The following is a 56114-nucleotide window of genomic DNA, read 5'->3' on the forward strand; positions in this document are numbered from 1 at the left end:
CGAGATGCCGCACTGCATGGCTTGTTTCGTGATGCTCGATCATCGCCGTTCCCCGTTTATATGTGCGCTCGTCAATAGGTGTGTCGTTGATGCGCGCGGTTTTGCTGCATGTGTCATTTGCTGGCAAACAGCACGACTAGCGTGCCTGCTGCAATCGCCACACCGTAGGGCAGCGATCCAACCGATTGTCCATTCGGCCTCGCGCGCACGATGCCCCAGACGTTGCGCAAGACGAGTCCGCCGCTGCGGAACCAGAACACCAGTGCCAGTGCCCAGAGGCCACCTACGAGGAAGGCCACCAGCGCTATCTCGAACGCCATGGCCGCGCCGAGCCACGCGCCCACGGCAGCCATGAGCTTCACATCGCCTGCCGCCATGCCGCGCAGCAAATACAGCGGCAGGAGCACTGCGAGCCCAGTCAGCCAGCCGAGCGACCAGGTCAGGAAGCCATGCCCGAATCCGTGCATCGCAATTTGCGCAGGTATTGCCAGCGCCCATGCGCCGAAGGTCAACCAGTTCGGGATCCGACGGCGCTGCAAGTCGATGGCCGCAGCCGTCAGCACGATTACGATGGTGAGCGGGCCGATGTAGGGAGAGATCGTCGACATGGCAAGTTCCGTTACTCATGGCATCAAGGGCAGGACCGACACCACTAGTTCATAAAGCGTGCGTACCTGGGTGCCCAACATCGTTACTGCGCTCAAGATCACCATGGCGATCAGGGTGCCTAACAGCGCGTACTCGAGCGAAGTCACGCCGCGCTCGTCGTGTTGAAACACCTTGTGAAGCGCATCGGATCGTGGCACGGTCGCCTCCGCAATTTGAACTATCCCATTCCGCTAGTAGCGTGGACCGCCATGCAGTCCACGCCGTTGCCTGATGTCGCTGCTTAGGGCGCTGCCGGTACTACGAGCTTTCCTTGGATATAGTTAAAGATGGTGCTCAGCTGCGTGCCAACGAGCGTGACCGAAGCAATGATCACGACGGCGATCAGCGCGGCGATCAGTCCGTACTCGATGGCGGTAACGCCGTCTTCGTCGCGGACGAACTGCTTCAGGGCTTGCGTGATGAAATGCATGACAATCTCCTTGATGGAAAGGTGCCCTCGCGGGCTTCAGGACTTCTCTGCAACACAACTACGGTTCAGCGTCGAATGAATCGGCTGCTCGGGCGGACGCCCGGCGGGGCACACGTTGCGCAGGCGTGGAACGGCCAGCGCCCGGCGCCTGCCCGTGCGCCGCGCGGGCTGCGCGCCAGCAACCGCCGTTCGGCCGAGGCGTGCATGCAACGTGTCGCGTGATGGGTGTGACCGGCGCGTGCTAGGCTGCGCAGCGGCACGCTGCTGCCGCGGCGCGCACAGAGCGGCTCGTGTGCGTGGCGGCGCGGTATGGCGGGCTGGCGGTCAACTGGCATGGCAAAGCTCCCCTTATGTACTGGTCCACCGGCAATCGCTGTGCTGGCAGTTGCGGAACGCTTGGCGGTGCTCCGCATGCCAGCCATAAGGCAAGGCGTGGGCCAGCCTCACTCAGGCCGTTGCAGCACAAGGCTTTGCGGGTCATGGCACGATCGGACTGACCCGGGCGTGACGGCAAATGGCAGGGTTTCGGGGCGTCCTCGTTGCCACCCGGAAACGGTGGCGGGGCAAGCGATTTCGGATGACGCGACTTTTGGATGAGGGTCGCGCGATAGGGCGACGGTGGACGTCTTCATGGACCGGATGCGCGGCTCAGCCATAAGCATGAGTGCCGGTGCGGTGACTACTGCGCCTGGCTGAGCTTGCGGCCTGCGCGAAGGCGTAGCCAGACCCGACGACCGACAGATGGACGAGGCGCGCGCTTGCCGGCACGGCGTTTCCGCGGAGAAACATGCACTTTGCGCATACGGTGCCGTGATGCTGCCGGACGGGCCGATATCCTGCCCGCAAGCCCTTGTGTACCGTCACTTGGACCCGGTGGCTTACGCGTGATGCAAAAACGAAACGTCGGCGGGCCGTGCGCGATTCGCGCGCACCTCGCGACACCGGTGGCCCCTTGCCGTGCCTTGCGTTAAAGGCGGGGCTCTACAAGACTACGCAAGGACGGGAATCTCCATTTGCCGCAGGCACCGATCGCAATGCATGCACGGACGCCCGCACACACAATAACGGGGGGGCCATGACGCCGATATCCATGCCGCCGGCCACGCGCGGGCGCATAGCCCGCGCAAGCGGCACACATTGGCTCGGGTACGTCCGCCTGCGCCTGTACTCGTATGTGGCGCTGGTTTGCTATGTGCTGTTTTTCGGCATCTGGACGTTCCGCGCCACGGTGCTCGATGTGCCGGGGGTGTTCGACCCTGGCGGCGACTTCGTGGTGTTCTGGAGTGCGGCCAAGCTCGCGCTCGTCAGTGGCGCGGCTGCTCCCTATGACAGCGCCCTGCTGGGCAGGGTCGAGTTTGCCGCTGTGCCCGAGATGGCGCTGGGGTATGAGCCACTACCGTGGCTGTATCCGCCGACCTTCCTGATCTTCGTGATGCCTTTCGGGCTGCTGCCATACGGATTGTCCACGTTCCTGTTTCTCGCGGGGGGCGCGGCTTGGTACGGATGGACGCTGTGCCGCATGCTGCCGCGCGAGGCCTGGCTTGCCGGGCTGGCGTTCCCGGGAATCGCCGTAGTGCTGGCCGCCGGCCAGAATGCGCTTTGGCTGGCCGGTTGCGCGGCGCTGGGTTTGGCCTGCCTGCGCTCGCGCCCGCTGCTAGCCGGCTTCCTTCTTGGCCTGCTCACGGTCAAGCCGCATCTCGCGCTGATGTTTCCGGTGGCGCTGCTGTGCGCGCGCAACTGGCGTGCGCTGGGGGCAATGACAGCCACCGCGCTTGGACTCGCCTTGCTTGCGCTGCTGGCGTTTGGCACCGAGCCCTTTATCGCGTTCATCGGCAATGCCAGCCGCGCCGCCGTTCAGGTGCAGAGTGGTGCGGCGTTGATCGCACGCATGCCGACTGTGTTTGCGGCGGTGCAAATGCTGCATGGCGGCGGGATGTTGGCCTATGCGCTGCACGGCACGGTTGCCACGGCGGCGCTGGCTTCGGTGATCTATGCCTGGGCACGGCCATGCAGTTTCGCGCTGCGCGCGGCGGTGTTGTGCTGCGCCGTGCTGCTGGTGCCAGCTTATCTGTGGGACTACGACCTGGCGCTTCTCGGCCTGGCCATTGCCTGGCTGGGCATGCATGGCCACCTGAACGGCTGGCTGCGTGGGGAGCGCGAGTTGTTGGTGGCGCTGTGGCTGTTGCCGCTATGCGGCATGACAATGGGCGAGCGGCTCGGCTTCCAGCCGATGGCGCTGGGCTTGGTGCTGGCGCTTGGCCTTGGTGTCTTGCGAATCCGCCAGGAGCGGAGCGGCAACGCGGCGCGAGATGCCTAAGGGCGAGGCGCGCTCCATTGCGTGCCATGGAGGAATGGATCATGGCCAACTTTGAATCCCGGCTGCTATCGTTGGTGGTGCCGTTCCATAATGAGGAAGCCGGGCTGTCCGCCTTCTTTGCACGCGTGCTGCCGATCCTCGAATCGATTCCAGCGACGCAATTCGAGATCGTCTGCGTCAATGACGGCAGCACCGACGATACGCTCGCCATGCTGTTGGTGCACGCGCAGGGCGACGCACGCATGCGCGTGATTGATCTCACCCGCAACTTCGGCAAGGAAGCGGCGCTGACCGCGGGCATCGATGAAGCGTCGGGGGATGCAGTGATTCCGATCGACGCCGATCTGCAGGATCCGCCCGAGCTTATCCCCACGCTGGTCCAGTGCTGGCGGCAGGGCGCCGAGGTGGTGCTGGCGCAGCGCGTCAGCCGGGCCACCGATTCATTGCTGAAGCGCATCACGGCGGCGGCCTACTACCGCGTGCACAATTGCCTGTCGGACCTGAAGATTCCCGAGAACGTCGGCGACTTTCGCCTGATGGACCGGACCGTGGTCAATGCCCTCAAGCAATTGCCGGAGCGCCGCCGCTTCATGAAAGGCCTGTTCGCCTGGGTAGGCTACCGCACCGTGATCGTGCCGTACGAGCGCGAGCCCCGCAGCGCCGGGCATTCGAAGTTCTCCGGCTGGCGCCTGTGGAACTTCGCGCTCGAGGGCATCACCAGCTTCAGCACCATGCCGCTGCGCAGCTGGACCTACATCGGCGTGGCGATCGCGCTGGGGGCGTTCGGCTACGGCGCCTTTATCGTGGCGCGCACGCTGGTGCTGGGCATCGATGTGCCGGGCTATGCGTCGCTGCTGTCGGTGCTGCTGTTTCTCGGGGGCATCCAGCTGATCGGCCTCGGCGTGGTGGGCGAGTATGTCGGCCGTATCTACGACGAGGCCAAGGGCCGGCCGATCTATCTGGTGCGGCGCCGCTACCAGGAGACGGGGCAAAGCCGGAACATGGCGTCGGGACGGCGCGTGATCCGCCTCGATCGCGGGCAAGTCAGCAACGGCCGCTGAAGCTCAATGCCACCGGCCCTGGCGCGAATCAGTCGCGGTAAGTCCAGGCCCGGTGCAGCAGGTAGGTGAACACCGGCACGGTCAGCACCACACCTGCCAGCCCGGTCCAATAGCTGGCGCCGAGCCGTTGCGCGGTCCACGAGATCCCCACGGTCAGCGCCAGGCCCAGCAGCGAGACGCCGGCAAAGCGTCGCAGGGTGCGGTGGCGCAAGCGCGAAGAAAAGCTCCACAGGGTATTGAGCAGGTACGAGCACGCCGTCGCGCATACGAAGGCGACGCAGTTGGCCGCCACGGGCGAGGCCTCGAGCGCGTTGATCAGCGTGGCCGTGATGGCGACATGCACGCCGGTCGAGGTGGCGCCGGACAATAGAAAACGCGTGAATTGGCGCAGCCCGGGCGCGGTGCCGCTGGGGTTCACGATGCGCGCAGCACGGCCATCAGCGAAATGCCGAACGGCAGCGAGCCGCGCGCAAGCCAGTGGCGCTCCGCGCGGAACACGCGGTGCAGCACGTGGTTGACCGGCGCGGCCGGCAGGCTGGCGCCGGTCGCGTGGCGGCTGCCACGCAGGCGGTCGCCCATGCGCGCGGCGACGGCCAGCGGAAACAGCATCGTGTTGAAGTACGACATCCTCTCCACGTGCAGGCCACAGCGGCTGGCCAGCTTGTGCAGCGAACGCTTGCTGTAGCGGCGCTGGTGATGCAGGAAGACGTCGTGCGCGCTCCATAGCCACTGGTAGGCGGGCACGGTAATGAAGACCGCGCCGCCCGCCTTCAGCAGCCTGGCCGCGCAGTCGAGCGAGCCGGCATCGTCGGCGATGTGCTCGAGGCAGTCGAGCAGGCAAACCAGGTCGAAGCTGCTCTCGGCGAACGGCATCTGGTCGGGGCACTTGCCATGGCGCAGGTCACAGCCGTCGCCAGCTTTCTCGCGCGCAAGGCGCAGCGCGGTGCCGTCCATTTCCACCGCGCTGACGTGGCCGAACTGCGACAGCATCGCCAGGTTGCCGCCGGTGCCCGCGCCGATCTCAAGGATCGACGCCCGGCGCGGCAAGGCCAGGCCGGAGAGGATGGTGGCGACGATCTCGCGCCGGCCACGGAACCACCAGTGGCTGGCCTCGGTGTCGGCCATTTCAAGGTACGCGTCAGGGGACATGGATCCGATCCTTCAATGGGAGCGTTGAGGTGCTAGCCCTGCACGCAGATCAACCCCAGGTCTCCCTTCTTCACCTGCAGCTTGTAGTCGCGCATCAGCCGGAACAGCGTCACCCGCGAGATCCCGAGTTCGGCGGCCACGTCGATCAGCCGCTCATGGTGCCGCTGCAGCGCTTCGACGATGGCGTTCTGCTCGGCGGCCTCGCGGATTGCGGCCAGCGTTTGCGGGCGATCGTCGGCGGGCGCGGCCAGTTCCAGGTCTTCGGGCTGGATCACGCCGTCTTCGCACATGGCCGCGGCGTGCCGGATGCGGTTGATCAGCTCGCGCACGTTGCCGGGCCAGGTGTGCAGCTGGATCGCGCGCAGCGCCAGCGGCGAGAAGCCGCGGATGCGCGCCGGCGACTGCTTGCGCACGGTGTCGAGCACGTGCTCGGCGATCAGCAGGATGTCGCTGCCGCGTTCGCGCAGCGGGGGCTGGCGCACCCGCAGCACGCACAGCCGGTGGTACAGGTCGCCACGGAAGCGCTCGGCTGCGATCGCGGCCTCCAGGTCGACGTGGGTGGCGGAGATGATGCGCACATCGACTTCGATCGATTCGGTGCCGCCGAGCCGCTCGATGCGCCCGGTCTCCAGGAAGCGCAGCAGGCTGGTCTGGCTTTCGATCGGCATGTCGCCGATCTCATCGAGAAACAGCGTGCCGCCCTGGGCCATTTCGATGCGGCCGGGCTTGCGCTTGGTGGCGCCGGTGAAGGCGCCGCGCTCGTAGCCGAACAGTTCCGACATCAGCAGCGTGGGCGGGATCGCCGCGCAGTTGACCGCGATGAACGGGCGCGAGGCCCGCGCCGAGGCGCGATGGATGGCCTGCGCGGCGAGTTCCTTGCCGGTGCCGGACTCGCCCGAGATCAGCACCGGCGTGTCCCAGCGCGATACCTTCTCGATGCCTCGGAACAGCGACTGCATGGCGGGGCAGCTGCCGATCATGCCGTCGGGGCGCGCCGTGCGGGGGCTTTCATGCTGCGCGCCGGGCCGCAGCCGGGCCATGCCGAGCGCATGGCCCAGGGCCTCGGCCAGGCGCGGGTGGTCGAGCGGCGCGGTGTGGTAGTCGACGAAATACAGGCCGAGCAACCGGCGCGCGGTTTCGCTCAACGCGTGCTGGCCGGCGACGATGCCGATCCAGCCGATATGCCGCTGCGCCAGCCAGGGCTCGAAGGCTTCCAGTTCGGCATCGCCGAAACCGCCTTGCAGGTCCAGCAGCGCGGCAAGGGGCTGAGTGGTCGGCGGCAGTGCCTGCAAGTCCTGCAGGTTCGACGCGAAGCTGATTTTCCAGCCGCGCTGGGCGAACAGCCGGCACAGCGTGGCGTCATGGTGCTGCGACAGGTACAGCAGCGGGCGGTTGGCGTACGCGCTCATGATTATTTCCCCGGATTCTTGTTTTTTGCGGAACTGGCGGCCGGCAAGGCCGGCCGCTCGCTCCGTTGGCTCTAAGGCTTGCGCCGGCGCATCGTGGCGATGCGGCGCGGCGCGCTCCCCAATTTCTGTTGTTCCACCCCGTTTCTTGTCCGGGCGCACCGGCGTGCCGGCTTGCCGCGGGATTCAGGTGGCACGGACCGCTTGCTTGCGCTCGCGGCCCGTGCGCCTGAATGACCTCCGCTTTATCTTGTCGACGCCCATGTCATGGCGGGTGCCGATGCGGGCCAGTTCCTGCCGCGTGGCCCCCGCTTACAGCGCCAGTCCAATTCCCCGCCCTGGGTTGCGGGGGGTCGTCCTGAAACTGACCCTCGGCGAACGCGTGCCAGTGTGTTTGCCGCTTTCGTTTCAGACTTCCCCTTTGTTCCGGGCTTCTGTTCGCGCCAACATATCTGCGACGAATGTGCCAGAGTGGCCTAAGTCATTGAAAATAAAGGAAATGCGCTATTTTGGCGAAGGCATCGCCGGCGCGGGGCGATCCAAAACGTTCCGCTCTTGTTACGCCGAGCGGCCATTTCATGCTGCAATGCAAAAAATCGATCCGCGACAAAGCAACGTATCGGGCACGGAATCCTCGGCGAAGGTGCAGGATGGCGCATTTTCAGCGTGCGGTGCCCACCTGAACGAGGGAGTGCAAAATTTGAAACACGCGCGGCGGAGGGCTCCGATACTGCACCTCACCGCCCCGCAAAACAGTTTCATTTCCGTTACAAGCATTTGAAGGGCATACATCTTCCGCCGACACGGGGCGACCGCGCCGACCTCAGCCTTTTGGTGTCGCGCACTCGCCGGCAGCGAGCATGGGATGGAGAAAACCGGCGCGTTGACAGGCCTTCGGACGAATCGCGGCTGGGCGACTCAGCCGCTTCTCATCTGTTTGGATGGGCAGGGCAAGATTTCCACGCAGGCTGGCACGCGGGGTCAAATGGTTGCATCCGTGAAACTCGGACACCATGCCGACGATGCGGCGCGGTCCTGGCGCGGTACGGGGCGGGTGGGACCTGGCAGGCGCCAAGCCTTTGATTTCGCGGGCTTAGACGAAAATGATTCGTATTGCCAACATCGCGGCGCCAAACAATTTCACGGATGAAACTGTCCGGCATTGCCGGCGGCGACCGCGGTCGCTTGTGCGCCTTCCTGACGCACCTGTTCCTGCAGCCAGGCATGAAACTGCTGGATGGCCTTCTCGCGCGGGTTGCCTTCGCGCCAGGTCACCCAGTAGTGCAGGCTCGACGGAATCCGCGTGGGGCCGATCTGCACAAGCTCGCCGCTGGCCAGGTAGTCGTGCGCCAGTTGTGCGCGCGCGGTCGCCACGCCCAGGCCGGCCACGGCCGACTGCAGCATCAGGCCGGCGTCCTGGAAAATCGGACCGCGCTCGGGTTCGTCGCCGGGCAGGCCGGCGGCCTCGAGCCAGTCGCGCCAGGGTCGCAGGGCAAAGCGCAGCATCGGCAGGCGCGGCACGTCGGCCAGCGTAAAGCCCGGGTAGCGCGCCAGCAGCGCTGGGCTGGCCACTGCGATCACGTGGTCTTCGATCAGGTTGTGGCACTCGAAGCCAGGCAGGTCGATGCGCTGGTGCCAGATGCCGACATCAACGCTGTACGGGTCCGGGGGCGTGATCTCCGCATGCAGCCGCAGGTGCAGGTCCAGCGCAGGCACCTGGGCATGCAGGCTGGGCAGCCGGCGGATCAGCCAGGCATTGGCCAGGTCGGCCATCACGCTGACCTGCAGCCGGATCACCGGCGGCCCGGCGCGGTTGCCGGCCTCGCGCAGCGCGCTTTCGATGTCGTCGAGGGCGCCGCGCACCTGTTCGGCCAGCCGCGCGCCCACGCTGGTGGGCGCCATCTGGCTGCCGCTGCGCTGGAACAGCTTGGTGCCGAGGCTGGTTTCAAGCGCGCGGACGTGATGGCTGATGGCGCTGTGGGTCAGGGCCAGCTCCTCGGCCGCGCGCGAGAAGCTGCGGTGGCGCGCGGCGGCCTCCAGTGCACGCAGCGCTTGCAGCGGCGGCAGATGGACGGGGCGTTGGGCGGGGCTGGCGGGGGCTTTGGCCATGGCCGTCAAATTTTACTCACAATTGCCGCGGGTATCTTTCGTTGGCCTTGCACCGGGATGGCGAAGACAATGCATGCCATCATGACGACTTCGACTTCAAACTTGTCTTCCGTGCCCTCGCAGCCTTCGCATCCGCAAACGGCCGCCGGTGCGGCGGCCAGCGCGCGCTGGCGCGTGCTGGCGGTGTTTTCGCTGGGCTTCCTGGTGTCCTATGTGTTTCGCGGCGTCAACCTGGGCTTCGCGCCGCACCTGACGCGCGAACTCGGCCTCAATGCCGGCGACCTGGGCCTGCTCACCAGCTTCTATTTCCTTGGCTTTGCCTGCGCCCAGCTGCCGGCGGGCATCCTGCTGGACCGCTACGGCCCGCGCCGCACCGAGGCGGTGATGCTGCTGGTGGCGGTGGCCGGCTCGCTGGTGTTCGCGCTCGCGCCCGGCATGGCCGGGCTGGCCGCGGGCCGGCTGTTGATCGGCGTGGGCGTGTCGGTGTGCCTGGGCGCTGCCATCCAGGCGCTGTCGATGTGGTTCCCGCTGTCGCGCATGCCCTTGCTCAACGGCGTGGTGATGGCCATCGGCGGCCTTGGCGCGGTGCTCGTCGGCACGCCACTGACTTGGCTGCTGTCATATACCGACTGGCGCACGGTCAGCATCGGCCTCGCCTGCGTGTCGCTGGCGATGGCGGCGCTGCTGTGGTTCAGCGCGCCCGACAAGCCCCGCGTCGGCAAGGAAAGCCTGCGCGAGCAGTTGCGCGGCACGCGCCAGATCCTGGGCAGCGAGCGCTTCTGGCGCGTGGTGCCGCTGACGCTGCTCAACCAGGGCGTATTCCTGGCGGTGCAGACGCTGTGGGTGGGCGCCTTCCTGCGCGATGTGTCCGGCTACGACGCGGGCACCAGCGCGCGGCTGGTATCGGTGATCGGCTTTGCCATGATGGCGGGCTGCGTTGGCTCCGGCTGGGCCGCGCGCCACCTGGAGCGCCTGGGCGTGAGTCTCTTTGCCTTTGCCGGCGCCGGCATGACCGGCTTTATCGTGATCCAGCTGCTGCTGATGGCGCAGGTGCCGCTGCCGGCGGTGCTGCTGTGGGCCGCCTATGGCGTGTTCGGCTCGAGCGGCATCCTGACCTATGCGGTGCTGGCGCGCAGCTTTCCCGATGCACTGATCGGCCGCGCCACCACGGCGCTGACACTGACGGTGTTCCTGTCGACCTTTGCCTGCCAGGTGGGCGTCGGCTTCGTGCTGGATCTGTGGCCCGCGACCGGCGGCCATTACCCCAAGGCGGCGCACCTGGCGGCGTGGTCCGGCCTGGTGGCGCTGCAGGTGCTGGCGGCGGTGTGGTATGCGATCGGCGGGCGGCGCGCGCGCCGCGAGGCGGCTGCGGCCCGCTGATCGGGGCGGGTCCGGTTAAAGAAACACCGGCCGATCATCCAGCTCGTTCGGATTATGCCCGCCGTCCGACGGGAAGTGCGTCGCCAGCAGGCCATGGATGCGCGCCACCGTGACCAGCACCGGCCGCACCGACAGGTCCTGCCTGAGCCCTTGCGCCAGTTCATCGCACAGTTCGCGCCAGGTGGCGGGCCCCACGCTGGCGTCGATGCCGCGGTCGGCCAGCAGTTCGACGGCATGGTCGGCCAGGTTGATGTAGAGCAGCACGCCGGTCTTGTCCGCGGTGTTCCAGACCTCGAGGGCGCCGAACAGGAAGCGCGCGCGCTCGCGCGGCGTGACCCCGGCCCAGGCCTCGCCGACCGGCAGGCTGGCTTCGATCACCACGCGGATCTCGCCGCGGTGGCTGGATTCGCCGGCATGCACGGCCTGGTGCAGTTGCTGTTGCGCGTCCGGCGGGAAGTGCCTGCGCGCAGTGCCGGCGGTGGTGGCGATATGGTGCAGGGCGCGTTTGAGATGCGGCATGGTTGTCGTTCCTCGTGCTGTCACCAGTTGCCGGACGCGCCGCCGCCGTCGAAGCCGCCGCCGCCGCCACCACCAAAGCCACCGCCGCTGTCACCGCCCCCGCCGAAGCCGCCGCCCCAGCCGCCGCTGCGCCGGCCCCAGTCCTGCCCCATGGTGTAGCCGCCCAGGCCGCCGAGGCCGCCCGCGATTACGTCGCGGCCGCGCCGGGTGGTGACGATCTGCGGCCCGCGCCGGCGCAGGATCGCGCTCAGGAAGAAGAACACGATGATCGCCAGCGGCAGCAGCGCCGGCAGCCATTCATCCAGCGCCGACGCTTGCTGCGCCTTGCGCTGCGGCGCCGCCAGGCCTTCCTTGTCGATGGTGGCCTGGATTGCCGAGATGCCGGCCGCGAGCCCGCCGTAGAAGTCGTTCTGGCGGAAGTGCGGCGCCATCACGTCCTGCAGGATGCGCTTGGACATGGCGTCGGTCAGCGAGCCCTGCACGCCCCGGCCCACCTCCAGCCGCATCTTGCGCAGGCCAGGCGGGTTGTCCTTGGCGATCAGCACGATCACGCCGTCGTCGATGCCCTGGCGCCCGGCGCGCCAGGCATCGGCCACGCGGATGCTGTAGGCGTCGATCGGCTCCGGATCGGTGGTGGGCACCATCAGCACGAAGATCTGGCTGCCGCGCTGCTGCTCGTATTCGGCCAGCACGTTTTCCAGCGCGCCGCGCTGCTGCGGCGTCAGCGTGCCGGTCAGGTCGGTGACGCGCTGGGTCAGCGGCGGCACCGCGACGAAGCCGTCGGCCGCCAGCGCCGGACCGCCCACCAGGGCCGCCAGCCACAGCAGGGCGGCGGCTAGCCAGCCGTGCAGGTGGAACCAACGCCGGGGGTGGCGCATCGCTGCCATCCCGTCAGAACTTGACCGCGGGCGGCGTCGAGATGGCCTTCTCGTTTTCCACGGTGAACGAAGGCTTGACCGGGTACTTGAAGATCATCGCCGTCAGGTTGGTCGGGAAGCTGCGCGCCAGCACGTTGTACTGCTGCACCGCGGCGATATAGCGCTGGCGTGCCACGGTGATGCGGTTCTCGGTGCCTTCCAGCTGGGATTGCAGGTCGCGGAACGAGGCATCGGCCTTGAGCTGCGGGTAGTTCTCGGACACCGCCAGCAGGCGCGACAGGGCGCCGGACAGTTCGCCCTGCGCCTGCTGGAAGCGCTTGAAGGCTTCGGGGTCGTTAAGGGTTTCGGGCGAGACCTGGATGCTGGTGGCGGCGGCGCGCGCCCTGGTCACGGCTTCCAGTGTCTCGCGCTCGTGCGAGGCGTAGCCCTTGACGGTGTTGACCAGGTTGGGGATCAGGTCGGCGCGGCGCTGGTACTGGTTGATGACTTCGCCCCAGGCCGCCTTGACCGCCTCGTCCTTGGCCTGGAAGTCGTTGTAGCCGCAGGCCGAAAGCAGGCTGGCCAGGACCGCCAGCACCAGCCAGCGCAACCCGGACAGCGGCGAGCGGGTGGACAGCGAAGGGGACGAGGATGCGCGCATCGGAGGCTCCGGCGATTGGACGAACTCCAAGTGTAGCGCACCGCCCTTGTCGTCACGCGTGGGCCGCCGGCGCAACCTGGCGCCGGGCGGCACGCGTGGGCTCAGGCCGCCGCGAAGGCCTGGCGCGCCGCCTCGAAGGTGGCGTCCAGGATGGCGTCGTCGTGCTGCGCGGAGACAAAGCCGGCTTCGAAGGCCGAGGGCGCGAGATAGACGCCGTGGTCCAGCATGGCATGGAAGAAGCGGTTGAAGCGCGCGGTGTCGCTCTGGGTGACTTCGGCGAAGCTGCCGGGCACGCCGTCGCGGAAATAGAGCCCGAACATGCCGCCGACCGCATCCGCCGCGAACGGCACGCCGGCGGCCCGGGCCGCTTCGGCCAGGCCATCGGCCAGCTTGCGCGTCTGCGCGGCCAGGCGGTCATAGAAGCCGGGCGCCTGGATCAGCTTGAGCGTGGTCAGGCCTGCCGCCACCGCCAGGGGGTTGCCCGACAGCGTGCCGGCCTGGTACACGCCCCCCAGCGGCGCCAGGCTGGCCATGATGTCGCGCCGTCCGCCGAAGGCCGCCGCCGGCATGCCGCCGCCGATGACCTTGCCCAGGCAGGTCATGTCGGGGCGGATGCCGTAGTGCGCCTGCGCGCCGCCCAGCGCCACGCGGAAGCCGGTCATGACTTCGTCAAAGATCAGCACCGCGCCATTGCGGCTGCACAGCTCGCGCATGGCCTGCAGGAAGGCATCGCTGGCGCGCACCAGGTTCATGTTGCCGGCCACCGGCTCGACGATCACCGCGGCGATCTCGCCGGCATGCTTGGCGAAGGCCTGTTCCAGCTGCTCGACGTTGTTGTACTCCAGCACCATGGTGTGGCGCGTCACGTCGGCCGGCACGCCGGCCGACGACGGCGCGTTGCGGGTGGTGTCGGCAAAGGTCAGCAGGCCGGAACCGGCCTTGACCAGCAGGCTGTCGGCGTGGCCGTGGTAGCAGCCTTCGAACTTGATGATCAGGTCGCGGCCGGTAAAGCCGCGCGCCAGGCGCAGCGCGCTCATGGTCGCTTCGGTGCCGGAAGAGACCAGGCGCACCTGCTCGATCGACGGCACCAGCTTGCAGATTTCCTCGGCCATGGTGATCTCGGCCTCGGTCGGGGCGCCGAACGAGAAGCTGTGCGCTGCGGTTTCCTGGACTGCGCGGACCACCTCCGGATGGGCGTGACCGACGATCATCGGGCCCCACGAGCCGATGTAGTCGATATAGCGCTGGCCGTCCGCGTCCCACATATACGGGCCCTCGGCGCGCGTGATGAAGCGCGGCGTGCCCCCTACCGAACGGAAAGCGCGCACGGGCGAATTGACGCCCCCGGGGATGGTCTGCTGGGCGCGGTCGAAAAGCTGCTGATTACAGGACATGGCGTTGAGGTGAGGACAGGACTGCAGGGATCGTGCTCGGCGGGCCTCCGGGCCTGGCGTTGACATGCGGCAAAAACAGCGGAAGTTCGCTGCAATTGGCGGCCAATCGTGCGCTAACAAGGCGCTAACGGGTGCGAACACGGCGGAACTGGCCCGATTCCGGCCCTCGCGCGGCTGGCGCCGGCGGCACGGTTTCGGTACCATCTGCGCTGGATTTTAATGGAGAGTGGCCAGAGCCTGTTATGGAATACAAGACTTGGATGTGCCTGATCTGCGGCTGGATCTATGACGAAGCCGCCGGCGCGCCGGAAGACGGCATCGCCCCCGGCACCCGCTGGGAAGACGTGCCGATCAACTGGACCTGCCCGGAATGCGGCGCGCGCAAGGAAGATTTCGAGATGGTCGCGATCTGAGCGGCCACTATCCAGAACAACAACAATACAGCGGGCGCGCCCGTCGCGCCGATGCGACAGAACGCTGCCGGGGGCTGGCCGCACCGGATTGACGGCCCCCCGGCGTCTTGTCACACTCTGTTGCAAAAATGACTGGCTGTCCCTCCGCCTGCGGCGGGGAGGACGGCGGGCAGATGCGGGGATCACGCATCGCCACTGCCGGGCTCAGCCCGGCCTTGGAAGGGAAATAAAAAGATTTCGGGGGTCCGTCGGGGCGCGCATGGGTCGCGCTGCTCCGCACGGGTGTTCTCTGGTGCTTGCCGGCGCTCCGCCTGGAGCCGCTGGTCGCGGGAACAACATGCGGGTCGCTCATTTAGAAGAAAACCAGCGGGTCAATACCGCCGGCGCCCACGGTGCGGCGCCTGGCGTTCCTGTTCCGGTTGCCGCGCCGGACATCAATCCGGACCTCAAGCCAGGGATCGCTCCACCGCCGCGCCGCAAAGTGCTGGTCATCGACGATTCGAGCACCATCCGCCGTACCGCGGAAATCTTTCTGGCGCAGGCGGGCTACCAGGTGATGCTGGCCGAGGACGGCTTCGAGGCGCTGGCCAAGGTGGGCGAGCTGCATCCCGACCTGGTCTTCTGCGACATCCTGATGCCCCGGCTGGACGGTTACCAGACCTGTTCGCTGATCAAGAAGAGTCCGCGTTTCCACGCCATCCCCGTGATCATGCTGTCCTCGCGCGACGGCGTGTTCGACCGCTCGCGCGGCCGCCTGGTCGGCGCGCATGACCACCTTGCCAAGCCATTTACCCGCGATGCGCTGCTGCAGGCCGTGCAGGCCTGCCTGCCATGCCAGCCCGAGGGCGAGGCGTTGCCCGCCTGAACGGCAGGCGCGCCGTGTACGAATCGAAGGAAAACCTCATGACCGCCATTCACAAGATCCTGATCGTCGACGACTCCCCGACCGAAGCCCTGTTCATGTCCGACCTGCTCGGCAAGCGCGGCTTCAAGGTCGCGGTCGCCAGCAACAGCGAGCAGGCCTTCGCCCGCCTGCAGGCAGAAGCCTTCGACCTGATCCTGATGGACGTGGTGATGCCCGGCCAGAACGGCTACCAGGCCACCCGCGCGATCAAGCGCGACGACCGCTTCAAGGACATCCCCGTGATCATGTGCACCAGCAAGGGCCTGGACACCGACCGCATCTGGGGCATGCGCCAGGGCGCCTCGGACTACATCGTCAAGCCCGTCGACGGCGAAGAGTTGCTGGGCAAGATCGCCGCGCTGGCGCACTGAGCCGCCCGCGCCGGCCGCACGGCAAGCCACTGCCACCTGTTCCGGGGACCGCCATGAACGCGCCACGCCAAGACCTCCGCGCCCGCCACACCCGCCTGCAGGACTACCAGGCCATGCTGGCCCGGCGCCTGCGCGAGGCGCGCAGCCTGCCGGCCGCCGACAGCTACCTGGCGCTGCAGGTGGGCGCGCGCCACTGGCTGCTGCCGCTCGCCGATGCCGGCGAGGTGCTGGATATGCGCCAGCCCAGCCCGGTGCCGCTGACGCAGCCGTGGTACAGCGGCCTGGTCAACGCGCGCGGCAGCCTGCTGGGCGTGATCGACTTCAGCCTGTTCTGCGGCGGCGCGCCGACGCCGCTGCAGCCGGGCAGCAAGATCGTGGTGCTGTCGCGCGACGCCGAGCGCGCCTGCGCGATCCTGGCCACGCGCGTGGCCGGCCTGCGCCATGCCGCCGACCTGGGTTTGCCGCACGGCGACGCCGCTGCCGCCGGACCCGAGCCGGCGCCGGCGTGGGAAGGGCAGCGCTATGCCGACCGCGACGGGCGCGACTGGCAGGTGCTGGACGTGCGCGCGCTGCTGGACGCGCCCGCCTTCCTGCAGGTGGGCAAGGTCGCCGCCTGACGCGCGCGGGCTGGTCTGGCCAGGCACAGACAATGACGGCGCGCAGGCTACCGCCTGCCGCACCCGGCACGAGCCGCCGGGGATGACAACGATAAAACGGAAGAGGGTGCCATGGGTTTCAAGAAATTCAGCCTGGGCCGGCGCACGCCGGCAGCCGACGCTGCCACCAGCCTCGCCGGTGCTCCGGACGGGTCCGACGTGGCCTATGCGGGGGGGGCCGAACCCGCGCCCGTGCCGCCCGCCGCCGCGGGGTTGGGCGCGACCCCGCTGGAGCACCTCGGCCGCTGGCTCGGGCGCATGCCGTTCGCCTCGCAGCAGCGGCTGCTGACCGTGGGCGTGGTGGTGTCGCTGGTGGCGCTGCTGGGCTCGGTGTATCTGGATAACCGCATCGCCAACAATGCCGCCGCGCAGATCGAAGTGGCCGGCGACATGCTGATGCACTCGCAGCGCCTGGGCAAGGCGGTGCCGGTGGCGCTGCTGGGCAATGCGCAGGCCTTCACTCAGCTGCGCCAGTCCAGGGATGCGCTGTCGGGCGACCTGAAGGCGCTGCAGCAGGGCAGCGATGAAAAGCGCATGCGCGCCACCACCGGAGCGGCCGAGCCGCTGCTGCAGGCTGCCATGCAGTCCTGGCAGCGCTCCGAGAAAAGCGCCGCCGACGTGCTGGCGCAGCAGCCGGTGCTGACCACCATCGGCCAGACCCTGCAGATCTTCAACGCCTCCAACCCCGAGCTGCTCGAGTCCGCCGAACAGGTGGCCGCGATCAAGCTGCAGTCCGGCGCCAATGCGCGCGAGGTGGCGGCCTCGGCGCAGTTGGTGATGCTGACCCAGCGCCTGGGCAAGAACCTGAACGAGTTCCTCGCCGGCGAAGGCGTCAACCCGGAGACCGCGTTCCTGCTGGGCAAGGACACCAATACCTTTCGCGAGACCCTGGACGGCCTGCTCAACGGCAGCGAGGCGCTGCGGCTGTCCGCCGCCGCCGACGAGGAGACGCGCGGCTACCTGCAGCAGCTGTCGCAGCGCTTCGAGGCGGTGCAGAAGACCACCCAGACCATCCTGCAGAACCTGCCCGGGCTGATCGCCGCCAAGCGCGCGCAGCAGCAGATCTTCAACGACAACGAGGCGTTGCGCGCCGAACTGTCGGCGCTGCAGCGCGCCTACGCGGAGTCGGCGCGCAGCCGCCCGGTGACGCTGGGCGCGACCGTGGTGTCGGCGGCGCTGACGCTGCTGTGCCTGGTCGGCCTGGCCGCGCTGTACCTGCGCGATTCGCGCATGCGCGCGCTCGAAGCCGAGGCGCGCGAGCGCGAGGCCGAGGCCCGCCGGCTCGACGAAAAGCGCAACAACGACAACACCCAGAAGGCGATTCTGCAACTGATGAACGAGCTGCAGGACATCGCCGACGGCGACCTGACGCGCCAGGCCACCGTGACCGAGGACATCACCGGCGCCATCGCCGACTCGGTCAACTACACCGTGGAAGAACTGCGCGAGCTGGTCGGCCGGGTGCAGCAGACCGCCGGCGAGGTGACGCACGCCTCGGGGCAGGTGCAGGCCACCTCGACCCAGCTGGTGTCGACCACCGAAGAGCAGTCGCGCCAGATCCGCCAGACCGGCGAGTCGGTGGTGGAGATGGCCGACCGCATCACGCAGGTATCGCGCGGCGCGGCCGAATCCGCCAACGTCGCGCGCGCCTCGCTGTCCGCCGCGGAACAGGGCCAGCAGGCGGTGCAGAACGCGATTGCCGGCATGAACGGCATCCGCGAGCAGATCCAGGAAACCTCCAAGCGGATCAAGCGGCTGGGCGAGTCGTCGCAGGAGATCGGTGAAATCGTCGAGCTGATCTCGGACATTACCGAGCAGACCAACGTGCTGGCGCTCAACGCCGCCATCCAGGCGGCGTCGGCGGGCGAGGCCGGGCGCGGCTTCTCGGTGGTGGCCGAAGAAGTGCAGCGGCTGGCGGAACGCTCCGGTGAGGCCACCAAGCAGATCGGCGCACTGATCCGCACCATCCAGACCGATACCCAGGACGCGGTGCACGCCATGGAGCGCAGCACCCAGGGCGTGGTCGAAGGCGCGCGGCTGTCGGACCACGCCGGTGCCGCGCTGGTCGAGATCGGACGCGTGTCGCGCCAGCTGGCCGAGCTGATCGAGCAGATCTCGCAGTCGACCTCGCACGAGGCCGACCTGGCCACCACCGTGGCGCGCCATATCGAACGCATCCTGCAGGTCACCGAGCAGACCACCACCGGCACGCGCCAGACCGCGCAGTCGGTGCGCCAGCTGACGCTGCTGAGCGAGGAGCTGCGCAACTCGGTGTCGCGCTTCAAGATCGCCTGAGTGGCCGGATGACGCCTGCGACCGCTTCCGCGCACCGCGGCCCCGCGCCTTATGCCAACTCCGCGCCCGCCGCCCGTTGCGGCGGGCAGCCTGCGGCTGCCGTGCCGGCGCCGCACTGGAAGCCGTCATGTCCCTGAATTCCCCCATCCCGCGCGACGCGGCCGCAGCCGGCGTGCCAGCCGGGCCCGGCGCCCTGCCTGAACCCGAGCCCGCACCGTTGCCGGCCAGCGCGCAGCCGTCGCCCGCCGGCGGCGCCGCGCGCGACCTGTCCGGCTTGGCGTGGCTGGCGCCTAGCCTGCGCAGCGCTCTCGAAGACGCCGCCGCGGAACTTGGCCACTATGTCGACGAAGTGCGCCAGGCGCCCGAGGCGCTGGGCGCGCGCGATACCACCTCGCTGCGGCTGGCCGGCCAGCATCTGCACCAGGCCGCCGGCGCCGTGCATATCGTCGGGCTGCGCGGGACCGATCCGTATTGCCAGGCGCTGCGCCGCCTGCTCGACGCCATCGACGCCGGCAGCGTTGCCGCCGGCCCCGAGGCGCTGGCGGTATTCCGCGCCGGCGTGCAGGCGCTGGTCGAATATGTCGACGATCTGATGGCGGGCGACGACGAGGCCCCGCTGCGCCTGTTCCAGCCCTATGCCGCGGTGCTCGCCAGGCTCGGCGAGGAACGCGTGCATCCGGCCGACCTGTGGCTAGACGAGCTGCAGATGCTGCCCGGCATGCTGCTGCCGCCGAAGGGGCCGGCTGCGGTCACGCGCGCGCGCCAGCAGTTCGAATCGGCGCTGCTCAAGGCGCTGCGCCTGCCCACGCCGTGCGCCGACGCGGCGCTGCTGCGCGAAGCCTGGCTGCCGCTGCATGCGGCCCTGCAAGGCCTGCGTGCCAACGAGCAGGAAGCGCGCCGTGCCGCCGACCATCCCGACCGCGGTGTCTGGCACGTGCTCGGGCTGGTGTGCCGCGCGCTGGCGCTGGGCTTGCTGCCGTCGGACCTGCTCGCCAAGCGCTTTGCCGGGCGCGCCAACCTGCTGCTGCGCCAGTACCAGCAGGGCCATGTGCGCGTACCGCAGGCGCTGCTGAACGACGCGGTGTTCCTGCTGGTCTGCACCGGGCTGGGCGAGCGCGGCCACGGCGGCAACGACGACGCGGCGGCACTGCGCGCCGACATCGCGCGCACGCTCGCGGCGTTCCGCCTCGATGCCGCCCATGCGCAGGCAAATGCCGATTTCCGGCTGCGCTACTACGGCTGGCTCGACCCGATCGACACGCGCAACCTGCAGCAGGCCGCGGCCGCGCTGGAACGCGCCGCCGCGGCCGACCAGGCCGCGTGGGAGATCGCGCTGGCGGCGCTGGCCGAAGCCGCGCAGCCGCTGGCGCAGCCGGCCCTGCAGCGTTGCCTGGCGCAGGCCGCGATGCCGGGGCGCGAGCGCGGCGCCGGCGATGCGCTTGGCGTCGCCGGCATCGCGCTGTTCCTGTCGCGTGCGCTGGCGCTGCCGTGGCGCGTGCACGGACAATGCGCCCATCCGGCCGCGGCGCACTTTGCCGCGCAGTGCGACGCGCTGGCCGCCTGCCTGGCGGACCCTGTCGCTGCCGCGCCGGCCTGGCTGGCGCGCATGGTCGACGAGGCGCGCGCCCAGGCGCAGCGCAGCGAAGCCGTGGCGCAACTGCGCGCGCAGCTAGACAGTGGCGAATCCTGGCTCGACAGCTATGACCGCAATGCGGCGCGCCCCGACGGCGCCGCGCACCTGCGCGACGCGCGTCAGGCCTTCGCCGCGCTGGCGGGGACGCTGGCGCAGCTGCAGGCGTCGCCGGCGCTGCCGGTCGTGCTGGCCGGCGATGCCGCGCAGGCCAGCGCTGCAGTGGAGGCTGTCAGGACAACACTTGCCGATGAGGCCGAGCTTGCCGACGCCGGCGCGCGCGCGGCGCTGCTGCGCACGGTGGCGGCGGAACTGGGCTTGGTCCATGCGTTCGCCGATGCGCTCGAGTTCGGCCGTGCCCGCCACGCCGAGGCCGTGCTGGATGCCGCGCCCGCGGGCGACGCGCACGCGCCGCAGGATCCGCTGGAGGCGGCGCGCGCCGCCGCCGACGAAGCCCTGCGTGCCGGCGCCGTCGCCGACGCGCCGGCGGTGCAGCGGCTGCGCGCCGCGCTGCAGGCGCTGGCCGACCAGGCCGCCATCGACGACGACGCCGCGCTGCGCCGCCAGGCCGCCGACGCCGTCACGCAGTGCAACGCCTGGCTGGCCGGCAGCGACGACGCCGGCGCGCGCATGGTGATGGCGCTCGCCGCGATCCCCGCGGAGCCCGCGCCGGTGCCGGGCGGCGCGGCCACGCCGTCCACGCCGTCCATGCCTGCGGCCGGCGACCACGCCGCCATCGACGCCGAGCTGCTAGACATCTTCCTGAACGAGGCCGACGAGGTGCTGGGCGGCATCGCCGGCGACCTCGGCGCCGGCGTCGAAGCGCTGCGCGATGCCGACATGCTCACCCGGCTGCGGCGCGCGTTCCACACGCTCAAGGGCTCCAGCCGCATGGTCGGCCTGCATCGCTACGGTGAGGCGGCATGGGCGGTGGAGCAGGTGATGAACCTGTGGCTGGCCGAAGCGCGCGAGCCCGCGCCGGCGCTGCTGGGGCTGCTGCGCCGCGCGCATGCCGAGCTGTCGGCATGGGTGGCGCGGCTGCACGGCGATGCCGCGGCGTGGCACGACATCGCGCCGCTGGTCGCGGCCGCCGAGGCGGTGCGCGATGCCGGCACTGCTGCGGACATGGCGCAGGCCGCGCCCGATGTGGTTGGCGACGAGGCGCCGAACCAGCCTCCGGAGGCAGCCGCAACGGACACCGATACTGACGCCCCTGCCGACACCGGCACGCCCGACGACAACGTGATCCCGTTCCGCCTGGCCGGTGGCCTGTCGGACGAGGACGACCATTACAAGGTCATCGGCCCGGTGCGCATTGGCCTGGCGCTGTACAACGTCTATTTGCAGGAGGCCGACGGCCTGCTGCGCCAGTTCGCCACCGATATCTCCGAATGGCGGCATGAAGCCCACCCATGCCCGAGCGAGCTGGCGCTGCGCGTCGCCCACACGCTGCAGGGCAGCGCATCGACCGTGGGCCTGGAGCCGGTGCGCGAGATCGCCGAGGCGCTGGAGGCGTTGCTGCTGCAGCTGGGCTCGCATCCGGTGGCGATGCATGCGGGCGATTTCCGGCTGCTGGAGCAGGCCGCCGAGCGCATGCGCGGCATGCTGCACCAGTTTGCCGCCGGCATCTGGCCGCAGGCAGATGCCGCGTTGCGCCGCAGCCTGATCGAGTTCGGCGAGCGCGCGCTGCTGCGGCCGCGTGTGGCGCTGCCCGCGCCGCCGCAGGCCGATGACGAGATGGCGCAGGTATTCACCCGCTTGCCGCCCGCGGCACAGGCAGCACCCGCCGTACCGCCGGCGGCCGAAGCCGAAGCGGCCGCTGAAGCCCCTGGCGTGCCGCCCGTCAGCGCGCAGGATGCGGTCGTGATCGCGCTGCCGACGGCGCCGCGCGCGCCCGAGGCGCCGGCCGCCGACGCCGGCATCGCACCCGACCCGGCCCTGGTGCAGATCTTCCTGGAGGAGGCGCAGGGCTCGCTGCCCGAACTGGGCAAGCTGTTGCGCGGCTGGGAAGCCGCGCCCGACGACGCGCGCCATGGCGGGCTGGTGCTGCGCGCACTGCATACGCTCAAGGGCAGCGCGCGCATGGCCGGCGCGATGGCACTGGGGCAGGCCGCGCACGAGATGGAAACGCTGCTCGACAGCACGCTACGCGGACAGGGGCAGCAGCCGGTTGCGCCGAAGGTGTTCGAGCGGCTCTACGCCTGGTACGACCGCATCCTGGCGCATGCCGAGGCCTTGCAGGCCGGCCGCCTGCTGCCGGCCGACGATGCCGATGTGGTCAACGGCCTGGTCGATCCCGAGCAAGCGGCCGACGCCGCCGTGCCCGAGCCTGAAGACGCCGAAGCTCCCGGCGCATCGTCCGCAGAGGCGCCTGTGCCTGAACTGCCCGTAGTGCCGGAGCGGTCCGACGTGATGGTGCCGATGCCGCCGGCCGCGCCGCTGGCCCCGCTCGCACCGTTGGCATCGGCGCAGCCGCAGCGCGCGCTGGTGCGCGTGCAGGCGCGTGCGCTCGACACGCTGATCAACGAGGCCGGCGAGGTCGGGGCCACGCGCGCGCGCCTGGACAGCGAGCTCGAGGCGATGCGCGCCTACCTGGGCGAACTGAACGACAACGTCGCGCGCTTGCGCGGCCAGCTGCGCGAGATCGAGATCCAGGCCGAATCACAGATGGCGTCGCGCATTGCCGATGCGCAGCACAAGCAGGAATTCGATCCGCTCGAGTTCGACCGCTTTACGCGCTTCCAGGAGCTGACGCGGATGATGGCCGAGTCGGTCAACGACGTCGCCACCGTCGAGCAGAACCTGCAGCGCGGCTTCGACCGCGCCGCCGGCGACCTCGCCGCGCAGGCACGGCTGACGCGCGGGCTGCAGCGCGGCCTGATGCAGGCGCGCATGGTGCAGTTCGACGCGCTGGCCGAGCGGCTCTACCGCGTGGCGCGGCAGGCCGCGGCCGAGACCGGCAAGGAGGTGAGGCTGCTGATCAAGGGCGGCACGGTGGAGATCGACCGCTCGGTGCTGGACCGCATGGCCGGTCCGATCGAGCACCTGATCCGCAACGCGGTGGCGCATGGCATCGAGCCCGCCGCGCAGCGCCGCGCCGCTGGCAAGCCCGCCGCCGGCGCGCTCACGCTGGAGGTGCAGCAGGAAGGCAACGAGGTGGTGCTGCATTTCATCGACGACGGCGGCGGGCTGGACCTGGCGCGCATCCGCGCCCGCGCGGTCGAGCGCCGCCTGCTGGCGCCGGACGACGACGCCAGCGAGGCGCGCCTGACCGAGATGATCTTTACCCCCGGCTTTTCTACCGCGGAAGCGGTGTCCGAACTGGCCGGCCGCGGCGTGGGCATGGACGTGGTGCGCGCCGAGACTGTGGCGCTGGGCGGGCGCATCACGCTGGCATCGCAGCCGGGGCAGGGCACCACCTTCACCGTGCACCTGCCGCTGACCACCGCCATCACGCAGGTGCTGGTGATCGCACTGGGCGCGCGCCGCTATGCGGTGCCCAGCGGCATGATCGACCAGGTGCAGCAACTGCGCGCGCCGGCGCTGCTGGATGCGTACAACCATGGCCGTGTGACCGTGGCCGGCGCCGAGGTGCCGTTCTTCTACTTCGGCGCGCTGCTGGAACAGGGCGAGGCCGCGCCCGCGGGGCGTAAATATTCACCCGTCGTGGTGGTGCGCAGCGGTGCGGAGCGCGTCGCCGTGCATGTCGACGACGTGGTCGGCAACCGCGAAGTGGTGGTCAAGCACATCGGCCCGCACCTGGCACGGCTGGAGGGGATCGCCGGCGCGACCACGCTCGGCGATGGCGAGATCGTGCTGATCTACAACCCGGTAGTGCTGGCGCAGCGCTTCGTGCGCGAGCGCGGCCGCTCGCTGCCGCTGGATCCGCCGGCGCTGCCGCAATCGACGCAGCAGCCGGCCATCGCGCCGCAACCAGGCGCGGTCGCGGAACTGGCGCGCGACGGCACCGCCGAGCCAGTGGCCGGGCTGGCGGCCCAGCCTACCGTGATGGTGGTCGACGATTCACTGACCGTGCGCAAGGCCACCCAGCGCCTGCTGGGCCGCGCCGGCTACCACGTGGTGCTGGCGCGCGACGGCGTCGACGCGCTCAAGCAGCTGCAGGACGTGATGCCGGACGCGATGCTGGTCGATATCGAGATGCCGCACATGGATGGCTTCGACCTGACCCGCAACGTGCGCTCCGACGCGCGCACCGCGCACCTGCCGCTGGTGATGATCACCTCGCGCACCGCCGACAAGCACCGCCGCTACGCGGAGGAAATCGGCGTCAACGTGTACCTGGGCAAGCCGTATAACGAGGATGAACTGCTGGGGACGCTGCACCGTTTGCTGGGTGAACGGGCGACGGGAACGGCGGGGTCGGTGGCGCAGATGCTGGGGGACGGGCCACCAGGCTGAGGGTTTGCTCCCCTCTCCCGCGTGCGGGAGAGGGAGTACACCAAGCGGTCATCCACGGCACATCACGACATCACTCGCTTCAGCGCGCTACCACCGCATCTGCGCATTCTTGCTGTTGGTGCTGACCGTCATGTTCTTGGTCCGGCCCTGATAGGTTGCACGCACGTTGTAGGTGCCAGACGGCGCCTTCAGCAGGCAGCGCGGCCCGTCGGCGACAAAGCTCGCCACTTCCTTGCCGCCACGTATCAGCTTGACGTCGACATCCGACAGGTACTCGCCGCGCGCGCCCTGCGTGAACAGCAGGCTCATGTTGTACTTGCGCGCCTGGGATTGCAGCGCGACCTGTTCGTCCTCGGCCACGCCGCCGCAGATATAGGCGACCGGGCCGGCCTGGCGCTGCACCATCGCGTCACGCGGCGGCGGCGCGGGCGGCACGGCCAGGGGCGGCCGTGGCTGCGACGGGGCTGCCACCGGCGGCGGTGCGGGCACCGCGGGCGGCGTGCCGGTGGGTGCGGGCATCGGTGAAGCGGTTGGCGGCGGCGCGGCCGTGGCCGGCGCCGTTATGCCGGGCGCGGGCTGGGTGGCAGGCGGCATGGTGGCCGCTGGCGGCAGGGTGGTGGAGGGCGGCACGGTGGCGGAGGGCGGCACGGTGGCGGCCGGCGGCACGGTCGTGGCGGGCGGCGTGGTGACGCCCGGCGTCGGTGCCATGGTGCCCGGCGCAGGAGCCGGTGCTGCAGTCGCAGGTGCGGTCGGGGTTGCCGGCGCAGGGTTGGCATCGACCACGGGTGCCTGCGCATGGCTGGCGGCGGGCACCAGGGCCAGCAGTGCAACCACGCCGGCGCTGAGCGCGAGCACCAGGCGCTTCACGCGCGAGCGGCGCGCCAGGCGCGCTTCGATGACCTTCAGCGAACGGGTAGGGGCAAACGGGAGCAGTTGCGGCATCGTGGCCTCCTTGGCAAGCTTGGGAATCAGATGCCCCGGAGGACCCCGTCGGGATCACTCCGGGTGTCTCTTTTCCATGCTAGGGCCAAGGAATAGCCGACACTGCCGGGCGTGGTCCTACATCCGCGTCAGCCGACGGCGCATTCGCGCCGGCAAGCGGCGCGCGCGCGACTTCACTTCCGGCTCACCAGCCGTTTCGGTACCGACAGCGTCAACGCCGCACCGACCACGAGGCACGCGGCCAGCAGGTACATGCCGGAATCGGTGCTGTGGGTCAGGTCCTTGAGCCAGCCCACCGCATACGGGCTGAGAAAGCCGGCGAGGTTGCCGAGCGAGTTGATCAGCGCAATGCCCGCGGCCGCGCCGGTGCCGGCCAGGAACGCCGTGGGCAGGCTCCAGAACAGCGGCAGCGTGGTCAGGATGCCGATCGTCGCCAGCGTCAGCGCCACCATCGCCAGCGTGGTGTCGCCGCGCCATTGCACCGACAGCAGCAGCCCGACAGCGCCGGCCAGCGCCGGCACCGCGATATGCCAGCGGCGCTCGCCGCTGCGGTCGGCGCTGTAGGCCACCAGCACCATGCCGATCACCGCGCAGCCATAGGGGATGGCGGTCAGCAGGCCGATATCGAGCGCGCCCTTGACGCCGGTCTGCTTGATGATGGTCGGCAGCCAGAAGCTGACGCCGTACAGGCCCATCACGAAGCAGAAGTAGATCGCGCTCATCAGCCAGACGCGCGGGCTGGCAAACACGGTGCGGATCGGCGGGTCTTCCTTGTGCGCGTTCTCGCTGGCGATATTGCGCTCCAGCAGCGCCTTTTCCTCGGCCGACAGCCATTTGGCGTGGGCGATGCGGTCATCCAGGTAGGCCAGCACCCACAGCCCCACCAGGATCGATGGAATGCCTTCCAGCAGGAACATCCACTGCCAGCCGGCCCAGCCGTTGTGGCCGTCGAAGGACTGCATGATCCAGCCCGACAGCGGCCCGCCGATCACGCCCGACAGCGCGATCGCGGTCATGAAGAAGGTGGTGGTGCGCCCGCGCCGGTTGGCCGGGTACCAGTAGGTCAGGTACAGGATGATGCCGGGGAAGAAGCCGGCCTCGGCAATGCCCAACAGGAAGCGCAGCACGTAGAACATGGTCGGCGTGGTGACGAACATCATCGCCGCCGAGATCGCGCCCCAGGTGATCATGATGCGCGCGATCCAGATGCGCGCGCCCACCTTGTGCAGAATCACGTTGCTCGGCACCTCGAACAGGAAGTAGCCGATGAAGAAGATGCCGGCGCCCAGCCCGTAGACGGTCTCGCTGAACTGCAGGTCGTTCAGCATCTGCAGCTTGGCGAAGCCCACGTTGACGCGGTCCAGGTAGGCCACCACGTAGCACAGCAGCAGGAAGGGCACCAGGCGCCAGCTGACCTTGCGGTAGGTGGCGTCTTCAAAGGCGGCGTCGCGGACGCCGGGGTTCACTGCGGTCGTTGTCATGCTGTCTCCTGAGGAATTGGCGTTTCTGTATGACGCGTTCTTACAGCTACCGTACGACTGGGGAAGCAGGACCGGCGCGCGGCTTCAGACGCAGCGGCCGCCGTCCACTTCGATGCAGGTGCCGGTGATGAAGGCGGCTTCGTCCGAAGCCAGGTACAGGCAGGCGTTGGCCACGTCCTGCGGCGTCGACATGCGCCCCATCGGGATGGTGGCGAGGAACCTGGCGCGGTTCTCGGGCGTGTCCGGCATGCCCATGAATTCCTCGAGCAGCGCGGTGGCGCCGATCACCGGGTTGACGCAGTTGACGCGGATATTGTCGGGGCCCAGCTCCGCGGCCATGGCCTTGCTCGCCGTGATCACCGCGCCCTTGCTGCCGTTGTACCAGACCAGCCCCGGCCGCGGCCGGATGCCGGCGGTGGAAGCGATATTGACGAACACGCCGCCGCCGCGCTGGCGGAAATGCGGCACGAACGCGCGCGCCGACCAGTAGATGCTCTTGACGTTGACGGCGTAGACGCGGTCGAACTCGTCTTCGGTGACTTCCAGGATGGGCTTGTTGCGATGCGTAGTGCCGGCGTTGTTGACCACGATATGCACGTCGCCGAAGACGGAAAGGGCGGCTTCGCGCATGGCCTCGGTGTCGGCTTCGCGCGAGACATCGGCGCGTACCGCACGGGCGCGTCCGCCGGCGTCGCGGATCGCCGCGGCGACGCGCTCGGCGGCGTCCTCGCGCAGGTCGGCCACCACCACGTTGGCGCCTTCGCGCGCGAAGGTATGGGCAATGCCTTCGCCGAAGCCGGAACCTCCGCCGGTGACGATCGCTACCTTGTTGGCCAGTCTCATGGCTTGTCTCCTCAGTGTTTTGGTGATGTTCGGTGCAAGGCGGGGGCTAGTGCGAAAACGGCCCGCGCCCCCTCAGGGCATTCGCCACCATCATCAGCGCCAGCAGGAACGGCAGCGCCACATACAGGCACCAGTGCACGCGGTCGCCGACCACGTCGCCCCACTTGCGCTTGAATACCTGCAGCCGCGGCATGCCGGAAGGATTGGTGGCGCGCTTGTTCCGCACATGCCAGGCCATCCAGAAAAAGAAGATGGCGAAGGCGACCGACAGGAAATTGATGTTACCCATGTTGAATGGCAATGGTTTTCAGGGTGGTGAATCCGTACAGGGCCTCGAAGCCCTTTTCGCGGCCGTAGCCGGACTGGCCGCTGCCGCCGAAGGGCAGCTCCACGCCGCCGCCGGCGCCGTAGTTGTTGATAAAGACCTGGCCCGCGCGCAGCTTGTGCGCGAGGCGCAGCTGGCGCCCGCCGTCGCGGGTCCAGACCCCGGCGACCAGCCCGTAGGGCGTGCCGTTGGCCAGCGCGATGGCTTCGGCCTCGGTGTCGAACGGCATCGCGGCCAGCAGCGGGCCGAACACTTCCTCCTGCGCCAGCCGGTGCGCCGGCGGCACGTCGCGGAACAGCATCGGCACCTGGTAGTAGCCGGCCTCGGGCGCGTCGGCCACGATCTGGCCCTGCGCCATCACCGCCACGCCGGCGTGCTGCGCGTCCGAGACGAAGTCCCACACGCGCTGCTGCTGCTTGCGGCTGATCAGCGGGCCGCATTCCAGGTCGAGCTCGGACGGGCCAACGCGCAGCGATTCGAACACCGATGCGAGCCGGTCCAGCAGCAGGTCGTAGACCGGGCGCTCCACCAGCAGGCGGCTGCCGGCCGAGCAGGTCTGGCCGGCGTTCTGCACGATGCCGTTGACCACCACCGGCACCAGCGCGTCGAGGTCGGCATCGGCAAACACGATCTGCGGCGACTTGCCGCCCAGTTCCAGCGTGACCGGCACGTGGTTCTCGGCGGCCAGCTGCGCCACCAGCTTGCCGGTCTGCGGCGAGCCGGTGAACGAGATGTGCTGGATGCCGGGGTGGCGCGCCAGCGCGGCGCCGGCCTCGTGGCCGTAGCCGGTGATGAGGTTGAGCGCGCCTTCGGGCAGGCCGGCCTCGGCGGCGATCTCGGCCACGCGCAGCAGCGACAGGCAGGCATCCTCGGCCGGCTTGACCACGCAGGCGTTGCCGGCGGCCAGCGCCGCGCCCACGCTGCGCCCGAAGATCTGCAGCGGGTAGTTCCACGGGATGATGTGGCCGGTCACGCCGTGCGGCTCGCGCACCGTCAGCACGGTATAGCCAGGGTTGTAGGGGATGGTCTGGCCGTGCAGCTTGTCGACCGCACCTGCGTAGAACTCGAAGTAGCGCGCCACCGCGCGGGCGTCGGCGCGCGCCTGGCGCAGCGGCTTGCCGGTGTCGCGGGCCTCGAGCGCGCCGAGTTCCTCTTCATGGGCGATCAGCGCCACGGCGACGCGGTTGAGCAGGCGCACCCGCTCGGCCGGGGCCATCTGGCCCCAGGGGCCGTCGGCGGCCTGGCGTGCCGCATGGACGGCGACGTTGATATCGGTGGCGTTGCCGCGCGCAATCTCTGCGAAGGGCTCGCCGTTGGAGGGATCGAAAACCTTGATGCGCAGGCCGTTGTCGGGCGCGATCAGGCGGTTGGCGACGAAGTGCTGGGCGTGCATGGGTGGCTCCGGGGCAGCTTGGGGCAGCTAGGGGCAGCTTGGGGGCTGCGGCTATTCAGTGTCGGCTGAAGAATGCGCCATTATCGCCGACGCCGGCGTCGCTGCAACGCGTTGCAGCGGGCTGGCGAAGCCAGGACCGGCGACGCCTTGTCAGCAACCGGTCAGGCGCGAGCCGCTATAATGCCCGCCATCCGACAACACAGCGCAGGCATCTGGAGAACCGCATGAGCTTCAACCTCGTATCCCCGGGCAAGGACATCCCCAACGATTTCAACGTCATCATCGAGATCTCGGCCCAGAGCGATCCGGTGAAGTACGAGGCCGACAAGGAAACCGGCCTGCTGTTCGTCGACCGCTTCATCGGCACCGGCATGCGTTACCCGGCCAACTATGGCTACATCCCCCAGACCCTGTCGGGCGATGGCGACCCCGTCGACGTGCTGGTGCTGTCGCCGTTCCCGATCATGGCCGGCGCCGTGGTGCGCTGCCGCGCACTCGGCATGCTGAAGATGACCGACGAGTCCGGCGTCGACGCCAAGCTGGTCGCCGTGCCGGTCGACAAGCTGTCGCCGGCCACCGCCTACATGAAGGGCCTGTCCGACGTGCCGCAGAACCTGCTGGACCAGATCAAGCATTTCTTTGAGCACTACAAGGCACTGGAAGCCGGCAAGTGGGTCAAGGTTGAAGGCTGGGCCGGCATCGAGGAAGCCCACAAGGAAATCACCGACGGCGTGGCCAACTACAAGAAGTAAGTTGAACGCCCGCTGAACAGACCCCGCTCCGGCGGGGTTTTTTATTGCGGCGCGCTTGATGCGCGTTAGCACCCGGCCAGGTGGCGTGCGCTACGCTGGGCGGGTACTGACAACAGGAGTCCCCATGCAACCCGTGACCGAAATCTTGGCTTCGCCGCAGACGCCGCCGTCGTTGCGCCGCTATGACCGGCTGGCGGTGTCATTCCATTGGACCGTGTTCGTACTGGTGGCGCTGGCCTATGCCGCGATCGAACTGAAGGGCAGCTTCGCCAGGGGCACGCCGCCGCGCGCGCTGGCCATGGCGGTGCATGAATGGGCCGGCGCGCTGGTGCTGGTGCTGGCCGTGCCGCGCCTGCTGTGGCGCCTGCTGCGCGGCGCGCCGGCGCCGGAGCCGGGCGCGCGCTGGATGCAGATGGCCGGCGCGGCCATGCACTGGGTGCTGTATCTGTTCATCCTGGCGCAGCCGCTGCTGGGCCTGCTGGCGATGAATGCCGGCGGCCACCTGCTGGCGCTGCCTGCGCTCGGCATCGATGTCCCGGCACTGGTCGCGCCCGACCCGGCGCTGAAGGACAGCGTCAAAGAGCTCCACGAAACACTCGGCACCGCGTTCTACCTGGTCATCGGCCTGCATGCGATGGCATCGCTGTTCCACCACTACATGCTGGGCGACGACACGCTGCGGCGCATGTGGCGCTGAGCGACGCAGGCGTCAGTCACGCGCGAACGGGTTGCGTTCGCCCAGCTCGTCCAGGTAGGCGTCGATGCCCTGGCGCTCGCGCGCGAGGAAGCGTTCGACGGCATCGGCGAAGGCCGGGTGCGCCAGCCAATGGGCCGAGCGCGTCGCCACCGGCAGGAAGCCGCGCGCCATCTTGTGCTCGCCCTGCGCGCCGCCCTCGAAGGTGCCGATGCCGTGTTCGATGCAGAACTCGAGCGGCTGGTAGTACGCAGTCTCGAAATGCAGGCACGGGTGGTATTCCAAAGTGCCCCAGTAGCGCCCGTAGAGCGTGCTGACCTCGGGCGCCGCGTCATAGACCAGCAGCGAGCTGGCGATGGGCCGGCCCGCGCGCTCGGCGATCACCAGCAGCAGGTGCTGCGGCATCGCGGCGCCGATGCGGCGGAAGAAGTCCAGGTTCAGGTAGGGCGTGGAATGGTGCTCGCGGTAGGTCTGGCGATAGCAGCGGTTGAAGAACTTCCACGCCTCGTCGTCGATCTCCGCGCCGCGCAGCCGGCGGAAGGTGATGCCCGCCTGGGCCACCTGCCGGCGCTCGGCGCGGATGTTCTTGCGCTTCTTCTGCGACAGCGTGGCGAGGAAGTCGTCGAAGCTGCCGTAGCCGCCATTGGTCCAGTGGAACTGCACGCCGTGCCGCATCAGCATGCCGGCCTGCGCCATCAGCGCGGCCTCAGCCTCGTCCGGAAACAGGATGTGCAGCGACGACATCTGGCTGTCGGCGGCCAGCGCCAGCGCCACCTGCAGCAGCAGCCGGCGCGCCTCGGCGTCTTCGGCCAGCAGCCGCGCGCCGCGCACCGGCGTGAACGGAATCGCCGCCAGCCACTTGGGGTAGTACTCGATGCCGTTGCGCGCATAGGCGTCGGCCCAGGCCCAGTCGAAGACATACTCGCCATAGGAATGCGCCTTGGCATACAGCGGCATGGCGGCGGCCAGCCGTTGCGGACGGCCCGCCGCGGGCGGCGCCCATAACGTCAGGTAGCGCGGATGCCATCCGGTATCCGGGCAGGCGCTGCCGCTGGCGTGCAGCGCGTGCAGGAAGGCGTGCTTGAGGAAGGGCGTGGCGTCGGCATGGCGGGCCACCAGGGCATCCCAGGCGGCGGCATCGATCTGGCTCAGGTCGGCGACGATCTCGGTACGGTATTCCGGAGCGGCAGCGCGCGCTTCGCTGCGCGTTTGCCGTGCCGGCTGGCCCTGCCCGGGCACGCATGATTCAGACTGCATTGCACCAGTTCCCTCTGTGGACCGGTCGAGTCTACCGGAAACCCCGCGCCGGAGTTGGCGTCGTAAAATGGAGCATCCTGGTCAATAGTGCTTTCCCAGGCATCCACGGATGCTGCGGACGACCCGCACGCTTGCGGCTGGTCCAACGGCCCACCGCACGACTCCCAACACCAAGGCCCGATATGAAAAACCTGTTTTTCAACCTGTATTCGCACGGCTTTGCGCGCGTCGCGGTGGGCGTGCCGGTCTGCCGCGTGGCCGACCCTGCCTTCAACGCCAACGAGACCATTGCCCTGGCGACGCAGGCGGCGCAGCGCGGCGCCGTGCTGGTCGCGTTCCCGGAGCTGGGGCTGTCGGCCTACACCTGTGACGACCTGTTCCACCAGCGCGCGCTGCTGGACGCCTGCCAGGCGGCGCTGACCACCATCGTCGAGGCCTCGCGCAAGCTGCCGGCGGCGCTGGTAGTGGGCATGCCGCTGCGGGTCGAGCACCAGTTGTTCAACTGTGCCGTGGTGGTGGCGCGCGGGCGCATCCAGGGCGTGGTGCCCAAGACCTACCTGCCCAACTACTGGGAATTCTATGAGGCGCGGCAGTTCAGCGCCGCCGACAGCGCCGCGGTCGATTCGATCGAGCTGCTGGGCCAGCAGGTGCCGTTCGGCGCCGGCCTGCTGTTCGAGCTCGAAGACATCCCCGACTTCCGCTTCCATGCCGAAATCTGCGAGGACGTATGGGTGCCGATCCCGCCGTCGTCGTTCGCGGCATTGGCTGGCGCCACGGTGCTGGTCAACCTGTCGGCATCGAATATCGTGGTGGGCAAGTCGGGCTACCGGCACCAGCTGGTGTCGCAGCAATCGGCGCGCTGCCTGGCGGCCTACCTGTACACCTCGGCCGGCAAGGGCGAGTCGTCTACCGACCTGGCCTGGGACGGCCAGGCGCTGATCTGCGAGAACGGCGAGCTGCTGGCCGAGTCCGGGCGCTTTGCCGACACCTCGCACCTGCTGTTCGCCGATATCGATGTCGAGCGGCTGTCGCGCGAGCGCATGCACCAGGTGACCTTCGGCCATTCGGTGCGCCGGCACAAGGACGAGGTGGAGCGCTTCCGCGTGGTGCGCTTCCCGCTCGACCTGACGCTGGAAAAGTCGCTGCCGCTGGAGCGCAACGTGGCGCGTTTCCCGTACGTGCCGGCCGATCCGCGCCAGCGCGACGAGCGCTGCATGGAGGTCTACAACATCCAGGTGCAGGCGCTGGTGCAGCGGCTCTCGGCGAGCAAGATCAGCAAGGTGGTGATTGGCGTCTCGGGCGGACTCGATTCCACCCACGCGCTGCTGGTGTGCGCCAAGGCGATGGACCGGCTGGGCCTGCCGCGCGCCAATATCCTTGCCTACACCATGCCGGGCTTTGCCACCAGCGGGCGCACGCTGCAGCAGGCGCGCCAGCTGATGCAGGTGGTGGGCTGCAGCGCGACCGAGATCGATATCCGGCCGTCGTGCCTGGCGATGCTGAAGGACCTGGGCCATCCCTATGCCGCCGGCGAGAAGGTCTACGACGTAACCTTCGAGAACGTGCAGGCGGGAGAGCGCACCAACCACCTGTTCCGGCTGGCGAACTACAACCATGCCATCGTGATCGGCACCGGCGACCTGAGCGAACTGGCGCTGGGCTGGTGCACCTATGGCGTGGGCGACCACATGTCGCACTACAACGTCAACGCCAGCGTGCCCAAGACGCTGATTTCGCACCTGGTGCGCTGGGTCGCCGAGACCGGGCAGGTGGGCGAGGGCGGCTCGGATGTGCTGCTGGCGGTGCTCGACACCGACATCAGCCCCGAGCTGATTCCCGGCGACAGCAACCACGGCCCCGAGCAGAAGACCGAGAGCACCATCGGCCCGTACGAGCTGCAGGACTTCAATCTCTACTACACGCTGCGCTTCGGCTTTGCCCCGTCCAAGATCGCCTTCCTGGCGCAGCATGCCTGGGGCGACCGCGAGCGCGGCATCTGGCCCAACGGCCCGCACGTGGTGCGCAACCAGTACGGCCTGCCCGACATCAAGCGCAACCTGGCGATCTTCCTGGACCGCTTTTTCCGCACCAGCCAGTTCAAGCGCTCGTGCGTGCCGAATGCGCCCAAGGTGGGTTCGGGCGGCTCGCTGTCGCCGCGCGGCGACTGGCGCGCGCCCAGCGATTCGGAGTCGGTGGTGTGGCTGGCGGATCTGGAGAAGGTGCCGGATTGACCTCGCCGTGCCCTGCGCCGCCACACGGCCCGCATGGTGCGGGCCGTTTTCATGCGAGCTGGCTGTTCAGCCGGCCGGCCCGGAGACCAGCTTGAGCCCCACCACGCCACACAGGATCAGCGCGATGCAGCCCGCGCGCGCCAGCGATGCCGGCTCGTCCAGCCACAGCATGCCGAGCATGGCGGTGCCGGCCGCGCCGATGCCGGTCCATACGGCATAAGCCGTTCCCACCGGCAGCCCGCGTAGCGCCAGCGTCAGCAGGGCAATGCTGGACAGCCCGGTGACCGCCGCATAGACGCTGGGCCAGAAGCGGCTGAAGCCGGCCGACCATTTCATGCCGAAGGCGAAGGCGATCTCGAGCACGCCGGCGACGAATAACAGAGTCCACGACATCGGTCAGCCGGCCAGCAGGCGACGCGTGAACAGGCTGTACAGCGTGCGCACGGACAGCGCCGCGATCGCCACCGTCAGCACCAGCAGGATCAGCCCGGCCAGCCAGTAGAGCGCGCCGGCCTGCGCGTGGTCAGCATACTTCAGCGCCGCGTTCGCCAGCGCCGCCATCGGGAAGCTGATCGCCCACCACGACGGCGCGAACGGCGCCGGACGGCGGAACACGCGCCAGGACAGCAGTACGAACAGGAACAGGCCGAAGTAGAACAGCATGCCGGCAAACAGATCGACGTGCCCGGTCAGGTTGACGTAGGCCAGGAAGCCCACCTCGAACGGCGCGATCAGGATGATCAGCGACGGCACCATGCCGGCGGGCAGCGGCTCGTGGTGGACCAGCCGGGCAAGGATCATGGTGAAGAACACCAGCGCGATCACGGTACCGACCGCGGCCGCGAACAGGTTGACCTCATGCGCCCACGCCATCGGCATGGTGCCGCCGGCCACGGCGATATCGAGCGTGGCCACGCCCGGAATCAGCCAGGCCGGCACGACGTTGGCCGGTTCGGTGCGGCCGCGGAACAGCCGCCCGGCGATGACGAAAGTCAGCGCCACGGTAATCACCGTGCCCACGGTCCAGATCGCCTGCCCCAGCACCGCGTGGTGCGCGCCCACCACGGACGACAGCAGCAGGATGGCAATGGCGATGGTGCCGAAGAAATTGCCCGCGATGGGATGGCTGAACTCGGTGCGCACGGCCTCGGGGTAGCGCTTCCACTTGGCCAGGTAGCCAGCGGCAAGGGTCACGAAGGCCAGCACCGCGGCCACGCCAATGGCGTCGCCGATGGCCGGGTTGGTGCCGAAGGCGTTGACCGCGCCGCGCCATGCCATCGACAGCCCGGACAGGCCCATGACGGCGCCGAACAGATTGACCGGGAGGTGCTTGACCGAACTGCGGGGTAGCGGCAGCGCGGTTGCGGGGTGGGTAGCAGGAGTCATGGCGTGTGGCTTTGGCTATGCCCGCGGAGGGCGGGCGTGGTAGAGGCCGCGAATCTCGTCAGCAGAGGAGTGGGCGGGCCTGATGAAGGGGATTATGGTTTTCCGGGGGGGCTGGCCGATAGTAGATATGCCCGTCAAATTCGGCCAACAGTACAGCGCTTGCTGCCAGCGGCGACGCAGCACCGGATTTCCTGCCTAGACTGCGCGCCGTTGCATTCGAAGCCGAGGGAAATCAGTTGAAGCCGACCTTGATCAAGCGCGCCCGGGTGCCCGTGCTGCTGCTGTTGTGTTGCATGGGCGTTTCGGCTGCCGACTGGTGGCGCTGCAGCGCGCTGGCAATCACACCGCGCTGGCGGAATCCCGGCGCATCGTCGACATCTTGATCGTGCGCTATCGGTGACCGCTCTGGCTGAATCTGCCTAGACTTGCAATATCCCGCCGCGCCAGGCCGCCGAGCCGTCTTTGCCATGCCCTCCATGAAAATCGCCGTCGTCGCCTTTCCCGGCTTCCAGATGCTAGATCTGGCCGGCCCCCTCGATGTCTTCCACGAAGGCGCGCGCCAGGCGGGTCAGCCTGACGCCTACCAGTTCGAGATCATTGCGCCGGGGCCGGGCATGCTGCGGGCCTCCAACGGCATGCGGGTCGAGCCGGACGCGACGCTGGAGACCGCCAGTGACGACATCGACACCCTGCTGGTCGCCGGCGGGCCGGCGCTGTGGAAGCAGGCTCAGGACGCGGCCATCGGCGCATGGCTGGCCCGGCAGGCGCGCACGGTGCGGCGTATCGGCTCGGTCTGCTCCGGCGCGATGATGCTTGCGCACGCGGGCCTGCTCGACGGGCGCAGCGCCACCACGCACTGGAATACCACCGACCACCTGGCGCGCAGCTTCCCCGGCGTCCAGGTCGAGCCGGACCGCATCTACGTCAAGGACGGCAATGTGTACACCTCGGCCGGCGTGACCGCCGGCCTGGACCTCGCCCTGGCGCTGGTCGAGGAGGATTTCGGCCGCGTCGTGGCGCTGCGCGTGGCGCGCGAACTGGTGATGTTTCTCAAGCGGCCGGGCGGCCAGTCACAGTTCAGCGCCCACCTTGCGGCGCAGACGGCGGAGCGCCATGCGATCCGGGAGGTGCAGGGCTGGCTGGTCGAGCACCTTGCCGCGGATCTTTCGGTCGATGCGCTGGCCGCGCGTGCCGGCATGAGCACGCGCAACTTTGCCCGCGTGTTCCGCCAGGAATGCCAGGTGACCCCGGCCGAATTCGTCGAGGCCGCGCGCATCGACGCGGCGCGCCGGCTGCTGGAAAGCTCGCGCCACCCGCTCAAGCGCGTGGCCACGCTGACCGGCTTTGGCGATGCCAACAACCTGCGGCGCGCATTTCTGCGCCGGATCGGGGTGGCGCCTTCGGACTACCGGCGACGTTTCCTCAACACGGCGTGACGGTTGCTTTACACAGGCTATGCACAAGCTTTGCACAGCATTTCCGGGGAGCTTTCCACAGGGTTGTCCACAGGCCCGAAGGGCAAGACACCGCCGTGCGATGCGCGCTGCCCAACGTTCCGGCCGCGCCAGGCGCGGGATGCAGGGCGCCAAGGGCTGTTAAAATGCCCTCCGGAGAGCGCCGCGTCCGCGGCGATGCGCCGCCGGGCGGCGTGAACAAACGATAAACAGGGGCCAGTCATGAAGCAGATTACCGCCATCATCAAACCGTTCAAGCTCGACGAGGTGCGTGAAGCCCTGGCTGACGTCGGCGTGACCGGGCTGACGGTGACCGAAGTAAAGGGATTTGGCCGCCAGAAAGGGCATACCGAGCTGTACCGCGGCGCCGAGTACGTGGTCGACTTCCTGCCCAAGATCAAGATCGAAGTGGTGGTGGCCGAGAACCAGCTCGATACGGTGCTGGATGCCATCGTCAAGGCTGCCCACACCGGCAAGATCGGCGACGGCAAGATCTTTGTCACCGAGATCGAGCGCGTGATCCGCATCCGCACCGGCGAGCAGGACGAAGCCGCGGTCTGAGCCATCGGCCGGATCGGCCAGCGCAGCGACACGCCGCCCTGCAGGGCGGCGTTTTCATTGGTGGGTTCGCTTTAGACGCCGCTCAGCTGGGCAGTTTCCAGCCGTAGCGCACCGACGCCAGGCGCATGGCGATGATCGCCAGCGCGCCGGTCAGCAGCGCCGCCTCCTGCTGCACCTCGAGCCAGGTCAGGCCGATATAGATCCAGCAGCCGATGAACGAGCAGGTGGCGTAGGGCGAGCGGTCGCGCAGGATCATCGGAACTTCATTGCACAGCACGTCGCGCACCACGCCGCCGAACACGGCCGAGATGATGCCCATCATGACCGCCACGGTCGGCGTCATCTGCGCCACCAGCGCCAGCGAGGCGCCGGTCACCGAGAACAGCCCCAGCCCGATGGCGTCGGCCACGATCATGGCCCGGTCCGAGGCCACGCGGCTGACCACGCGCAGCACGAACGACGCGCCGAACGACATCACGAAGATCAGCAGCACATAGCCTTCATGGTCGACCCAGTAAAACGGGCGCCGGTCGAGCAGCACGTCGCGCACGGTGCCGCCGCCGAAGGCGGTGGCAAAGGCCACTACGAAGGTGCCGACCACGTCCAGGCGCTGCTTGCGTGCATCGACCACCCCCGAGACCGCGAAGGCCAGCACGCCAATCACCTCCATGATGTGGAGGATCAGGGGCAGCCGCCCCATCAGCAATTCGAGCGGAACGTGCATCCGGGACGCGGCGTCAGGCGCGCGGCTGGCGCAGCAGCACCATCAGCGCGCCGGCGCCGCCTTCGGCCTCGCGCGCCTGCACGAAGGCCAGCACTTCCTCCTTCTGCACCAGCCAGCTGCGCACCTTGCCCTTGAGCACCGGCAGCTTGTCGGGCGAGCCCAGGCCCTTGCCGTGGATCACGCGCACGCAGCGCACGCCGTTGCGCACCGAGCGGCGCAGGAACTCGGCCAGCGCCTCGCGCGCCTCGTCACTGCGCAGGCCGTGCAGGTCGACCTTGTCCTGCGGCACCCATTCGCCGCGACGCAGCTTGCGCACCACGTCCATGCCGATGCCGGGCCGGCGGAACGACAGCGTCTCGTCGGTCTCGAGCAGGCTTTCGACATCGAACTCGTCCGACAGCGACGCCTGCAGCACCGCCTGGTCGTTGCGCTGCGACTGCACCGGCACGGGCGCGGGCTTGCTGGGAGGATGGTGGGCGCGGTTGCGGTCGCGCAGCTGGCTGACCTGGCCCACGCTGGCGCGGAACACATCGGCTTCGGCGCGGGCGCGCTCGGCCGCCTGCTCGGCGGCGAGGCGCTCGGCTTCGCGGCGCTCGGTATCGGCCTTGAGGGTGTCGCGCAGCCTGGCAAGGTCGTTCAGGCCGAGGCGTTGGGGCGGTCGGTCGGGTTTGCGGGCGCCGTGCGTCATTGAAACAAATCTCCGGAGGCTCGGCGCCGATTATATCGACTGGCGCGGCCGCGGGCGGGCCCGCGCCCGTGTGGCGCGCCGGCGGCGGTGACGAGCCGCCGGCGCAGGGGTTGCTTACTTCAGGGCTTCGACGAAGCGCTGCGCGTCCAGCGCGGCCATGCAGCCGGTGCCGGCGCTGGTGATGGCCTGGCGGTAGACGTGGTCCTGCACATCGCCCGCGGCGAACACGCCCGGCACGCTGGTGGCGGTGGCATCGCCCTGCAGGCCCGACTTGGTCACCAGGTAGCCGTTTTCCATGGCCAGCTGGCCGGTGAACAGGTCGGTGTTGGGCTTGTGGCCGATGGCGATGAACACGCCGGCCAGCTTCAGGTCTTCGGTCTGGCCGGTCTTGGTGCCGCGCACGCGGATGCCGGTCACGCCGGAATCATCGCCCAGCACTTCGTCCAGCACGCTGTCGTAGCGGATCACCACGCGGCCTTCCTTTTCACGCTGCAGCAGGCGGTCGACCAGGATCGGCTCGGCGCGGAAGCTGTCGCGGCGGTGGATCACGGTGACCTTGCTGGCGATATGCGACAGGTACAGCGCTTCTTCGACGGCGGTATTGCCGCCGCCGACCACGGCCACTTCCTGGTTCTTGTAGAAAAAGCCGTCGCAAGTGGCGCAGGCCGACACGCCGCGGCCCATGAAGGACTCTTCGGACGGCAGCCCCAGGTACTGCGCCGAGGCGCCGGTGGCGATGATCAGCGCGTCGCAGGTGTATTCGCCGGCGTCGCCGATCAGCGTGAAGGGGCGGGCCGGCTGGCCCTTGTCGTCCACCAGCTTCGCGGTATGGATGTGATCGAAGATGATTTCGGTCTTGAATTCTTCGGCATGCGCCAGCAGGCGCTGCATCAGCTCGGGGCCCTGGACGCCCTTGGCATCGCCCGGCCAGTTCTCGACGTCGGTGGTGGTCATCAGCTGGCCGCCCTGTGCCAGGCCGGTGATCAGCACCGGCTCCAGGTTGGCGCGGGCCGCGTAGACCGCGGCGGTGTAGCCGGCGGGACCGGAACCGAGAATCAGCACTTTTGCGTGTTTTGCCATGATGCGTTCCTGTGGCCAGTGCGGCATGGTGCCCACCGGCATTGCTCGAAAGCGACATTATAAGAGGAGCCGCATTTGCTCACTGTTGCAAATTCCAATGGGTGCGATAGTCTCGGGCCACGTTAAAATGGCCGCCACGATGCCTGTCCGTCACCCGGCGAAAGAACGCCGGCCGCCGGCGGCATCGGTCCGAAACCGATCCGGAATCCCCTAACACGCGAGTTTCAACCAGGCATGGCCCGAGCTACCACGACCACCCGCACCGATCCCTCAGCCTTGCCATCCCGCATCGGCAAACTGCTGGGCGAAGTCCGCTGGTTCCTGCTGCTGGCGGTCACGCTGGGTTTCCTGTGCGTGCTGGCCAGCTACAGCAAGACCGATCCCGGCTGGTCCCATGCCAACCAGGTGGCCGATATCCATAACCTGGGCGGCCGCGTCGGCGCCTGGGTGGCGGATGTGCTGTTCTTCATCTTCGGCTTTTCCGCCTACTGGCTGGCGGTGCTGCTGGTGCGCCGCTGCTGGCGCGGCTGGCGCACGCTGACCGCCGAACTGCCCGAGCGCACGGACCACGGCCTGCATCGCCAGGGCGTAACCGTCAGCTGGATCGGCTTCGTGCTGACCCTGTTCTCCAGCATGGGCCTGGAGGCGATCCGCATGTATCCGCTGCGCGCCGCGCTGCCGCGCGCGCCCGGCGGGGTGCTGGGCGACCTGCTCGGCGGCTGGCTGCAGGTGGCGCTGGGCTTTACCGGCGCGACCCTGCTGCTGTTGCTGCTGCTGGCGATCGGGCTGTCGCTGTTCTTCCATTTCTCGTGGCTGAGCGTGGCCGAGCAGATCGGCGGCTTTGTCGAGACCCTGTTCCTGGGCTTCAAGGCCCGCCGCGAGAGCAAGCAGGACCGCATCATCGGCGAGGCCGCCAAGACCGAGCGCAAGGAAACCGTCGAGGTGCAGCGCGTGCGCATCGAAGAGGCGGCGCCGGTGCAGATCGTGCGCCCGCAGGCGGTGCCCAAGCACGAGCGCGTCGAGCGCGAGAAGCAGCAGCCGCTGTTCGCCGATATCCAGGATTCGGACCTGCCGCCGCTGTCGCTGCTGGACCCGATCCCGCCGCACCAGGAAACCGTCAGCGCCGAGACCCTGGAATTCACCTCGCGCCTGATCGAGAAAAAGCTCAAGGACTTCGGCGTCGAGGTCAAGGTGGTGGCGGCCTACCCGGGCCCGGTCATCACCCGCTACGAGATCGAGCCCGCCACCGGGGTCAAGGGCAGCCAGGTGGTGAACCTGGCGCGGGACCTGGCGCGTTCGCTGTCGCTGGTGTCGATCCGCGTGGTCGAGACCATCCCGGGCAAGAACTACATGGGGCTGGAGCTGCCCAACCCGAAGCGCCAGACCGTGCGCCTGTCGGAAATCCTGGGCTCGCAGGTCTACAACGAGAGCGCGTCCAGCCTGACCATGGCGCTGGGCAAGGACATCGCCGGCAAGCCGATGGTGGCTGACCTGGCGCGCATGCCGCACTGCATGGTGGCCGGCACCACCGGCTCGGGCAAGTCGGTGGGCATCAACGCGATGATCCTGTCGCTGCTGTACAAGGCCAAGCCCGAAAGCGTGCGCCTGATTCTGATCGACCCGAAGATGCTTGAAATGAGCGTCTACGAGGGCATTCCGCACCTGCTGTGCCCGGTGGTGACCGACATGCGCCAGGCCGGCAACGCGCTGAACTGGGCCGTCGGCGAGATGGAGCGCCGCTACAAGCTGATGAGCAAGCTGGGCGTGCGCAACCTGGCCGGCTACAACAAGAAGATCGACGAGGCCGCGGCGAAGGAAGAGAAGATCCCGAACCCGTTCAGCCTGACCCCGGACGCGCCGGAGCCGCTGGACAAGCTGCCTACCATCGTCATCGTCATCGACGAACTGGCCGACCTGATGATGGTGGTCGGCAAGAAGGTGGAAGAACTGATCGCGCGCATCGCGCAGAAGGCGCGTGCTGCGGGACTGCACCTGGTGCTGGCCACGCAGCGCCCGTCGGTGGACGTGATCACCGGCCTGATCAAAGCCAACGTGCCGACCCGGATCGCATTCCAGGTCAGCAGCAAGATCGATTCGCGCACCATCCTCGACCAGCAGGGCGCCGAAACCCTGCTGGGCATGGGCGACATGCTTTACCTGGCGCCCGGCACGGGCCTGCCGGTGCGCGTGCACGGCGCCTTTGTCTCGGACGACGAAGTCCACCGGGTGGTGGAAAAGCTCAAGGAGTCGGGAGAGGCCAACTACATCGAGGGCATCCTCGAAGGCGGGCTGACCGATGACGGCGGCGGTGGCGACGGTTTCGGCGGCGGCGCCGGCATCGGCGGTGGCGGCGGCGAAGCCGATCCGCTGTACGACCAGGCGGTCGAGGTGGTGCTGAAGAACCGGCGCGCGTCGATCTCGCTGGTGCAGCGCCACCTGCGCATCGGCTACAACCGCGCCGCGCGGCTGCTCGAGGACATGGAGAAGGCCGGGCTGGTCTCGGCCATGTCGGGCAACGGCAACCGCGACATCCTGGTGCAGGGTGGCGGCGCCGCGCGCGAAGATGACTGAGCGCCGCTCGCACGGGCTTCGTAATATCCCGTTACCCGGCGGCGCGTGGCGCGCGGAATCCCCGCGCTGACGGCGGCTCTAAAAGGACAGGTCGCACGCGCCCGGCCCGTATGCGATACGGCGGGGCGCAGCACCAACCCTACAACTACCAGGACCCCAACCATGCCAAACCGCATCCTCGTGTCGGCTTGCGCCGCGCTGGCGATGTTTGCGCTGCAGGCGCCGGCCCACGCCGCCGCCACCGACCAGTTGCAGAGCTTTGTGACCGGCGTCAAGAGCGCGCGCGGCGAATTCACGCAGCGCCAGGTCAAGGGGCAGGGCGCCAACGTCAAGGTGACCGGCACCTCCAGCGGCACCTTCGTGTTCTCGCGCCCGGGCAAGTTCACCTGGCGCTATACCAAGCCCTACGAGCAACTGCTGCAGGCCGACGGCCAGACCCTGTACATCTATGACAAGGACCTGAACCAGGTCACCGAGCGCAAGCTCGACGGCGCGCTGGGCTCCAGCCCGGCGGCGATCCTGTTCGGCAGCAACGACCTCGATAAGAACTTCGTGGTCAGGAACGGGCCGACGCGCGATGGCGTGGAGTGGCTGGAGCTGACGCCCAAGGCCAAGGACACCCAGTTCGAGCGCATTGGCATCGGCTTCAAGGCCGGCAATCTCGAGGCGATGGAGCTGCGCGACGCGTTCGGCAACACCACGCTGCTGAGCTTCACCGGCATGCAGAAGAACCCGCCCCTGGCGGCCGATGCATTCCGGTTCACGGTGCCCAAGGGCGCCGACGTGATGAAGCAATGAGGGCCGCCATGATCGATGCGCACGAAGGACCGGCAGGAGCGGGCGGAACATATCGTCGCGGTGGCGCGGCGTTGCTGGCCGGCGCTGGCGTGCTCGCGCTGGCGGCATGCGCCAGCAGCGGCGGCGGCGCCAGCAAGTTCGATGTCGATGCCTTCCTGGGCGCGCCGGACTCGGCGTTGCCCGAAGTGGTCGGCAATCCGGCCTTTCTGTCGGCCACCCGCGTGCCCGCCACCGAATGCGCGGTGATGTTGCAATCGGCCAGCACCGGCGTGCTGGAAGACCTGCCGCCGAGCAGCAACGCGCGCGGCCCGGCCTGGCTGCTGCACCCGAAGGACCCGTCAGGCCAGGTATGGCTGGTGGTCAGCGAGGCTGGCGGCGAGCGCACCTGCCACGGCCCGTTGCCGGCCGATGCAATGAAGACCCTGGCCAGGCGCGCCAGGGGCTAAGGCATCGCCGTTGCCGCTCAATGCGGCCTGAACCCTATACGGGGCCATGTGTCCCAGAATCCTCTGACTCGACACCCCTGACAGGAGAGCCCCTTGATCACGATACTGGCCACGATGCGCAGCCGCACCCATCGACTGCTGTGGCTGGCCGCGGGCGGCGCGTTGCTGGCTGGCTGTGCGGCCGCCCCGGCGGAGCCAGGGGCGGCGCCGGCACCGGCGCCGGGCCCGCAAGGTTCGCTCGGCACGCCGGCCGGCTGCGCCGCGGACAAGCTGGCCGACGATGCGCTGGTCGGCAAGCCCGAGGCCGAAGTCATCGGCCTGCTGCAAGGTTGCGCGTGGCGCCTGGGCGAACGCGACGGCCAGCAGTTCCCCGGCACCATGGACTACAACCCGCAGCGGCGCACCCTCGGGATCAAGGCCGGCAAGGTGGTGTGGGTGCGCCGCGGCTGAGGTCGCCGGCCAGGCGGTGTTGACCAGTCACCTTGACGCGGCGCAAGCGCCGCCCAACATGACAGAAATGTAATTTGACCGCCTGAACAAGAATCAATATTGTTTTCCGCTAACCGGAATCCAAACACCGGGCGGCCTTGGGGGTGCCCGGCGGCTGCCCAAACCATGCTGGGGAGCCAACCGCGTGAAAACCACCATCCGAACCTTGCTGCCGCGCGCCGCGGCACTGGCCCTGCTGACGCTGCCGCTTGCCGCGGCGGCCCAGGAAAAGGTGCTCAACCTCTACACCGCACGGCACTACCAGACCGACGAGGCGTTGTACGCCAACTTCACCAGGCAGACCGGCATCAAGATCAACCGCATCGAAGGCCAGGAAGATCCGCTGCTGGAGCGCATCCGCAACGAAGGCGCCAATAGCCCGGCGGACGTGTTCATCACGGTGGATATCGGGCGCCTGTGGCGCGCCCAGCAGGCCGGGGTGTTCGCGCCGGTGAAGTCGAAGGTGCTGGAGTCGCGCATCCCGGCCAACTACCGCGATCCCAACGGCGAGTGGTTCGGCTTCTCGGCCCGCGGCCGCGTGATCGCCTACAACAAGGCCGCGGTCAAGGCCGGCGACATCGCCAGCTATGAAGACCTGGCCGATCCCAAGTGGAAGGGCAAGGTCTGCACGCGTTCCAGCGGCCATGTCTACAACCTGTCGCTGATTTCCAGCCTGATCGCCCACGACGGCGAGGCCCGCACCGAGCAATGGGCGCGCGGCGTGGCAGCCAACCTGGCGCGCGTGCCCAAGGGCGGCGACACCGACCAGCTCAAGGCCGTTGCCGCGGGCGAGTGCGACGTGGCCATCGCCAACACCTACTACATCGCGCGGCTGCTGAAGTCGACCAAGCCCGAAGACAAGGCCGTGGCCGACAAGCTGGGCGTGGTGTGGCCCAACCAGTCGAGCCAGGGCGTGCACATGAACGTCTCCGGCGGCGGCGTGCTCAAGCACGCGCCCAACAAGGACGCGGCGGTCAAGTTCCTGGAGTACCTGGCCAGCGACGAGGCGCAGCGCTACTTTGCCGACGGCAACAACGAATGGCCGGTGGTGAAGGGCGTGAAGGTCAGCAACCCCGTGCTCGAAGCGCTGGGCGAGTTCAAGTCCGACACCATCAACGTGGCCGAGCTGGGCAAGTACCAGCCGCAGGCGCAGAAGCTGGTGGATCGGGCGGGATTCAAGTAAAAGGGGGAGGGCGGCGTGTGGCAAGCATGAGGACCTCCGAACTTCGTGGACGCTCCCGCCCTCACCCCGACCCTCTCCCGCAAGCGGGAGAGGGAGCAAACAAGCGGTTGCTGAGGTGTCAGCAGCCAGACGCGGTCACAGCAAGAACCGCTTGTTTCCTGTCACCTGCGTCGGTTCGACCTTGCGGAACGTCAGCTTGACACTGCTGTTGAGCCGCCGCCCCGCCTGCCGCCGCACCAGCGCCCGATGCAGCAGTCCCTTGTGGCCGACCGTGCCTTCGGCATAGGGCTGTTCCGAGGCCGAGCCCAGCGCCATTGCCGCCAGCGCCTGGTTGCGCTCTGCGGCGCTCTTCTCCAGCAGCTTGTCCAGCGCCATGCGTGCCCGCACCTGTGCCGCCAGCGCGGTATCGCCCGGGTTGGCGCGGGCGCGCTCGGCATCCCATGGCAGTTGCACCTTGCCGGCCAGCCGGCGCAGCGCGGCGCGCAGTTCGGCGCCGTCCATGCGGGTTTCCTGCACGATCCACACGGCATCGTGGCGCACCGCCGCCTCGGCATCGGCCATGCGGCGCACCAGCGCGGGCTGCAGCGCGGGTGCGGAGAATTGCCGCGCGCGGCGGACCGCATTGAGGGCGATGCGGCGTACCTGCGGGTTGGCGTGGTCGAACAAGTCGTCGATCACGCGCGTGGCGGTGTCGGCCGAGCCGATCATCTCGGCCAGCTGTCCGGCCAGCGAGACTTCTTCCACGCCGCTCAGCCTGGTGCGGCTGAGCCGGTTCAACTTGAACAGCAGGATGTGATATCGCAGCATAGGCTCTTGCGCGGCGGGCATGCCGCGGGTCGCGCCCGGGCGGATGCCGGGCCATAAGAGGCTATCGGCGCGAGGGGCGCGCGACTTTAGCGCAACCGTTGCGGCTCAGCGCTGGGCCTGGCGGCGGATCGTGCGCGACAGCAAGATCACCGGCAGCAGCCCGACCGCCACGATCACCAGCGAGGCGGTGGCGGCCTCGGTCAGGCGCTCGTCGGCGGCCAGGTTGTAGGCCTGCACCGCCAGCGTGTCGAAATTGAACGGCCGCATCACGAAGGTCGCCGGCAACTCCTTCATTACGTCGACAAAGACGATCAGCGCGGCGGTCAGCAGGCTGCCGCGCAGCATCGGCAAATGCACGCGCCGCAGCGTGGCGCCGGGACCGTGGCCCAGGCTGCGCGCGGCGGCGTCCATGCTGGGCGTAATCTTGCCCAGCCCGGCATTGACGGTCTGCAGCGCCACGCCCAGGAAGCGCACCAGCAGCGCGTAGACCAGCGCGGCGATGCCGCCGGTCAGCAGCAGCCCCACCGAGACCCCGAACTGCTGCTGCAGCCAGGCCGACAGCGCATTGTCCAGCCGCGCCACCGGCACCAGCACCCCCACCGCGATGACCGAGCCCGGCAGCGCATAGCCCATGCCGCAGACCCGGGTCAGGCCGCGCATCAGCCAGCTGCGCTTGCCGTTGACGGCGCGCGCGGCATAGCCAACCGCCAGCGCGACCGCCACCGCCGCCAGCGCGGTGGCACTGGCGAGCAGGAAGCTGTTGCGCACCAGGCCGACAAAGCGCGGGCCGAGCTGAGCGTCGCCATCGGTAAAGGCCATGCGGCACAGCATCAGCGCGGGCACCACGAAGCCCAGCAGCACCGGCACCAGGCATGCCACGAGCGCCAGCCAGCCTTGCGCGCCGTCCAGCGTCCAGGCCGCGGCGCGGCGCTGGTTGCCGAACACCTGCGCGCGGCCGCGGCTGGCGCGCTCCATCAGCAAGATCGCGGCGACGAACAGCAGCATGCAGGCCGACAGCTGCGCCGCGGCGTTCTTGTCGCCCAGCGAGAACCAGGCGCGGTAGATGCCGGTGGAGAAGGTCGGGATGGCGAAATAAGCGACGGTGCCGAAGTCCGCCAGCGTCTCCATCATCGCCAGCGCGGTGCCGGCGACGATGCCCGGGCGTGCCAGCGGCAGTACCACGCGCCAGAGCCGGCTCCAGGTGCCGTGGCCGAGCAGGCGCGCGGCCTCGAGCGTGTTCTGGGTCTGCTGCAGGAAGGCGGCGCGCGCGGTCAGGTAGACATACGGGTACAGCACCAGCGAGAACAGCGCGATCGCGCCGCCGAGCGAGCGGATCTCGGGAAACCAGTATTCGCGCGCGCGCCAGCCGGTCAGCTCGCGCAGCCAGCCCTGCACCGGGCCGGCGAACTGCAGCGCGTCGGTATAGGCGTAGGCGATCACATAGGCCGGCATCGCCATCGGCAGCACCAGCGCCCATTCCATCACGGCGTGGCCGGGGAAACGGCAGGTCGAGACCAGCCAGGCAGTGGTCACGCCCAGCAGCAGCACGCCTGCGGCGACGCCGCACAGCAGCCAGACGGTATTGAGCACGTACTCGGCCAGCACCGTGTCGATCAGGTGGCGCCAGGTGTCGCCGGCGGGCAGCAGCACGGCCGAGGCGATCACCAGCACCGGCACGGCGATCAGCAGCGCCATCGCCACGGTGGCCAGGGTCAGGGGATGGAAGCGGCGGCGGCTGGACAGGAGCATGCGCGGGAACAGTGAGCAAAGTGCCGCCCGCCGGACCTGTGCCGGGCGGCGCAGTGTGCGGGCTGACGCATTCTAGCAATGCCGGCGCCGCCGGCGCGCCGCGGGAGGTCATGTGCGGGCCGCAGTTCGCCGGCACCTCCCTATAATGCGCACATGCGAACCGATTCCTATTCACGACTGCCCGGCGCCCAGGCGCGCAGTCGTCCGGCCACCCGTGCCAATGCCCTGGATGCCGCCGTTCCCGCCCCGGCCGTGATCGAGGTGGATCGTATCCGCCACGCCTTCGGCCGCCATGCGGTGGTCAAGGGCCTGTCGTTTGCGGTGGTGCGTGGCCATATCGCCTGCCTGCTGGGCCCCAGCGGCTGCGGCAAGACCACGGTGCTGCGGGCGATTGCCGGCTTCGAGCCGCTGCAGGACGGACGCATCGTGCTGGACGGGCAGACCGTGTCCTCGTCGGGCGCGCTGCTGGCGCCGGAGCAGCGCCGCATCGGCATGGTGTTCCAGGACTACGCGCTGTTTCCGCACCTGGACGTCGCAGCCAACGTCGGCTTCGGGCTGACCCGTGCCAGCCGGACTGAGCGCGCGGCGCGGGTGGACGAGGTGTTGCAGCTGGTAGGCCTGGACGGCGCCGGACGCCAGTATCCGCACGAGTTGTCGGGTGGCCAGCAGCAGCGCGTCGCGCTTGCACGCGCGCTGGCGCCGCGCCCGGAATTGCTGCTGCTCGACGAGCCATTCTCCAACCTCGACGTCGACCTGCGCGAACGCCTGAGCCTGGAAGTGCGCGCGATCCTGAAGGCGCAGGGCACCACCGCCATTCTGGTCACGCATGACCAGCACGAGGCCTTCGCCATGGCCGACGAGATCGGCGTGATGCACGACGGCGTGATCGAGCAATGGGGCAGCGCGCACGACCTGTACCACCGCCCGGCGTCGCGCTTCGTCGCCGGCTTTATCGGCCAGGGCGTGCTGATGGCCGGGCGGGTGCGCGATACCGCGCAGATCGAGCTGGAACTGGGCCTGCTGCGCCCGGCCGTGCCGCTGGACCTGCCGACCGGCGCGGCGGTCGACGTGCTGGTGCGCCCCGACGACATCATCCATGACGACGCCAGCCCGATGCGCGCCGAGGTCGTGCACAAGGCCTTCCGCGGCGCCGAGATCCTGTACACGCTGCGCCTGGCCAGCGGCGGGCGCGTGCTGGCGCTGGTGCCCTCGCACCACAACCACGCCGTGGGCGAGCGCATCGGCATCCGCGTCGAGATCGAGGACGTGGTGGCGTTTGCCGCCTGAGCGCGCGCAAGCGGCCGGCGCCGATGGTCTACACTGTGGCGTTCTGCATCTTGCGCACTGACAGGGCCTGACTACCGTGGCGGACACGCTGTTTTCCGAATCTCCCGACCGTTCCCGGCAACCGCTGGCGGAGCGCCTGCGCCCGCGCACCATCGACGAGGTGATCGGGCAGCAGCACCTGCTTGGCGCGGGCAAGCCGCTGCGCGTGGCGTTCGAGTCCGGCGAGCCGCATTCGATGATCCTGTGGGGTCCGCCCGGGGTGGGCAAGACTACGCTGGCGCGGCTGATGGCGGATGCGTTCGATGCCGAATTCATCGCGCTGTCGGCGGTGCTGTCGGGGGTCAAGGACATCCGCGAGGCGGTCGAGCGCGCCGAGCAGTTCCGCGCCCATGGCCGGCGCACGCTGGTGTTCGTCGACGAGGTGCACCGCTTCAACAAGAGCCAGCAGGACGCGTTCCTGCCGCATGTGGAAAGCGGCTTGTTCACGTTTATCGGCGCCACCACCGAGAACCCGTCGTTCGAGGTCAACGGCGCCTTGCTGTCGCGCGCGGCGGTCTATGTGCTCAAGAGCCTGGACGATGCCGAGCTGACCCAACTGGCGCTGCGCGCCTCCGAGGAGCTCGGCGGCATCAGCTGGCAGGACGAAGCGCTGCAGCTGATCGTCGCCTCGGCCGACGGCGACGGGCGCAAGCTGCTGAACAACATCGAGATCGTGGCGCGCGCCGCGCGCACGGCCGGCGCCGCGCAGATCGACACCGCGCTGCTGGGCAGCGCCTTGTCCGAGAACCTGCGCCGCTTCGACAAGGGCGGCGATGCCTTCTACGACCAGATCAGCGCGCTGCACAAGTCGGTGCGCGGCTCGGATCCCGACGCCGCGCTGTACTGGTTCTGCCGCATGATCGACGGCGGCGCCGACCCGCGCTACCTGGCGCGCCGCATCGTGCGCATGGCGTGGGAGGATATCGGCCTGGCCGATCCGCGCGCCGCGCGCATTACGCTGGACGCGGCCGAGACTTACGAGCGGCTGGGCTCGCCCGAGGGCGAACTGGCGCTGGGCCAGGCGCTGATCTACCTGGCGGTCGCGCCCAAGTCCAACGCGGGCTACAACGCCTACAACGCGGCGCGCGCCTTCGTTGCCAAGGACAAGTCGCGCGCGGTGCCGGTGCACCTGCGCAATGCGCCGACCCGGCTGATGAAGGAGCTGGGCTACGGCCACGCCTACCGCTACGCGCACGACGAGCCCGAGGCCTATGCCGCCGGCGAGCATTACTTCCCCGACGACCTCAAGGCCCAGGGCTGGTACCAGCCGGTGCCGCGCGGGCTGGAAGGCAAGATTGCCGAGAAGCTGCGCCACCTGCGCGAGCTGGACGAGGCCTGGCATCGCGAACAGCGCGCCGCGAAGGCGAAGGATGGCGGCAAGGGCGGCAAGTCCGGGGAGTAGGCAGGCGGTCGGGCACAGTTCGCTCGTGCCGGGCCGTGCGGGTGCAGTAAAATGGCGGGTCCGCCGGCATGTCGCTGGCCCTGCACTTCACCTTAGCAACATGCTCGACATCCAGCTGTTCCGCAAAGACATCGACAACGTGGCGCAACGCCTTGCCACGCGCGGCTTCCAACTCGACGTGGCGGCGTTCCAGGCACTCGAGGCCGAACGCAAGCAACTGCAGACCCAGACCGAGGAACTGCAGGCGCGCCGCAACAGCCTGTCCAAGCAGATCGGCATGCTCAAGGGCAAGGGCGAGGATGCCTCGGCCGTGATGGCGGAAGTGGGCGGCATCGGCGACACGCTCAAGGCCTCGGCCGCGCGGCTGGATGAAATCCAGGCGCACCTGGGCGAGCTGATGCTGTCGATCCCGAACCTGCCGCACGACAGCGTGCCGGTGGGCAACGACGAGACCCAGAACGTCGAGGTGCGCCGCGTCGGCGAGCCGCGCCAGTTCGACTTCGCCGTGCGCGACCATGTCGACGTGGGCGAGAAGCTGGGGCTGGACTTCGACACCGCGGTCAAGGTCACCGGTTCGCGCTTCTCGATGCTGCGCGGCGGCATGGCGCGCCTGCACCGCGCGCTGGTGCAGCTGATGCTCGACACCCATACGCAGGAGCACGGCTACACCGAGATGTACGTGCCGTACATCGTCAACGCCGCGTCGATGCGCGGCACCGGCCAGCTGCCCAAGTTCGAGGAAGACCTGTTCAAGGTGCCGCGCAAGGTCGGTAGCGAGGAAGGCGAGCGCATCGAAAACTTCTACCTGATCCCCACCGCCGAGGTGCCGTTGACCAACATCGTGCGCGACGCCATCGTCGCCGGCGAGAAGCTGCCGCTGCGCTTCGTCGCGCATACGCCGTGCTTCCGCTCCGAAGCCGGTTCGTACGGCAAGGACACCCGCGGCATGATCCGCCAGCACCAGTTCGACAAGGTCGAGCTGGTCCAGGTAGTGCCCGCCGACCAGTCCTTCGACGCACTGGAGCAGCTGACCGGCCACGCCGAGGCGATCCTGAAGAAGCTGGAGCTGCCGTTCCGCACCATCGTGCTGTGCACCGGCGACATGGGCTTCGGCAGCACCAAGACCTACGACCTCGAAGTGTGGATTCCCGCGCAGAACACCTACCGCGAGATCAGCTCGTGCTCCAACATGGGGGATTTCCAGGCGCGCCGCATGCAGGCGCGCATGCGCACCGGGCAGGGCAAGCCGGAACTGGTGCACACGCTGAACGGCTCGGGCCTGGCCGTCGGCCGCACGCTGGTGGCGATCCTGGAAAACTACCAGAACGCCGACGGCTCGGTCACGGTGCCGGCCGCGCTGCAGCCGTACATGGGCGGCACCACCCGCCTGGAGCCGGAACTCTAAGGCACGGCAATAAGGCGCCGAAAAAATCTGCTGTCAGCCTCTTGCATCGGCGGGCCGAGCGTGGCTATAATCTCGGTTTCGCCACACGGCAACAAGTTACCGGAGAGGTGGCAGAGTGGTCGAATGTACCTGACTCGAAATCAGGCGTACCGGCGACGGTACCGTGGGTTCGAATCCCACCCTCTCCGCCAAAACAAGAAGCTGTCGGCATCGACCACCGGCAGGCAACAACAGCGTAGTAAAACTCAGGCCGACGCCCACGAAAGTGCGCGTCGGTTTTGTTTTTTCCGCGGCCGGTTTTGTGGTGCGGCCACGAGTGGCGCCTGGCTGCCGCCGGACGCGCGGGCCGGTGCACTATCATGGCGATCCGCAACGCAGGACGCCGCACCATGACCCAGCTCCACGACAAAGCAGCCGCCGCATCGGCCTCCCAGGCTTTTCACGGCGATCCGTCCGAACTTCCGGCCGATCCCGACCTGGTCTACGGCATGCCGTACCGGCATTACAAGGGCGGCGCCTATTCAGCGGTAGGCATCGGCCGCTTCGAGGCCGACCTGGCGCCGGTGGTGGTCTACCGCGCCATGCGCGATCCGTCCTTGCTGTGGGTGCGCCGCGCCGATGTGTTCAGCGAGCCGGTGGCGACGCCGCAGGGCGAGGTACCGCGCTTCGCGCCGGACTGGCCCGCGGCGCTGGCCTGCCTGGAGTTTCTGCCGCGCCAGGCGGTGCTCGATGTGCTGGCGCTGCACGACACGCCTTACCGCCGCTACCACGACCGCCGCCATATCCTGGAGATGTTCGAGGCCGCCCATGCGCGCGGCGTGGCGCTGGACCGGGCGCAGGCGCTGGCGGTGCTGTGCCATGACGCGGTCTATGTGCCGGGCTGCGAGCACAACGAAGCGGCCTCGGCCGCCATGATCGAATCCGTTGCGCCAGGCGAAGCACGCGCAGTGCTGGAGCATGCCGCGCAGATCGTGCTCGATACGCGCGGCCATCGACCCAGCTGCGCGGGCGCCGACACCGTGCTCGATCTCGACCTGCTCAGGCTGGCCGCGCCGCCGGACGTGTTCAATGCCCATAGCCTCGACGTCTTCGCCGAGAACCGCGCCCTGCTGGCCGCGCGCACCGGCTTGCAGGGCGATGCGCTGTGGGCCGAGTTCATGCGCCGCCGCGCGGCATTCCTGGACCACCTGGCGCAGCGCCCGCGACTGTTCCTGACCGCGGCGTTCGCCGATTGCGAGGCCCCGGCCCGCGCCAATCTCGCCAGGATCGGCGCCAGCGCCGGCACGGCGGGGGCCTCCGGTGGCTGACGCGCCGGCGCGCATGGGCGCCCTGGTGCAGGCCTGGCTTACGCCGGGCACGGCGCTGGGGCTGCTTGCGCTGTTTGCGCTGGTGACATTGCTGCTGCTGGGCCTGGTGCCGGTGCTGGTGGCGCTGTTGCGGCCCGTGTTGCGCTGGCTGGACCGCTGGCGCGTGTGGGGTGCGGGCGCACTGTCGTCGCGCGTGGCGGCGCGGCCGCGGCGGCTGGACGCGCTTACGCTGCGCGTGCTCGAGCGCGACGTGGCCGAGCTGCTGCTGGTGCTGCTGGCCGGCGCCGTGCTGCTGGCCTGCGGCAGCGCGCTGTTCTGGCTGGCCGGCGAGGTCGCGGAGAACGCGGACGTGGTGCGCCTCGACCAGCAGGTGTTCGCGGGCCTGCGCGCCTTGCGCAGCGACTGGCTCGACCTGGCGATGGTGGGCGTGACCGAGCTCGGCGGCGGTCGCATTTCCGTGGCAGTGGGCGTGGCGGTGTTCGCGTGGCTGTGCTGGCGCCGGGCCTGGATCGTGGCGCTGTACTGGGCGGCCGCGCTGCTCGGCGCGCGCGCCTGCGTGATGGCGCTAAAGCTCGGCATGGCGCGGGTGCGTCCCGCCAGCATCTACAGCGGCCTCGAGTCGTACTCCTTCCCCAGCGGTCACGCCACCAGCAGCATGGTCACCTACGGCTTCCTGGCCTTCCTGATGTGCCTGCGCCAGCCGTGGCGCGTGCGCATTCCGGTGCTGGCGCTGACCGTGGTGGCGGTGGCGGCGATCGGCGTGTCGCGGCTGTACCTGGGCATGCACTGGCTGTCCGACGTGGCCGCGGGCTATGCGCTCGGGCTGGCGTGGATCGCGCTGCTGGGCACGGCCTACCGCACGCTGCACGGGCCGGCGCCGCGGGGCTCGGTGGCGCCGTCGCGGCTCGGCTTGGTGGCGGCGGTTGCGGTGGTGGCTGCCTTCGGCTACGTGGCGTGGTTCCGCCTGCCGGATACGCTCGAGCGCTATCGCCAGGCCGGCGCGGCTACGCTGGCGTCGTCGCCGCTTCTGCCTCGGGTACTTGCGGCAGGCGCGACACCAGCAGCTGGTCGATCTTGTGATGGTCGATGTCCAGCACTTCGAAGCGATAGCCCGCCACGGTGATCGACTCGGACTTCTTCGGGATGCGCTTGAGCGCATAGATCACCAGCCCGGCCGCGGTATCGACATAGTCCTCGCCGGGCAGAGTATCGAGTTCCAGCGCCTTCTTCAGGTCGACCAGCGGCGTCAGGCCATCGACCAGCCACGAGCTGTCGTCGCGCCGCACGATCTGCTCGTCTTCGCTCGAATAGAGGATGTCGCCCATCAGCGCGCCGACGATGTCGTCCAGCGTGACGATGCCCACCACCAGCCCGTACTCGTTCATGACCACGGCAAAGCTCTGGTGCATCTCGCGGAAGCGCGTCAGCGACTCGGACAGGGTCAGGGTGTCGGGAATCACCAGCACATTCTTGTCGTGGTAGCGGCCGATATTGCCCATCACCGCGGCGCTTTCGTCGGCCAGCAGCAGTTGCAGGATGTCCTTGGAATCGATATAGCCCTGCACGTCGTCCAGATCATGCCCGCACACCGGGTATTGCGCGTGCGGCTGGTTGACCAGCTTGCGGCGCACGCTGTCGGCGGGTTCGTCCAGGCTCAGGTAGACCACCTCGTCGCGCGGCGTCATGATCGCGGTGATGCCCTTGAAGTCGAGTTCGAACACGTTCTCGATCAGATGCAGCTCATGCTTGTGCAGCACGCCGGCCTCGGCGCCGGCATCGACCATCGCGGCGATGTCTTCGGTGGTGATCTGGTCGACCGGCTTGGTCGGCAGCCGCAGCAGCCGCAGCATGGCATCGGCGGCGGCGTTGAAGATCCATACCAGCGGCCTGAGCACGCGCAGCAGCGTCAGCATCGGATCGATCACGGCGAGCGCGCAGGCCTCGGGAAAGGTCATGGCGATGCGCTTGGGGATCAGGTCGGCAAACTGGATGAACAGCAGCGTCACGATCAGGAACGAGCCGATATTGGCGGCACGCTGCGCGTGCACCACCTGCATGTAGGGCGACAACGTTTCCAGCAGCAGGTCGGACACATGCTTCTCGCCCAGGATACCGGCCAGGATGGCGACGCTGTTGACCCCGATCTGCACGATGGTGAAGAAGTTCCCGGGCTCTTCCTTGAGCAGCAGCACGCGCGTGGC

The 56114-nt window shown here is 68.8% G+C and carries 52 protein-coding genes and 1 tRNA gene (2 of these 53 cut by a window edge); 26 read left to right on the top strand and 27 right to left on the bottom strand.

Going from position 1 to position 56114, the window contains the following annotated elements; genetic code table 11:
- From MKD50_RS20280 to MKD50_RS20295, 4 genes are all read right to left on the bottom strand, one after another.
- Positions 1-43, bottom strand: the start of a protein-coding gene (locus tag MKD50_RS20280; RefSeq protein ID WP_252668438.1) for a DUF8689 domain-containing protein. 1373 nt of this gene lie to the left of the window's left edge; only the first 43 of its 1416 coding nucleotides appear in the window; the start codon lies at positions 41-43; its stop codon lies beyond the left edge, outside the window.
- 70 nt (positions 44-113) lie between these two features.
- Positions 114-608, bottom strand: a complete 495-nt coding sequence (locus MKD50_RS20285; RefSeq protein WP_252668440.1) for an A24 family peptidase — start codon at positions 606-608, stop codon at positions 114-116.
- Between the two features lie 15 nt (positions 609-623).
- Positions 624-806: a Flp family type IVb pilin gene (locus tag MKD50_RS20290; RefSeq protein ID WP_252668441.1), complete on the bottom strand. Its 183-nt coding sequence runs from the start codon at positions 804-806 to the stop codon at positions 624-626.
- Between the two features lie 83 nt (positions 807-889).
- Positions 890-1078: a Flp family type IVb pilin gene (locus MKD50_RS20295; protein WP_252668442.1), complete on the bottom strand. Its 189-nt coding sequence runs from the start codon at positions 1076-1078 to the stop codon at positions 890-892.
- Between the two features lie 1090 nt (positions 1079-2168).
- Here MKD50_RS20295 and MKD50_RS20300 point away from each other — a divergent pair.
- Both MKD50_RS20300 and MKD50_RS20305 read left to right on the top strand, forming a co-directional pair.
- Entirely contained in the window at positions 2169-3395 is a 1227-nt protein-coding gene (locus MKD50_RS20300; protein ID WP_252668443.1) for a glycosyltransferase family 87 protein, read from the top strand.
- Between the two features lie 41 nt (positions 3396-3436).
- The gene (locus MKD50_RS20305) at positions 3437-4456 is read left to right on the top strand and encodes a glycosyltransferase family 2 protein (protein ID WP_252668444.1); all 1020 of its coding nucleotides are present in this window, start codon (positions 3437-3439) and stop codon (positions 4454-4456) included.
- A gap of 28 nt (positions 4457-4484) precedes the next feature.
- Here MKD50_RS20305 and MKD50_RS20310 read toward each other — a convergent pair whose 3' ends face one another.
- From MKD50_RS20310 to MKD50_RS20320, 3 genes are read right to left on the bottom strand one after another with little or no spacing between them, the layout of a single operon-like run.
- Positions 4485-4874 (bottom strand): GtrA family protein, encoded by a 390-nt coding sequence (locus MKD50_RS20310; RefSeq protein WP_252668445.1) that lies wholly within the window; start codon positions 4872-4874, stop codon positions 4485-4487.
- Entirely contained in the window at positions 4871-5605 is a 735-nt protein-coding gene (locus MKD50_RS20315; protein WP_115706240.1) for a class I SAM-dependent methyltransferase, read from the bottom strand. Before MKD50_RS20315 ends, MKD50_RS20310 begins: the two co-directional genes overlap by 4 nt.
- A 32-nt stretch (positions 5606-5637) precedes the next feature.
- Positions 5638-7014 carry a sigma-54 dependent transcriptional regulator gene (locus MKD50_RS20320; protein WP_240073849.1) on the bottom strand — a complete coding sequence of 459 codons (1377 nt, stop codon included), beginning with the start codon at positions 7012-7014 and terminating at the stop codon, positions 5638-5640.
- A gap of 496 nt (positions 7015-7510) precedes the next feature.
- Between MKD50_RS20320 and MKD50_RS20325 the strand changes: the two genes are divergently transcribed.
- Complete coding sequence (locus MKD50_RS20325) at positions 7511-7792, top strand: hypothetical protein (protein WP_252668446.1); 282 nt, start codon at positions 7511-7513, stop codon at positions 7790-7792.
- Between the two features lie 359 nt (positions 7793-8151).
- Here the strand turns inward: MKD50_RS20325 and MKD50_RS20330 are convergent, their stop codons facing one another.
- On the bottom strand, positions 8152-9120 hold the full coding sequence (locus MKD50_RS20330) for a LysR substrate-binding domain-containing protein (RefSeq protein WP_252668447.1): 969 nt from the start codon (positions 9118-9120) through the stop codon (positions 8152-8154).
- An 81-nt stretch (positions 9121-9201) separates the two neighbouring features.
- Between MKD50_RS20330 and MKD50_RS20335 the strand changes: the two genes are divergently transcribed.
- Entirely contained in the window at positions 9202-10500 is a 1299-nt protein-coding gene (locus MKD50_RS20335) for an MFS transporter (RefSeq protein WP_252668448.1), read from the top strand.
- Between the two features lie 15 nt (positions 10501-10515).
- Here the strand turns inward: MKD50_RS20335 and MKD50_RS20340 are convergent, their stop codons facing one another.
- The 4 genes from MKD50_RS20340 to hemL all read right to left on the bottom strand — a co-directional run bounded on the left by MKD50_RS20340 (position 10516) and on the right by hemL (position 13931).
- Positions 10516-11019 carry a TPM domain-containing protein gene (locus tag MKD50_RS20340; protein ID WP_252668449.1) on the bottom strand — a complete coding sequence of 168 codons (504 nt, stop codon included), beginning with the start codon at positions 11017-11019 and terminating at the stop codon, positions 10516-10518.
- A gap of 20 nt (positions 11020-11039) precedes the next feature.
- Positions 11040-11897, bottom strand: coding sequence for a TPM domain-containing protein (locus tag MKD50_RS20345; RefSeq protein WP_252668450.1), 858 nt, complete (start codon positions 11895-11897; stop codon positions 11040-11042).
- Positions 11898-11910: 13 nt separating this feature from the next.
- Entirely contained in the window at positions 11911-12537 is a 627-nt protein-coding gene (locus MKD50_RS20350) for a LemA family protein (RefSeq protein WP_115706247.1), read from the bottom strand.
- Between the two features lie 101 nt (positions 12538-12638).
- Positions 12639-13931, bottom strand: coding sequence for a glutamate-1-semialdehyde 2,1-aminomutase (gene hemL, locus MKD50_RS20355; protein ID WP_252668451.1), 1293 nt, complete (start codon positions 13929-13931; stop codon positions 12639-12641).
- 242 nt (positions 13932-14173) lie between these two features.
- Between hemL and MKD50_RS20360 the strand changes: the two genes are divergently transcribed.
- From MKD50_RS20360 to MKD50_RS20385, 6 genes are all read left to right on the top strand, one after another.
- Positions 14174-14344 (top strand): rubredoxin, encoded by a 171-nt coding sequence (locus MKD50_RS20360; protein WP_010813017.1) that lies wholly within the window; start codon positions 14174-14176, stop codon positions 14342-14344.
- Between the two features lie 337 nt (positions 14345-14681).
- Positions 14682-15209 (top strand): response regulator, encoded by a 528-nt coding sequence (locus tag MKD50_RS20365; protein ID WP_305882081.1) that lies wholly within the window; start codon positions 14682-14684, stop codon positions 15207-15209.
- A 38-nt stretch (positions 15210-15247) separates the two neighbouring features.
- On the top strand, positions 15248-15619 hold the full coding sequence (locus MKD50_RS20370) for a response regulator (protein ID WP_012352035.1): 372 nt from the start codon (positions 15248-15250) through the stop codon (positions 15617-15619).
- 53 nt (positions 15620-15672) lie between these two features.
- Positions 15673-16236 (top strand): chemotaxis protein CheW, encoded by a 564-nt coding sequence (locus tag MKD50_RS20375; protein WP_115706250.1) that lies wholly within the window; start codon positions 15673-15675, stop codon positions 16234-16236.
- 111 nt (positions 16237-16347) lie between these two features.
- On the top strand, positions 16348-18570 hold the full coding sequence (locus tag MKD50_RS20380; RefSeq protein ID WP_252668452.1) for a methyl-accepting chemotaxis protein: 2223 nt from the start codon (positions 16348-16350) through the stop codon (positions 18568-18570).
- A gap of 127 nt (positions 18571-18697) precedes the next feature.
- On the top strand, positions 18698-24619 hold the full coding sequence (locus tag MKD50_RS20385; protein WP_252668453.1) for a hybrid sensor histidine kinase/response regulator: 5922 nt from the start codon (positions 18698-18700) through the stop codon (positions 24617-24619).
- Between the two features lie 87 nt (positions 24620-24706).
- On the opposite strand, the gene MKD50_RS30735 is transcribed toward MKD50_RS20385, so the two are convergent.
- The 5 genes from MKD50_RS30735 to MKD50_RS20410 all read right to left on the bottom strand — a co-directional run bounded on the left by MKD50_RS30735 (position 24707) and on the right by MKD50_RS20410 (position 29603).
- The gene (locus tag MKD50_RS30735) at positions 24707-25138 is read right to left on the bottom strand and encodes a hypothetical protein (RefSeq protein ID WP_306437398.1); all 432 of its coding nucleotides are present in this window, start codon (positions 25136-25138) and stop codon (positions 24707-24709) included.
- 596 nt (positions 25139-25734) lie between these two features.
- Positions 25735-27042, bottom strand: coding sequence for an MFS transporter (locus tag MKD50_RS20395; protein ID WP_252668457.1), 1308 nt, complete (start codon positions 27040-27042; stop codon positions 25735-25737).
- Between the two features lie 84 nt (positions 27043-27126).
- Positions 27127-27885, bottom strand: a complete 759-nt coding sequence (locus tag MKD50_RS20400; RefSeq protein ID WP_115706255.1) for an SDR family oxidoreductase — start codon at positions 27883-27885, stop codon at positions 27127-27129.
- 46 nt (positions 27886-27931) lie between these two features.
- Entirely contained in the window at positions 27932-28174 is a 243-nt protein-coding gene (locus MKD50_RS20405; protein ID WP_010813008.1) for a hypothetical protein, read from the bottom strand.
- Positions 28167-29603, bottom strand: a complete 1437-nt coding sequence (locus tag MKD50_RS20410; RefSeq protein ID WP_252668459.1) for an aldehyde dehydrogenase family protein — start codon at positions 29601-29603, stop codon at positions 28167-28169. Before MKD50_RS20410 ends, MKD50_RS20405 begins: the two co-directional genes overlap by 8 nt.
- A gap of 224 nt (positions 29604-29827) precedes the next feature.
- Between MKD50_RS20410 and ppa the strand changes: the two genes are divergently transcribed.
- Both ppa and MKD50_RS20420 read left to right on the top strand, forming a co-directional pair.
- Positions 29828-30355: an inorganic diphosphatase gene (ppa, locus tag MKD50_RS20415; RefSeq protein ID WP_240073858.1), complete on the top strand. Its 528-nt coding sequence runs from the start codon at positions 29828-29830 to the stop codon at positions 30353-30355.
- A gap of 124 nt (positions 30356-30479) precedes the next feature.
- Positions 30480-31052 carry a cytochrome b gene (locus MKD50_RS20420; RefSeq protein WP_252668461.1) on the top strand — a complete coding sequence of 191 codons (573 nt, stop codon included), beginning with the start codon at positions 30480-30482 and terminating at the stop codon, positions 31050-31052.
- A gap of 12 nt (positions 31053-31064) precedes the next feature.
- On the opposite strand, the gene MKD50_RS20425 is transcribed toward MKD50_RS20420, so the two are convergent.
- Positions 31065-32306 (bottom strand): GNAT family N-acetyltransferase, encoded by a 1242-nt coding sequence (locus MKD50_RS20425; RefSeq protein WP_252668463.1) that lies wholly within the window; start codon positions 32304-32306, stop codon positions 31065-31067.
- Between the two features lie 182 nt (positions 32307-32488).
- Between MKD50_RS20425 and MKD50_RS20430 the strand changes: the two genes are divergently transcribed.
- Positions 32489-34537 (top strand): NAD(+) synthase, encoded by a 2049-nt coding sequence (locus MKD50_RS20430; RefSeq protein ID WP_252668465.1) that lies wholly within the window; start codon positions 32489-32491, stop codon positions 34535-34537.
- Positions 34538-34603: 66 nt separating this feature from the next.
- Here MKD50_RS20430 and MKD50_RS20435 read toward each other — a convergent pair whose 3' ends face one another.
- The 3 genes from MKD50_RS20435 to MKD50_RS20445 form a co-directional block, all read right to left on the bottom strand.
- A complete protein-coding gene (locus MKD50_RS20435; protein WP_115706260.1) occupies positions 34604-34930 on the bottom strand; it encodes a DMT family transporter in 327 nt (108 codons plus the stop codon).
- A gap of 3 nt (positions 34931-34933) precedes the next feature.
- The gene (locus MKD50_RS20440) at positions 34934-35923 is read right to left on the bottom strand and encodes an SLAC1 anion channel family protein (protein WP_252668467.1); all 990 of its coding nucleotides are present in this window, start codon (positions 35921-35923) and stop codon (positions 34934-34936) included.
- Positions 35924-36155: 232 nt separating this feature from the next.
- On the bottom strand, positions 36156-36401 hold the full coding sequence (locus MKD50_RS20445; RefSeq protein ID WP_252668469.1) for a hypothetical protein: 246 nt from the start codon (positions 36399-36401) through the stop codon (positions 36156-36158).
- On the opposite strand from MKD50_RS20445, the gene MKD50_RS20450 reads away from it, so the two are divergent.
- On the top strand, positions 36400-37359 hold the full coding sequence (locus MKD50_RS20450; protein ID WP_252668471.1) for a GlxA family transcriptional regulator: 960 nt from the start codon (positions 36400-36402) through the stop codon (positions 37357-37359). The two genes, MKD50_RS20445 and MKD50_RS20450, sit on opposite strands and share 2 nt — an antisense overlap.
- Before the next feature lie 240 nt (positions 37360-37599).
- The gene (glnK, locus tag MKD50_RS20455; protein WP_006162803.1) at positions 37600-37938 is read left to right on the top strand and encodes a P-II family nitrogen regulator; all 339 of its coding nucleotides are present in this window, start codon (positions 37600-37602) and stop codon (positions 37936-37938) included.
- Between the two features lie 82 nt (positions 37939-38020).
- Here glnK and MKD50_RS20460 read toward each other — a convergent pair whose 3' ends face one another.
- The 3 genes from MKD50_RS20460 to trxB all read right to left on the bottom strand — a co-directional run bounded on the left by MKD50_RS20460 (position 38021) and on the right by trxB (position 40430).
- Positions 38021-38662, bottom strand: a complete 642-nt coding sequence (locus MKD50_RS20460) for a trimeric intracellular cation channel family protein (RefSeq protein ID WP_115706262.1) — start codon at positions 38660-38662, stop codon at positions 38021-38023.
- A gap of 13 nt (positions 38663-38675) precedes the next feature.
- Positions 38676-39350, bottom strand: coding sequence for a Smr/MutS family protein (locus MKD50_RS20465; RefSeq protein ID WP_115662815.1), 675 nt, complete (start codon positions 39348-39350; stop codon positions 38676-38678).
- 114 nt (positions 39351-39464) lie between these two features.
- The gene (gene trxB / locus MKD50_RS20470) at positions 39465-40430 is read right to left on the bottom strand and encodes a thioredoxin-disulfide reductase (RefSeq protein WP_115681404.1); all 966 of its coding nucleotides are present in this window, start codon (positions 40428-40430) and stop codon (positions 39465-39467) included.
- A 234-nt stretch (positions 40431-40664) separates the two neighbouring features.
- On the opposite strand from trxB, the gene MKD50_RS20475 reads away from it, so the two are divergent.
- The 5 genes from MKD50_RS20475 to MKD50_RS20495 all read left to right on the top strand — a co-directional run bounded on the left by MKD50_RS20475 (position 40665) and on the right by MKD50_RS20495 (position 45917).
- Complete coding sequence (locus MKD50_RS20475) at positions 40665-43001, top strand: DNA translocase FtsK (RefSeq protein ID WP_115706263.1); 2337 nt, start codon at positions 40665-40667, stop codon at positions 42999-43001.
- A gap of 162 nt (positions 43002-43163) precedes the next feature.
- Complete coding sequence (lolA, locus tag MKD50_RS20480) at positions 43164-43799, top strand: outer membrane lipoprotein chaperone LolA (RefSeq protein ID WP_115706264.1); 636 nt, start codon at positions 43164-43166, stop codon at positions 43797-43799.
- 8 nt (positions 43800-43807) lie between these two features.
- Positions 43808-44245 carry a hypothetical protein gene (locus MKD50_RS20485; protein ID WP_252668473.1) on the top strand — a complete coding sequence of 146 codons (438 nt, stop codon included), beginning with the start codon at positions 43808-43810 and terminating at the stop codon, positions 44243-44245.
- A 93-nt stretch (positions 44246-44338) separates the two neighbouring features.
- Complete coding sequence (locus tag MKD50_RS20490; protein ID WP_371925379.1) at positions 44339-44695, top strand: hypothetical protein; 357 nt, start codon at positions 44339-44341, stop codon at positions 44693-44695.
- Positions 44696-44879: 184 nt separating this feature from the next.
- Complete coding sequence (locus tag MKD50_RS20495) at positions 44880-45917, top strand: Fe(3+) ABC transporter substrate-binding protein (RefSeq protein WP_252668475.1); 1038 nt, start codon at positions 44880-44882, stop codon at positions 45915-45917.
- Between the two features lie 135 nt (positions 45918-46052).
- Here MKD50_RS20495 and MKD50_RS20500 read toward each other — a convergent pair whose 3' ends face one another.
- Positions 46053-46724, bottom strand: a complete 672-nt coding sequence (locus tag MKD50_RS20500) for a hypothetical protein (RefSeq protein WP_252668477.1) — start codon at positions 46722-46724, stop codon at positions 46053-46055.
- A gap of 105 nt (positions 46725-46829) precedes the next feature.
- Positions 46830-48473: an ABC transporter permease gene (locus tag MKD50_RS20505; protein ID WP_252668479.1), complete on the bottom strand. Its 1644-nt coding sequence runs from the start codon at positions 48471-48473 to the stop codon at positions 46830-46832.
- Between the two features lie 153 nt (positions 48474-48626).
- On the opposite strand from MKD50_RS20505, the gene MKD50_RS20510 reads away from it, so the two are divergent.
- The 6 genes from MKD50_RS20510 to MKD50_RS20535 all read left to right on the top strand — a co-directional run bounded on the left by MKD50_RS20510 (position 48627) and on the right by MKD50_RS20535 (position 55036).
- The gene (locus MKD50_RS20510) at positions 48627-49760 is read left to right on the top strand and encodes an ABC transporter ATP-binding protein (RefSeq protein WP_252668481.1); all 1134 of its coding nucleotides are present in this window, start codon (positions 48627-48629) and stop codon (positions 49758-49760) included.
- A gap of 76 nt (positions 49761-49836) precedes the next feature.
- Positions 49837-51201, top strand: a complete 1365-nt coding sequence (locus tag MKD50_RS20515; protein WP_115706269.1) for a replication-associated recombination protein A — start codon at positions 49837-49839, stop codon at positions 51199-51201.
- 100 nt (positions 51202-51301) lie between these two features.
- Positions 51302-52606 carry a serine--tRNA ligase gene (gene serS / locus MKD50_RS20520; protein ID WP_115706270.1) on the top strand — a complete coding sequence of 435 codons (1305 nt, stop codon included), beginning with the start codon at positions 51302-51304 and terminating at the stop codon, positions 52604-52606.
- A gap of 101 nt (positions 52607-52707) precedes the next feature.
- Positions 52708-52797, top strand: a tRNA-Ser gene (locus MKD50_RS20525).
- A gap of 168 nt (positions 52798-52965) precedes the next feature.
- Positions 52966-53913: a DUF1653 domain-containing protein gene (locus MKD50_RS20530; protein WP_252668482.1), complete on the top strand. Its 948-nt coding sequence runs from the start codon at positions 52966-52968 to the stop codon at positions 53911-53913.
- Complete coding sequence (locus MKD50_RS20535) at positions 53906-55036, top strand: phosphatase PAP2 family protein (protein WP_371925380.1); 1131 nt, start codon at positions 53906-53908, stop codon at positions 55034-55036. Before MKD50_RS20530 ends, MKD50_RS20535 begins: the two co-directional genes overlap by 8 nt.
- Here the strand turns inward: MKD50_RS20535 and paeA are convergent.
- Positions 54918-56114 carry the 3' portion of a polyamine export protein PaeA gene (gene paeA / locus MKD50_RS20540; protein WP_252668483.1) on the bottom strand. It continues 123 nt past the right edge of the window, so 1197 of the gene's 1320 nt are visible here — the last part of the coding sequence; its start codon lies beyond the right edge, outside the window; the stop codon is at positions 54918-54920. The genes MKD50_RS20535 and paeA overlap by 119 nt on opposite strands.

The organism is Cupriavidus mimosae (assembly GCF_023952485.1).
GTDB lineage: Bacteria > Pseudomonadota > Gammaproteobacteria > Burkholderiales > Burkholderiaceae > Cupriavidus > Cupriavidus taiwanensis_C.

What these genes read in the sequence shown, in the direction of transcription:
- lolA (WP_115706264.1), top strand. Translation starts at nt 43,164, where the DNA reads ATGCCAAACCGCATCCTCGTGTCGGCTTGCGCCGCGCTGGCGATGTTT.
- MKD50_RS20450 (WP_252668471.1), top strand. Translation starts at nt 36,400, where the DNA reads ATGAAAATCGCCGTCGTCGCCTTTCCCGGCTTCCAGATGCTAGATCTG.
- MKD50_RS20475 (WP_115706263.1), top strand. Translation starts at nt 40,665, where the DNA reads ATGGCCCGAGCTACCACGACCACCCGCACCGATCCCTCAGCCTTGCCA.
- glnK (WP_006162803.1), top strand. Translation starts at nt 37,600, where the DNA reads ATGAAGCAGATTACCGCCATCATCAAACCGTTCAAGCTCGACGAGGTG.
- MKD50_RS20285 (WP_252668440.1), bottom strand. Translation starts at nt 608, where the DNA reads ATGTCGACGATCTCTCCCTACATCGGCCCGCTCACCATCGTAATCGTG.
- MKD50_RS20295 (WP_252668442.1), bottom strand. Translation starts at nt 1,078, where the DNA reads ATGCATTTCATCACGCAAGCCCTGAAGCAGTTCGTCCGCGACGAAGAC.
- MKD50_RS20305 (WP_252668444.1), top strand. Translation starts at nt 3,437, where the DNA reads ATGGCCAACTTTGAATCCCGGCTGCTATCGTTGGTGGTGCCGTTCCAT.
- MKD50_RS20445 (WP_252668469.1), bottom strand. Translation starts at nt 36,401, where the DNA reads ATGGAGGGCATGGCAAAGACGGCTCGGCGGCCTGGCGCGGCGGGATAT.
- MKD50_RS20430 (WP_252668465.1), top strand. Translation starts at nt 32,489, where the DNA reads ATGAAAAACCTGTTTTTCAACCTGTATTCGCACGGCTTTGCGCGCGTC.
- MKD50_RS20340 (WP_252668449.1), bottom strand. Translation starts at nt 11,019, where the DNA reads ATGCCGCATCTCAAACGCGCCCTGCACCATATCGCCACCACCGCCGGC.
- MKD50_RS20345 (WP_252668450.1), bottom strand. Translation starts at nt 11,897, where the DNA reads ATGCGCCACCCCCGGCGTTGGTTCCACCTGCACGGCTGGCTAGCCGCC.
- MKD50_RS20315 (WP_115706240.1), bottom strand. Translation starts at nt 5,605, where the DNA reads ATGTCCCCTGACGCGTACCTTGAAATGGCCGACACCGAGGCCAGCCAC.
- hemL (WP_252668451.1), bottom strand. Translation starts at nt 13,931, where the DNA reads ATGTCCTGTAATCAGCAGCTTTTCGACCGCGCCCAGCAGACCATCCCC.
- MKD50_RS20530 (WP_252668482.1), top strand. Translation starts at nt 52,966, where the DNA reads ATGGCGATCCGCAACGCAGGACGCCGCACCATGACCCAGCTCCACGAC.
- MKD50_RS20485 (WP_252668473.1), top strand. Translation starts at nt 43,808, where the DNA reads ATGATCGATGCGCACGAAGGACCGGCAGGAGCGGGCGGAACATATCGT.
- MKD50_RS20335 (WP_252668448.1), top strand. Translation starts at nt 9,202, where the DNA reads ATGACGACTTCGACTTCAAACTTGTCTTCCGTGCCCTCGCAGCCTTCG.
- serS (WP_115706270.1), top strand. Translation starts at nt 51,302, where the DNA reads ATGCTCGACATCCAGCTGTTCCGCAAAGACATCGACAACGTGGCGCAA.
- MKD50_RS20420 (WP_252668461.1), top strand. Translation starts at nt 30,480, where the DNA reads ATGCAACCCGTGACCGAAATCTTGGCTTCGCCGCAGACGCCGCCGTCG.
- MKD50_RS20500 (WP_252668477.1), bottom strand. Translation starts at nt 46,724, where the DNA reads ATGCTGCGATATCACATCCTGCTGTTCAAGTTGAACCGGCTCAGCCGC.
- MKD50_RS20460 (WP_115706262.1), bottom strand. Translation starts at nt 38,662, where the DNA reads ATGCACGTTCCGCTCGAATTGCTGATGGGGCGGCTGCCCCTGATCCTC.
- MKD50_RS20505 (WP_252668479.1), bottom strand. Translation starts at nt 48,473, where the DNA reads ATGCTCCTGTCCAGCCGCCGCCGCTTCCATCCCCTGACCCTGGCCACC.
- MKD50_RS20325 (WP_252668446.1), top strand. Translation starts at nt 7,511, where the DNA reads ATGCGCTATTTTGGCGAAGGCATCGCCGGCGCGGGGCGATCCAAAACG.
- MKD50_RS20300 (WP_252668443.1), top strand. Translation starts at nt 2,169, where the DNA reads ATGCCGCCGGCCACGCGCGGGCGCATAGCCCGCGCAAGCGGCACACAT.
- MKD50_RS20380 (WP_252668452.1), top strand. Translation starts at nt 16,348, where the DNA reads ATGGGTTTCAAGAAATTCAGCCTGGGCCGGCGCACGCCGGCAGCCGAC.
- MKD50_RS20385 (WP_252668453.1), top strand. Translation starts at nt 18,698, where the DNA reads ATGTCCCTGAATTCCCCCATCCCGCGCGACGCGGCCGCAGCCGGCGTG.
- ppa (WP_240073858.1), top strand. Translation starts at nt 29,828, where the DNA reads ATGAGCTTCAACCTCGTATCCCCGGGCAAGGACATCCCCAACGATTTC.
- MKD50_RS20360 (WP_010813017.1), top strand. Translation starts at nt 14,174, where the DNA reads ATGGAATACAAGACTTGGATGTGCCTGATCTGCGGCTGGATCTATGAC.
- MKD50_RS20410 (WP_252668459.1), bottom strand. Translation starts at nt 29,603, where the DNA reads ATGCACGCCCAGCACTTCGTCGCCAACCGCCTGATCGCGCCCGACAAC.
- trxB (WP_115681404.1), bottom strand. Translation starts at nt 40,430, where the DNA reads ATGGCAAAACACGCAAAAGTGCTGATTCTCGGTTCCGGTCCCGCCGGC.
- MKD50_RS20320 (WP_240073849.1), bottom strand. Translation starts at nt 7,014, where the DNA reads ATGAGCGCGTACGCCAACCGCCCGCTGCTGTACCTGTCGCAGCACCAT.
- MKD50_RS20370 (WP_012352035.1), top strand. Translation starts at nt 15,248, where the DNA reads ATGACCGCCATTCACAAGATCCTGATCGTCGACGACTCCCCGACCGAA.
- MKD50_RS20330 (WP_252668447.1), bottom strand. Translation starts at nt 9,120, where the DNA reads ATGGCCAAAGCCCCCGCCAGCCCCGCCCAACGCCCCGTCCATCTGCCG.
- MKD50_RS20395 (WP_252668457.1), bottom strand. Translation starts at nt 27,042, where the DNA reads ATGACAACGACCGCAGTGAACCCCGGCGTCCGCGACGCCGCCTTTGAA.
- MKD50_RS20405 (WP_010813008.1), bottom strand. Translation starts at nt 28,174, where the DNA reads ATGGGTAACATCAATTTCCTGTCGGTCGCCTTCGCCATCTTCTTTTTC.
- MKD50_RS20435 (WP_115706260.1), bottom strand. Translation starts at nt 34,930, where the DNA reads ATGTCGTGGACTCTGTTATTCGTCGCCGGCGTGCTCGAGATCGCCTTC.
- MKD50_RS20510 (WP_252668481.1), top strand. Translation starts at nt 48,627, where the DNA reads ATGCGAACCGATTCCTATTCACGACTGCCCGGCGCCCAGGCGCGCAGT.
- MKD50_RS20465 (WP_115662815.1), bottom strand. Translation starts at nt 39,350, where the DNA reads ATGACGCACGGCGCCCGCAAACCCGACCGACCGCCCCAACGCCTCGGC.
- MKD50_RS20375 (WP_115706250.1), top strand. Translation starts at nt 15,673, where the DNA reads ATGAACGCGCCACGCCAAGACCTCCGCGCCCGCCACACCCGCCTGCAG.
- MKD50_RS20425 (WP_252668463.1), bottom strand. Translation starts at nt 32,306, where the DNA reads ATGCAGTCTGAATCATGCGTGCCCGGGCAGGGCCAGCCGGCACGGCAA.
- MKD50_RS20440 (WP_252668467.1), bottom strand. Translation starts at nt 35,923, where the DNA reads ATGACTCCTGCTACCCACCCCGCAACCGCGCTGCCGCTACCCCGCAGT.
- MKD50_RS20350 (WP_115706247.1), bottom strand. Translation starts at nt 12,537, where the DNA reads ATGCGCGCATCCTCGTCCCCTTCGCTGTCCACCCGCTCGCCGCTGTCC.
- MKD50_RS30735 (WP_306437398.1), bottom strand. Translation starts at nt 25,138, where the DNA reads ATGCCCGCACCCACCGGCACGCCGCCCGCGGTGCCCGCACCGCCGCCG.
- MKD50_RS20400 (WP_115706255.1), bottom strand. Translation starts at nt 27,885, where the DNA reads ATGAGACTGGCCAACAAGGTAGCGATCGTCACCGGCGGAGGTTCCGGC.
- MKD50_RS20365 (WP_305882081.1), top strand. Translation starts at nt 14,682, where the DNA reads ATGCGGGTCGCTCATTTAGAAGAAAACCAGCGGGTCAATACCGCCGGC.